Below are 57,323 nucleotides of genomic sequence, written 5' to 3'. Positions count from 1 at the left end.
CCAGCAGGACGTCGCACGAGCGGTCGGCAAGAGCCGCAGCCACGTTGCGAACACCATGCGCCTGCTGGCGCTACCGACGGAAGTACGCGGCTATCTCGACGCCGGCGAGATCAGCGCCGGCCATGCCCGCGCGTTGCTTACGGCCGGGAACCCGGCGGCGCTGGCGGCCGAGGTAGTGCGCCGGAAGCTCAATGTCCGTGAGACCGAGCGTCTGGTGCAGAAGGAAAAGCAGCCGTCCGGTCAGACTGCGCCGAAGCAGGCGCGCCGGAAGGCATCGGTCGAGAAGGATGCCGACACCAGGGCGCTGGAGCAGGACCTGTCCCAGAAGCTCGGCATGCATGTTGAGATCGCCACCGGCGTCGACGGTCAGTCGGGGGCGCTGATGATCCAGTACGAAAGTCTGGAACAGCTCGACGCCCTTCTTGCCATCATGTCCGCACCGCGCACGGTCAGCGCCGACCTGAGTTCGCCGGCGATGAGCGGATTTCTCGGGGACGTGCCGGACTACGATCAGGAGACGGCGGAAGAAATCGCGAAGGCCGACGGCAACTCGATCGATTTCAGCGAACTGATCGAAGACGGCGAGACGACCCCCTCATCCTGATTTTCCAGGCGTGAACCGTGACGGCTGCCGGCCGGGTGCCCGTGCCCGGCTGCGCGCCGCGCTGTAGGCGAGGCCGAGCAGTGTCTGTCCGGCCACGGCGAGATCCGGCGTGCCGGTGGACTTGCACTGCGTTTCGGCTTCCGCGAGGCGGGTGAGGGCGAGGCGCAGGCGCTGGATCGGCCAGGCGCGGAGCTGCGCCATGAAGGCCGGTTTCACGGCGAAGAAGAGTGGCGGCCGCAATTTCTGCACAGCCTGATCGGCGCTGTCGCCGTCCGCCATGTGCGCCGCCGCGCGGTGCAGCCGCTGGAAGTGTCTGAGCACCGCCCGCAGCACGGCGATCGCGTTCAACCCGTCGGCATAGCCCCGCTGCAGCATGCGGTCCGCTGCCGCCACGTCGCCGTTCGCCACCGCAAGCGCGATCTGGTCGAGGGCGAGGGCGCTGCTGTCGCCGACCAGCTGCTGGGCGTCCTCCAGGCTCGCTTCTCCGCCCTTGCCGACATAGAGCGCGAGCTTCTCCACTTCGGAGCGTGTCACGCGGCGGTCTCCGCCGAGATGCGCGGTCATGTAGGCGAGGGCGTCCGGGGTGGCCCGCACTTCAAAGCTTGCGAGGGTCTCCCGTATGACACTGTCGAGACCGGCACCGCTGTCGAGATAGCAGGGGATGGCGACCGCCTGCTTCTCGGTCTCGAAGAGTTTGCGCAGTTTCGAGCGTGCCTCGAGCGCTCCGGCCTCGATGATGATGAGGCTGTCGCCCGTCTCGGCGCCGAGCGCCAGTACGGCCGAAGCTGTCACCGTATCCGTCGCGCCCCGGAGCCGTACCAGCCGTCGCCCGCCGGTGAGCGAGATCGCAGCGGCCTCGTCCGCGATGCGGCCCGGTTCGTCTTTCAGGCTTTCCGGCACAAGATCGGCAACCTGGAACGGGTCGGCGAGATCCTCGACGACGGTCTTGGCGATCTTGTCGGAGATTTCCCGAACCTGCCCGCCGTCCGGCCCGTATATCAGGACGGCCCGGACATTTTCCGGCGGGCGGCGAATGAAACCTGCAATCTCGTTGGATTTCAGCTTCATCGCAGATCTCCGTCAGGAGCTGCGCAGGCGATTGAAATAAAGACCGAGACGCAGCCGGATATCCTCGCTGATTTCATCGGCGGCGCGCCTGCGCGCATCTTTCTCGGCGGAAAGCGTTGCGAAATCCGAATCTACCCGGTTGAAGGTGGTCGTGGACTCGGATTGTCCGCGATGCACCGGCTGTCCCGTCTCCAGGTCGACCAGAACGAAGGTGGCCGCGAACCGGACCTTGGCGAAGGTCGAAGTCGAATCTTTCAGGATCACAAGATTGGACCGCGTCTCGCTCAGACCGACATCGAGCCGGTATCGTGCGCGGCCCGGCGTGCCCCGAGGGGTCAACTTGTCGAGCAGGCTGTTGCGGAGCAGCTGACCGGCCCGGTCCGCGATCGTCGAGATCGCGATCGAGGCGAGATCCTCCGTCACGGCGCTCTGCCGCCCGCTCTCGCCGGCCCGTTTCCCGTAGACCGGCTGGAACCCGCAGGCGCCGAGGGCGAGGAGAAGAACCAGGACGGAGGCGGTAAGCGCTCTAGGCAACGATATTCACAATCTTGTTGGGAACCACGATAACCCGGCGCGGAGCCTTGCCTTCGAGGATCTTCTGCACGTTCTCGAGGGCCAGTGCGGCTTCCTCGACACCGGATTTGTCCGCATCGCGTGCAGCTTCTATTGTGCCGCGCAACTTTCCGTTGACCTGTACGGCGATGGTAAGCGTGTCGTCGCGTACCAAATCCTCGCTAAAGACGGGCCAGGGCACGTTCGTGAGCAGGCCTTCGCCGCCCAGTTCGACCCAGAGTTCCTCGGCGATATGCGGAACCATCGGTTCGACCAGCCGGACCAGGGTCTCGTAGCCGAAACGGCGGGCCCAGGCGGAGCCCTCGTCGTCACCGTCAAGTTCCGCGAGGGTGTTGCTGAGTTCGCGCACCTGGGCGACCGCCGTATTGAAGCGGAACCGCTCGATCGCCTCCCCGATCCCCTTGATTGCCTTGTGCACGGCCTTCTCGGCCGCTTCCGCCTTGCCGGAAAGCTCGGCCGGCCGGGCGGTGCCGCGCGGCGCGAAGGGTTTCGCCGGCTCGGTGATCAGGCGCCAGAGACGGCTGAGATAGCGCCAGGATCCCTCGACCCCGGACTCGGTCCATTCGAGATCGCGCTCCGGCGGCGAGTCCGACAGCATGAAGAGCCGGGCCGTGTCGGCGCCATAGCTGCCGATGATGTTTTCCGGATCGACCACGTTACGCTTCGACTTGCTCATCTTCTCGATGCGGCCGGCCTTGACGGGCGTTCCGTCGGCAGCCTTGACGAAGCCGGAACCTTCCTTCCTCACCTCGGTCGGAAACAGCCAGGCGCCTTTCTCATCCTTGTAGGTCTCGTGACAGACCATGCCCTGGGTCATCAGGCCGGCGAAGGGCTCGTCGAGATTGAGGTAGCCGCATTTCTTCAGCGCGCGGGTGAAGAAGCGGGAATAGAGCAGGTGCAGGACGGCGTGCTCGATGCCGCCGATATACTGGTCGACCGGCAGCCAGTACTCCGCCGCCTCCTTCGAGAAGGCGTTCTCGGCCTCGGCGTCGGCGAAGCGCGCGAAGTACCAGGAGGATTCGAAGAACGTGTCGAACGTATCGGTCTCGCGCTCGGCCTTGCCGCCGCAGCTCGGGCAGGCAACGTGCTTCCAGGTCGGATGCCGGTCGAGCGGGTTGCCGGCACCCTCGAACTCGACGTCTTCCGGCAGTTCGACCGGGAGGTCCGCTTCCGGAACCGGAACCTCGCCGCAATCCGGGCAGTGAATGAAGGGAACCGGGCAGCCCCAGTACCGCTGGCGGGAAACGCCCCAGTCGCGCAGGCGATAGGTCGTCGTCTTTTCGCCGCACCCCATTGACTGCAGGCGTTCTGCCACTTTCGATTTGGCCTCGTCGACCGACAGCCCGTCGAGGAAGTCCGAATTGTAGATCTTGCCCGGACCGACATAGGCTTCGGTTCCGACCTCGAAGCTCGCGGCGTCGGCATCGGGCGGCAGCACGACCGGCGTCACCGGCAGGTCGTATTTACGGGCGAAGTCGAGGTCGCGCTGATCGTGCGCCGGACAGCCGAAGATCGCGCCGGTGCCGTATTCCATCAGCACGAAATTCGCGACATAGACCGGTAGTTCCCAGCTTTCGTCGAGCGGATGGACGACCTTGAGTCCGGTATCGAAGCCTTTCTTCTCGGCCGTCTCGATTTCGGTTTCGCTGGTGCCCATGCGGTTGCACTCGGCGATGAACTCCTTGAGCGCCGGGTTGTTCTCCGCCACCTGCGCCGCGATCGGGTGGTTTGCCGCGATTGCGCAGAAGGACGCGCCGTAGAGCGTATCGGGACGCGTGGTAAAGACCTCGAGCTTCTCCTCGTTGTCTTTCAGCTTGAAGAAGACGCGGGCGCCCTCCGACTTGCCGATCCAGTTGTGCTGCATGAGCGTGACACGGTCGGGCCAGCGGTCCAGACCCTCAAGCGCTTCCAGCAGCTCGTCGGCATATTCGGTGATCTTCAGGAACCATTGCGACAGCAGGCGCTTCTCGACCGGGGCGCCGGAGCGCCAGCCCATGCCGTCGATCACCTGCTCGTTGGCGAGCACCGTGTTCTCGACCGGATCCCAGTTGACCCAACTCTCCTTCTTGTAGGCGAGCCCCGCCTTGTAGAAGTCGAGGAACATTTTCTGCTCGTGGCGGTAATAGGACGGATCGCAGGTCGCGATCTCCCGCCGCCAGTCGTAGGACAGCCCCATGCTTTTCAGCTGCTCGCGCATGGAGGCGATGTTCTCGTGCGTCCATTTCGCCGGATGCACGCCGCGCTCGAAGGCCGCGTTCTCCGCCGGCAAGCCGAAGGCGTCCCAGCCCATCGGGTGCAGGACATTGAAGCCCTTCGCCTTCTTGTAGCGGGCGACGAGGTCGCCAAGCGTATAGTTCCGCACATGCCCCATATGGATGCGCCCGGACGGATAGGGGAACATCTCGAGGACATAGTATTTCGGCTTTTCCGGATCTTCGCTCACTTCGAAGCAGTGCTGCTCTTCCCAGACACGCTGCCACTTCGACTCGGTTTCGCGAAAATTGTAACGGGACATCTCTTGGCCTTGGTCTTTGGCGCCCGGGCGCCTGATCGTCTTCAAAACCGGCTCCCCATCAGGAGCCGGGCGGTCTGGATACACCTCTCCGGCGTCAGTTCCCGGTGGTGCCGATCCGTAGTTGGCGCGCACGGGTGAGGATCGCATCCTCCAGATCCCGATGGAGCTTCTCCTCGGTTCCGATGTCCTGCCACTGGCCGTCGGCCGCGATGCGCTGTTTGAACACCTTCGCGCGCACGCCGTCCGACCGGAGTGCCCGATCGAGGATGAAGATATTGATCTTGAAGCGCTCGTTCGGGGTTTCCGGCGGCGAGTACCAGTCGGTGATGATCACGCCACCGAACGGATCCGCGGATGCGAGCGGCATAAAGGAAATGGTGTCGAGCGAGGCGCGCCAGAGAAAGCTGTTCACCGCAATGCCCGAACCGAGTGCCCCCTGCTGTTGCTGCTTGTCGGCATCCTCTCCGAAGAGTGTGAAGCCGTCCTCGCCGAAGACTTTTGACTCTTTCTCATAGGTCGGCCGGCCGCCCGGCCCGGAGCGCGGATATTCGTACTCGATATCCGCGCCTTCGCATGCCGCAAGGGCGAACACGCCCAACAGAGCCGCGTATTTCAGTCGGCCGCACATTCCCAAAAGCCCCGGAATCCTTAAATCAGCCAAGATTCGCACTCGCGTTTTTCATGTGGTCGAGACGCCTTTTACCGTTTCTATGGGTTCGGAACAACTTGCCATGTGGAGGCAGCCGTCGAGTCGGCACTAAATCCGATAAATCCCCGATGTGCCATGGGTTTGTGGCATTTTCGCCACATTGAGACAGATTTGCATAAATGTCCGGCCTGTCTTTCTTGACGGTCACAGGGGGACCGAATAGTGATGCTTTGACGTCAGGTTAGGGGGTTAAGCAGTTCATCTGCATTCAACTGACCGCGTTAATTCAACCGACGACTCTCGGGAGTAGGGGAAAATGAAAAAGATTCTTCTCGGAACGACCGCGATTGTTGCCGCTGGCATGATCGCCTCGCCGTCCGCGGACGCTGCTGAAAAGCTCAAAGTGTCTGTCGGCGGTTACATGGAACAGTGGTTCGGCTACGTCTCTCAGGACGAAGGCACCGGTTCCACCAACGACTACAGCGGTTTCGACGTCAAGTCCGACTCCGAAATCCACTTCACCGGCATGACCACCCTGGACAACGGCATTTCTGTCGGCATCAACGTCCAGCTGGAAGCCAACAGCAACGCTGGTGACCAGATCGACGAATCCTACCTGATCGTCAAAGGCAACTTTGGTGAGATCAACCTGGGTTCTGAGAACTCCGCTCTCTACAAGATGAACTATGCTCCGGACGAGTATGGCATCGGCATCAACTCCGGTGACCAGGGCGACTGGGTGACCCAGCCGGCTTCCGTCTCCGGCGGCTTCTTCCGCAGCCCGTTCGGTTCCACCAACGTTGAGCCGAACCGGACCAACGACTCCGAAAAGCTGACCTACTACACGCCGCGTATCGAAGGCTTCCAGCTTGGTGTGTCCTATATTCCGGACAACGGCCAGGACGCCAACGGTCAGCCGGACCGCAACGCCAGCTTCTCTGACGGCTATGCGATCGGTGCCAACTTCAAGCGTGACCTCGGCGGCTTCGACCTCGGCGTTTCCGGTGGTTACGGCACGTTCACCGAAGGTGCGACCGCTGGTCAGGACGACCCGGCTGCTTGGGCCCTCGGCCTGACCGTCGGCTTCGGCGGCTTCTCCGCCGGCGCGTCCTATGCCAAGTCCGAAGGCACCACCGATGCCCTGGACGAAGAAGGCTACAACCTCGGCGTCGCTTATGCCTCTGGCCCGTGGGGCGTCAGCCTCGGCTGGTTCCACGGCGAGCGTGAAGGTTCCACCACTGCCGGTGTGACCTCCGGTACCGGCGAACAGAACACCTATGCTCTGTCCGGCAAGTACGCGCTCGGCCCGGGCGTGACCGCTGCGGCCACCCTCGGCCACACCGAGTACGACACCGACAACACTGGCGCGGAAGGTACCGATGGCACCTTCTTCGTCGTCGGCATGAAGCTGTCCTTCTAATCCTCCGGGATTACGGACTTCGGGAAGGGGCCGCCTTGTGCGGCCCCTTTTCTTTTTGCGGCATGCATCTGATTTGCCGTCTGCCGCTTTGGAACTGTCCCAGCCCCTGATATACACATCCGAAGCAGACCGGAATGAGGGGGCGAGAGCGTGCAGTTCGAGAATTTCTTCAAGAAAATCACCCGCGACCAGTTCTTGAGCGATTACTGGGACAAGGCCTATTACTTCGAAAAAGGCTCCTTCGATCCGGTCGACGCGCTCTTCAGCTGGGAACAAATGAATGACCTGATCAACCGGTCGAAACTGTGGAACGCAAGTTTTATGGAGATGGCTGTGGACGGCAACGTCCTGCCGTCCGAGCAGTATTGCCAGCCGGGACGCGACCGCAGGGGCGCCAACGTTCTCGTTCCCGATCCCGAACGCGTCCGTTTCCTGATGTCCAAGGGCGCAAGCCTGGTCCTCGACTTCATCGAGGGAATTCATCCCTCGATCCAGGATGCCACCCGGTTCATCGAACGTCTGACCGGCACGCACGCGTCCTGCAACGCCTATTGTTCCTGGAAAAGCGTTCAGGCTTATCACTCTCACTTCGATACGATGTGCGTCTTCGCGATCCAGATCGAGGGCGAGAAGACCTGGAACATCTATCGGGGACGGGTCAACGAGGCGATCGATGTGCCGCGGGTCCGTCCGGGCGACTTCTCCCGTGAGCAGCACAATCAGCAGAAGGGCGAGGTCATGCAGCAGATCGTGATGCGCCCGGGCGATGTGCTCTACCTGCCGCGCGGGCTCTATCACGACGCGATGACCACGGATACCGCGTCGCTGCACCTGTCCTTCGGCGCCACCTATGTCGACGGTCACTCCTCGCTCAACATGCTGACCCCGTATCTCCATCAGGACGAGTTCTTCCGGAAGCGAATCCCACATTTCGATGACGGGGATGACCTTGCCAACTACATCACGGAGCTTGGCAAGAAGGTTGCAGAACATATGGCACGGCCGGAGTTCCACAATCATGTCCGCGGCTATCTGATGGCTCAGGTGGCCGACAAGGTGGTGCGCCATAATCTTCCCGACCGCACGCCCGATATCTACTTCATGGTCACACGGCGCCCGGTGAAGCTGGCGCGCAGGGGGCAGGCGGCGACTCTCAGCGGAGAAGGCTTCAGCCTCGACATTGCGAAAGAGGACTACGCGGTCGTCGAGAAAATCGTCGGGTCGGAAGAAATCTGGCTTTCCGACCTTCGTGCGGCCTTCCCGGACCGGGTTCCGCAGTTCGAGGCGCTCCTGGGTGCGCTCGCCAAACACGGGGTGATCTGGCGGCTGCGCGGATGACGATTCTGGAAACAGCGCGATGAGCGGTATTCTGTGGCTCGCCTCCTTTCCCAAATCGGGCAACACCTGGCTCCGGATCTTCATCGAGAACCTGTTCCGGAACAGCCCGGAGCCGGTTTCGATCAACGATCTCGGGGTCGTGCGGTTCGGCGACATGATGGGGCCGCTCTATGAACAGATCGCCGGCAAGCCGCTTGCGCAGCTGAGCGATGCGGATATCCATGCGCTTCGCGAGCCGCTGCAGAAATCCTGGGCGTCGCAGCCGGAAACCGCGATCGTGAAGACGCATAACGCGCTGATGATGCATGAAGGCCGACCGCTGATTCATCTCGAGCATACGGCCGGCGCCGTCTATGTCGTGCGCAACGTCTACGACGTAACGGTTTCCTATGCGGACCATTACCGGCTCTCGCTGGACGATGCGGTGGAGGCCATGACCTCCTATCTGCAGACGACCCGGACGACAAAGGCTGCCGTATTCCAGGTGCTGGGCACCTGGACCGATCACTACCGGAGCTGGCACGCCGTCGAGAATTTCAATCCGCTGACCCTGAAATACGAGGCGATGGCAAAGAATCCGACCAAGGCGTTCGGAGCCTTCATGCGGTATCTCGGTGTGCCGAAGGACTCCGAAAGACTGAAGCGCGCGATCCGAAACAGCAGCTTTTCTGTGGTCGCCGGCCAGGAGAAGCAGACAGGTTTCCGCGAGCGGGTGCACCAGTCGCAGAAATTCTTCCGTGCCGGCGGCGTCGGCGGCTACCGGCAGGTGCTCAGCGAGGATCACGTGAAACGCCTGACCGAGCGCCATTACGATCTGCTCCTGGAGCTTGGATATATTTCCAAGTCAGGAACGCCGCGCGTCTGATCCGTCGATATCGGGGTTTGAATGGCAGCAGCGTCCAACGATCTCGGGCCGATCCAGCGCCTCGCTTCGGCCGGGCGCTGGAGGGATGCGCGCGAAAAATATGCGCGCGTCTTGCGCAAGGCCGGGGGTGACTGGCGGCCGTTCTACACGTTCGGCATGCTGGAGGCGTCCGGCGGGCATTTCGAGCGCGCCGAGGCGCTTCTGGAAAAGGCCCGCAGTCTGGCACCGGCGACGGAACTTCAGGTCGCGGTGAACCTGGCGCAGGTGCGGTTCCACAGAGGTGCTGCCGCTTCCGCCGCCGAGCTGCTCGGGCCGATTGCCGGGCGGCTTCGCGATAACCCGCAGGTCCAGAAACTCCACGGCAGCATCTTGCTGGAACTCGGGCGCTACGACGTGGCGGCGCCCGCGCTCGAAACGGCACTGGCGCTGGGCGACGATCCGGCTGTGCTGAACAATCTGGCGGTGATCTACCGCAGTCAGTGGAACCTGCCGCGCGCCGCCGAAATGCTCGAACGGGCCGCGCGGCGGGATGACGCTATCGAGATCCGCAGCAATCTTGCCAGCATCTATCTCTCGATGGGCCGCACCGAGGCCGCGAAGCAGCGCTTCGACGAACTTCTACGCGGGGATACAGCAGATCCGCGGGTGCTTCGCGCGCTGGCGCAATTCTGCCGTGAAACCGGCGATCTCGCGCGGGCGGTCCGGATGGCACGGCGTGCTGTTACAGCGGACCCGCGGCAAACCGCATCCCTGAGGCTCCTCGCCGAGCTGCTCGACCGGCAGTCGGCTCTCGAAGAGGCGCTGCTGGTTGCGCGGAACGGAGGCTTCCTCGCGCCGCAGGATCAGTTTCTGACGGCTCTTCGAGGGCGCGTGCTTCGGCGGCTGAAACGTCACGAAGAGGCAAAATCGTTGCTCGTGCCGGCTCTGAAGGGAATTGCTCAAGGACCCGACACGTTCAGGCTCGGTTTCGAACTGGCGCAGACATTGGACGCGCTCGGGGAGTGCGAGGAGGCCCTCGAATGGTTCGAGACGGCCAACCGTGTGCAGTTCGAGGAATTCCGCGACGGTCAGCTCGAGCCGGGTCGTGCATTCTCCGAAGTGGCGGAGCTGGCGGTTGCATATTCCAAGGTCCCTGCCTGGGCGAAGGATGTGGCGGCCCCCGCTCCGGGCGAACCGGACCCCGTATTTCTCGTCGGGTTTCCGCGCTCCGGCACCACCTTGCTGGATCAGGTGCTCAATGCCCATCCGAGTGTGGAGGTCTTGGAAGAGCGTCCGCTGATTACCAATCTGGCGCTCAGGCTACGGGCGGAGGGGGTCTATCCGGGCGCGCTGGAGACCCTGTCGGAGGCGAAGCTTGCGGATCTCAGATCCGCCTATTTCGCTGAACGCTCACGCTTCATGGTGCCGTCGGATGGCGCGCTCTATATCGACAAGATGCCGCTGAACATTGTCCATGCGGGACTTATCAAGCGGCTGTTTCCGCGCGCGCGCTTTATTCTGGCGCTACGTCATCCCTGCGACGTCTGCCTCAGCTGCCTGATGCAGAATTTCAGCCTCAACCATTCCATGGCGGTATTCTGCTCGCTGGATGACACCATCCGTTTTTATCGCGAGGTCTTCTCGCTCTGGGAGCGCTACATGGAGACCCTCAACCTGTCGGTGGTCACGGTCAGGTACGAGGACATGACGCGCGATCTGAGGGGCTCGACCGAGCCGGTGCTGAACTTCCTCGGGCTGGAGTGGGACGAACGCTTGTTGGCCTTTCACGAGCACGCCCGCGGCCGGGGCTATATCGCGACGCCGAGCTATGCGCAGGTAACGCAGCCCCTCTACGGACATGCCGTGGCGCGCTGGCAGCGATACGGGCCTAAACTGATGGCGGCAGCCGAGGAGCTGCACGCGGAAATTGAACGCTTTGGCTATGGGGATTGAGACGATGGACATTGCGGAAAATGATGCCGACGTGAACGTTGCGGACAATCTCCGGACTGTCCGCGCGCAGATCGCGGCGGCCGCGAAAGCCGCGCGCCGCGCGCCGGACGAGGTGACGCTCGTTGCCGTCGGCAAGGTGCAGCCGGTCGAGCGCGTCGAGGCGGCGCTGGAGGAAGGACAACGGGTCTTCGGCGAGAACCGGATCCAGGAAGCGCAAGGCAAATGGCCGGCGCTCAAGCAGAAATATCCCGATGTCGCCCTGCATCTGATCGGGCCGCTCCAGACCAACAAGGCGGCCGATGCGGTTGCTCTGTTCGACGTGATCGAGACGGTTGATCGTCCGAAGCTGGCCCGGGTTCTCGCAGGCGAAATGAAGAAGCAGGGACGCAGCCTCGAATGCTTCGTCCAGGTCAATACCGGCGAGGAGGAGCAGAAGGCCGGCGTGTTGCCCTCGGAGGCCGATGCCTTCATCGAAAGCTGCCGCGACGAGCACGGTCTCAATGTCACCGGACTGATGTGCATCCCGCCGGTGGACGAGGAACCGGCACTGCATTTCGCGCTCCTGCGGGAGATCGCCCGCCGCCACGGCCTCGAGAAGCTGAGCATGGGCATGAGCGGCGACTACGAGACCGCGATCGAGTTCGGTGCCACCCATGTGCGGGTCGGTACGGCAATCTTCGGGGAACGGCAGAAGCCCGCCGGCTAGGCGAGATCCGGCGGAACCACGACCGCGCCTTCTCCTCCGCACTGTTCCAGCACTCTCAGCAGGTCCGGCAGGGCGAGGGCGACGCAGCCCTCGGTACCGGAGTAGTCCGGCCGGGCGACATGCATGAATATCGCACTGCCCAGGCCCGGGATCGGCGGGTCGTCGTTGTAGCCGAGTTCGACCACAACGTCGTAGACCGCATCCTCGCGCATCAGCCGCTCATGCGAGCCGTCGTAGGGCAGGACGACGAGGCGGTTATAGTTATCCGGATCGGCCGGGTCGTCGCTCCAGCCCTGATCCGGTGCGATTTCGATCGGGGACTTGCAGCCGGGTGGTGGTGCCAGACGGTCGCGGCGGTAAAAGATACGGCGCAAAGGAAAACGCCCGACTGGCGTCGCGCCGTCGCCTTCGCGCTTGTCTGTCCGCACACCGCCCTTGCCGATCGCGCAACGCAACAGCTCGCCGTTCATGTCGAGATGGTAGATGCCGGCGTCGCCGGCCCTGAGAACAAGATCCAAGAAACCCCTCCGTCAGGACAGCAGGAGCGCGGCTAGCCCGTGTGCTGGTCCGGAGCCTTCATGGTTTCATACTTGTCGAGGGCTTTCATCATCCAATCGGCCAGCCCGGCCCGGTTAGCCGGTGGGTTCGCAGGATTGGCGGACGCGGTCTCGACCGGGGCGGCGCCCCGGTTCTTCAGGCCCGGTTCCGTGAGGGACGGCAGCGAGGGTCCGCGCTTGCGCGTCGCGGTCTTGGCCTGGCTTTCGCGGATCAGGTCATCGAGTCCGCGGCCGGTGACGCTCTGCAGCGAGGGTCCGGACTCCTGTTTCGGCGTGATCACACCGCTGCTCCAGTCCACCGGCCCGTTGGATCGTCCCGGAACGCCGAGGGCGCTGGCCTGAGCATAGGCGGCAAGCGCTTGTGGTGAGGGAAGGTTGGCGAGATCGGTGGAGATCGGTTGTTGCGGAACCGAATCGTTTGGTGCTTGCGCGAGCATTTGTTTGGAGCCGCTGTCGTCGGCCGCCGGAATGGACGAGGGGGCGGCGTCGCGCTCTGTAAGCTGCGCGACCATGGTGCCGCCGATATCTGCGCCCGCCTCTGCCTCGACAAAGACATTGGCGACGCTCGCGATCATGCCTGCTGGACCGCCATACAGGGTTCCGCCTGCCATGCGCGCCGCCGGGGCGATGCTGTCGCCGGTCAGTTCGCGGTAGAGTGTCGAGATGAAAGGCAGATGCTGCAGCGGATTCACGATATCGATGAAATCGTCGAACCCGAAGCCGTCTTCTCCCCAACCTTGATCGCCGGTTTCGGTCTCCGCGCTCACGGAAGACCGGTCGCGGATATCCTGTTTCACGTCGCGTTCGCCGGACTGAAAGGACTGGGACCACCAGGCAGGTTGTGCCGCCGATTGAGTGACTTGCATCGCAAAGGCTCCTTTTGCCCTTCAGGAATGCAAGCCCCGTACCAGCTGAATGTGGCTGAAACCGCCTCGCAGGCAGCCTGTTGAGTCCCCTAGAAAAGATGGCCTGTGCGCGCCGCCTTGGTCTTCAGGTAGCCCTCGTTGTGGGCATTGGAGGGGAAGATATGGGCGACCCGTTCCACGACATCGACGCCGCAGCTCTTGAGCTGGGCAATCTTTTCCGGATTGTTGGTCATCAGCCGCACCGACTTCACCCCGAGCTGGTGGAGCATCTCGGCGGCGCTCAGATAGACCCGCTCGTCGGCCTCGAAGCCAAGCTGTTCGTTTGCGTCGACGGTATCGCTGCCGAGATCCTGCAGCTGATAGGCGCGCAGCTTGTTGATGAGCCCGATATCGCGGCCTTCCTGGGCGAGATAGAGCAGGATACCGGAGCCCTGGTTGCCGATCTCCTTGAGCGCCCCCCGGAGCTGGTCGCCGCAATCGCAGCGCAGGCTGCCGAGAAGATCGCCGGTCAGGCATTCGGAATGGAGACGGACCAGAACCGGGGCGTCGAAATCCGGCTCCCCGATGATGATCGCGAGATGCTCCTCGCCGCCGTCGGCCGGGCGAAAGGCGACGATCCGCGCGTTTTCCGCGGCAGCGAGCGGCACGCGCGCGGTTGCGACCCGGCTGAGGCGGCGCGCGCTCGCCTCGACATAATCCTCGATATCGGAGACGGCGAGGGAGAGCAGCCCCTGGGCATGGGCCCAGCGCGCGGCCTCCGCGGCTTTCACGTCGGTGACACGAGCCACGACGACCGAGGGAAGCAGCCGCGACCACTTGGCGAGCTGGACCACCGCGGGCCCGAGACGTCCGGCGCGCACCGGGACGATGGTCAGCGCCCGGCGCAGGGCGCCGAGTTTCTCCGGTTCGAACAGCGGGTCGGCGATCTGGCGAACCAGGGCCGCATCGACGCCGCGCGGCAGCGCCATGCTGGAATAGGGCGGGATGGCCTCGTTGCCCGTGATGTCGCGCGCCCGGTTCCGCGGCACGATCACCGACGGGAGGCTGCCGGCGAGGCGGACCATTGCGGCGAGCGCCACCTGGTTGGCCATTTCGGCGGCGAGCACCAGCAGGACGCTGTCATCGGCCGATCCGTGCACCAGCACAAGGCCGCCGCGGCGAAGTTCCGAGATCGCGCGGTCGACGGAGGTCTGGGTCGAGGGAGAGGCGGGCGCGCCGCCGCCGGATTTGAACTGAGTGTTTTCCATGAGCCGCATCATCTTCCGCCCGGGGCCAAGGTCAAGCGCCTTGAACCGCCGCCGCGCCTAACGCAGTGTTTCTTTTCAACCACGGAAAGATGGATACGGCGATGACGCTTTTCAAAACCTATGACCGCGCGGCACTAGACCGGGAGTACGACAACCGCAAGAAGGTCGCGAACAGCGCGGAAATCTCGGCGTCATGGGAAGCCAAGGGGGCGGAGGTCCGCCGTCAGTTCTCGGCCGATCTCGACATCGCCTATGGGGAGCATCCCCGCCAGCGCGTCGATATCTTTCCCGCCGGCAAGCGCGATGCGCCTGTCCTGATCTTCGTTCACGGCGGCTACTGGCACATGCGGGACAAGTCGATCGCGCATTTCCTCGTGCCGACCTTCATCGCGGCGGACATCACCTTCGTGTCGGTCGGCTACCGTCTCTGCCCGGAGGTCTCGGTCTCCGATATCACCGAGGATATTCGGGCCGCGATCGGCTGGGTTTCAGAGAACGCGTCCGGCTACGGCGGAAACCCGTCCCGGCTCTATCTCGCGGGTCATTCCGCAGGCGGTCACCTCTCGGCCTTCATGGGCGGGCCGGCCGGCATGCCGCAGGGTGTACTGAAGGGCATCTGCTCGGTAAGCGGGCTGCATGATCTGGAGCCGATCCGGCTCTGTTATCTGAACGATGTGCTGTCTCTCTCGCAAGAGGAGGCGGAGGCCCTGTCGCCGATCGCACGCGTGCGCGACGCGGATGCCGCGGGCCTGAGGCTGCCGCCGCACCTGCTGACGGTCGGCGGCCTGGAAGGGCCGGAATATCTGCGCCAGCGCGACGAGCTTGCCGAAGCGCTCAGGGCGAAGCGGCAGCCTGTCGAGCTCGTCGATCTGCCTGATCGCGATCATTTTACCGCGCTTGAGGCCTTCGGCGATCCGCACCATCCGCTGTGCCAGGCCATGCTCCGGCTGATCCTGGCGCCGGCCTTCTGAGGCGGGGGCAGGGTCATGTTCGATCAGGTTCTGGTGGCCCGACTTGGCGATACCGAAATCGCGCGGGCATCGGAAAGGGACACAATTACGATCGAGGGAAGCGTCTATTTTCCGCCGGATTCCGTCAATTTCGAGCTGCTGAAGGATAGCGGGACGAGGACGCAATGTCCGTGGCGCGGGGAGGCGGTCTACTATGATGTGACGGCCGGAGACCGGGTCGTCGAGAGTGCCGCATGGTCCTATCCACGGCCGACAAGAAAAGCGGCGCGTCTTCGAGACTTCGTCAGTTTCTGGAAAGAGGTCGTCGTGGAACCGGTCTAAAGACTCTGGTATTCGCGGCGCAATCTACTTAAGTGTGGATTTCCATTTATGTAGCGGATCGTGACGGGTGATGGTGAACGGTAAGAAAGTCCTGCTGGTCGAAGACGACGAAGCGCTTCGGGTCACGCTGGCCGAGCAGCTGGAACTGCATGAAGAATTTGCAGTCCAGGCGGTGGAGACCGGAGCGGAGGCGCTGGAGACCGTCAAGTCGGCCCATTTCGATCTGATTCTGCTCGATGTCGGCCTGCCCGATATGGACGGGCGCGACGTCTGCCGGCTGATCCGGCGCCATGGGGTGAAGTCTCCGGTCGTGATGCTGACGGCGCAGGACGGCGATGCTGATACGATTCTCGGTCTCGATGCCGGCGCCAACGACTACGTCACCAAACCGTTCAAGATCGCCGTCCTCCTCGCGCGCATGCGGGCGCATCTGCGCCAGCACGAACAGAGCGACGACGCGGTCTTCACCATCGGTCCCTACAGTTTCCGTCCCAGCGCCAAGCTGCTGATCGACGAGGCCAAGAACAAGAAGGTGCGGCTGACGGAAAAGGAAACCGCGATCCTGAAATATCTCTACCGGACCGGCGGACGCATGGTGAAGCGCGAGACCCTGCTGAACGAGGTCTGGGGATACAATGCCGGGGTGACCACGCACACGCTGGAAACCCATGTCTACAGGTTGCGTCAGAAGATCGAGATCGATCCATCGAATGCGCAGATCCTCGTGACCGATCCCGGCGGCTACCGGCTGGTGCCGTGAGCACCGTGGAGTCCAATTAGGCGCTTGTCCCGATTTGATCTTTTCACGTCGGCGCGGGTCATGCAGACTTGCGGCACCGATTAAGCCGGCAATTTAGCCCGAAATTGGGTGGGGGGATCGATCTTGTCGCCGGGAGCCGAGTTTTTTGTCCGGATCTGGGGGGCACGCGGAAGCCTCGCCTGCCCGGGGCCGGACTTCGTGCGCTATGGCGGCAATACGGCCTGTCTGGAAATACGCTGCGGCGAAAGACTGTTTATCCTCGACGCCGGCACCGGACTGCGCAATCTCGGCCTCGCGCTCGACAAGACGGGCGCGGTGGATGCGGATATGCTCTTCACGCATTCGCACCTCGATCATATCGGCGGATTGCCGTTCTTCACCTCCGCCTTCAAGAAAGGCAACGTGTTCAGGATCTGGTCCGGCCACCTCTCCGGCGGTAAGGACATGCGGGATGTCCTCGCCCGCCTGATGTCGTCGCCGCTGTTTCCGGTGCCGCTTGAGGTTTTCCAGTCGGAGCTGGCTTTCAGAAACTTCGCTCCGGGCGATGTCCTCGAATTCGGCCCCGAGATTTCCGTGCGCACCACGATGCTGAACCATCCCCAGGGCGCGATCGGCTACCGCTTCGACTATGCCGGAAAGTCGATCTGCTATGTGACCGACACCGAGCATGTGCCGGGCGACCCCGACCGGAATATCCTTGAGCTGATCGAGGGCGCGGACGTGATGATCTACGACGCCTGCTATACCGACGAGGAATTCCCGAAATTCGTCGGCTGGGGCCATTCCACCTGGCAGGAGGGAATCCGGCTCGCGGACGCGGCGGGAGTCGGCAAGCTGGTTCTGTTCCATCATGATCCGAGCCACACCGACGAAGTCATGGACGAGATCGTGCGGCAGGCCGAAGAACGTCGTCCGGGCACGGTCGCGGCCCATGAAGGCCTGACGATTACACTCTGATATGACCCGATCCAATCACCCGTCAAAGGGACATACCTGGCGCCGCATACGCTTGGGCCTAAGCACGATTCTAGGCATTAAACCAATGGGTTACTTTATGCCCTACCGTTATGCAGCGGAGGTGCCTAGCGAAGGTAGTCGGTATGCGTGGATCGAGGAGCGCTTTGCCGGCGAGGCGCTACCGGCATTCAGCGGCGTGTTGCGCGAGATCGAGAGCTACCGTGAGGCGCTCCTGGCGATCGGCGACGCACCGCCGCCGGAACCGCGCTGGCGGCAGGACTGGTTTCCGGCCCTCGATGCCGCGGCCGCCTATGTGCTGGTCCGCGAACGCCGTCCGGCGCGGATCCTGGAGATCGGATCGGGGCACAGCACGCGCTTCCTCGCCCGCGCTGTCCGCGACGGCGGCCTCGCCACCGAGATCACCTGTGTCGATCCTGCGCCCCGCGCGGATCTCAGCGGCACCGGGGTCCGCTTCCTGAACCGGACGATCCAGCAGGTGGAGCCGGGAGATCTGCCGCGGCTCGGGGCGGGCGATATCCTGTTTCTCGATTCCAGCCATCTGGCGCTGCCGGGATCGGACGTGGATCTGGTCCTCAATCACCTGCTGCCGACGCTGCCGGCGGGTCTCTTGGTGCATATTCACGACATAGTGTTGCCTGACCCCTATCCCGAAGCCTGGGCGTGGCGCACATATAACGAGCAGCTGCTGGTCGCCGCGCTGCTCGCGGGCAAGGGCTTCGCGCCTCTGTTCTCGAGCCATTTCGCCCGGACCCGTCTGCTCGGAACGTCAGAGGCGCCGGATCTCGGCTGGCTGCCGCTTCCCGACGGAGCTCTGGAGACCAGCCTTTGGCTCGAGAAGCTCTAGGCAAGGCGGGGATGGCGGAGAGCACCGGAAAGAGGAAACAGGACACCGGACGCCTGCCGAGCCGTGTCGAGGCGGCGATCCGTGAGCAGGAGGCGCAGAACGAGATCCTGATCGGCTGGGTCCAGTTGACGGTCGTCTCGATCTGGGCGGTGCTCTACACGCTGTCTCCGAAGACCTTTGCCGAAACGGCCCGGTTCGAGCCGATCCCCTGGGTCTTGAGCGCCTATTTCGGCTTCACGGTCCTGCGCCTTGTCCTCTCCTACCGTAGGCTTCTGCCGCCCTGGTTTCTCGCTCTTTCGGTGATCGGCGACATCGTGTTGCTGATGGTGACGATCTGGAGCTTTCACCTGCAGTACGAGCAGCCGGCCTCGTTCTATCTGAAGGCGCCGACAATCCTCTATGTGTTCATTTTCATTGCGCTGCGCTCGTTCCGCCTGGAGGTCGGCTATGTCCTGCTCGCCGGCATCGGCGCGGCGCTCGGCTGGCTGGCGCTGGTCGCCTATGCGATGGTGGTCGATCCTACCGACCCGATGATCACGCGCGATTATGTCGATTACCTGACCTCAAACGCGGTCCTGATCGGCGCGGAATTCGACAAGGTGATCTCGATCCTGATGGTCACCGCGATCCTTGCGGTGGCGATCCATCGCGGCCGCCGCCTGCTGGTGCGCGCGGTTGCGGAAGGTACGGCGGCCCGCGATCTCTCGCGCTTCTTTGCGCCCGAGGTGGCGCGCAAGATCACGCATGCGGAGGCCGAGCTGTCGGCCGGCAGCGGGGAGCACCGCGAGGCGACCATCCTCTATGTCGATATCCGCGGCTTCACGGCGCTGAGCGCTCGTTTGGAGCCGCAGCAGGTGTTGCGGATCCTGGCCGAGTATCAGGCCCTGGTCGGCCCGGTGCTGCGGCGTCATCGCGGCAGCATTGACAAGTTTCTCGGCGACGGGGTGCTGGCGACTTTCGGCGCGGCGGAGCCGGACCCGGAGCATGCGGCAAACGCGCTCCGGGCGATGCGGGACCTGCTCGCTGCGACCCGGGACTGGACACCGGATGGGGAGATTCTGGCGCCGGGCATGCTCAGGATCTGCATGGCCGCTGCCAGCGGCCGCGTCGTTTTCGGCGCTGTCGGCGATGCCGAGCGGCTGGAATACACGGTAATCGGCGATGCGGTGAACCGGGCGGCCAAGCTGGAGAAACACACGAAGGCGCTTGGCGTCCGGGCCCTCTGCGACGGCGCGACCCGGGCACTGGCCGCGGAAGCCGCGGATCTGCCGGGTCTTTCGGCAATCGGCGAGCAGGCCGTGGAGGGAACCGGCGGTTCTGTCGAGATCTATGAAATCAGGGAGGGCTGAGTGGCTGGGGCGGCAGGATTCGAACCTGCGCATGGCGGTACCAAAAACCGCTGCCTTACCGCTTGGCTACGCCCCAATCGCGCGGGAACATAGTCAGAAAGCGGATTGCTTGCAACCGCTTCGACACCGCACCCTTAACATCCGCGGGACGAGCGGTTAGACTCTTCAGATCCTTTGGCTTTTCGAGGTTGAAGACGGACATGGCCAAATCGGTGCTGCCCTGGAGCCTGAAAGGCGTGTCGCCCGAGGCGCGCGAGATCGCGAAGAAGGCGGCCGCGCAGCAGGGCATAACGATCGGCGAATGGGTGAGCCGCGCGATCCGCGATGTCGGCCCGGAGCCGGGTGCTGCGTCGGAACCGCGCCCGGCCGGGCGCGTAAGCGGCGGACCGGTCGTCGCCAGTCCGGAGGATGAAGAGGCCCTGCGCGCCGCCGTGCGCGAGCGGATCTATGCGGCCGAGGAGCAGGTCGCCCATGTGGTCGGACCGCTGCAGGACATCATCGAGCGGATGGCCCGCCGTCTGACCCGGCTCGAAGAGGCTACAGCCGAAAATCCGGAACCCGCGGCACAGATCCCGGAGCAGCGCCGTCTCGACGGTTGGTAGACTGGCACTTCCCACTACCTGAGACCGTTTTCTACCCGGTCATATCGGGTGCGCCATATCCCCTTAAAGTCGCAGAAATCATTGCGCTACCGGGTAACCTTTGGTATTTTTCAGCGCATCGGCCGCCGTTATAGCGGCGCGACCCTTGAAACAAGCCAAAGGCGGGTTGTCGGGTGTCAGGCAAATCTCCGTGGAGTGTGAAAGGCATCTCTGCCGAAGACCGCGAAGCGGCCAAGATCGCGGCGCGCAAGGCGGGTATGCCGATCGGTGTCTGGCTGAGCGAACAGATCCGACACGCGGCAAGCGACAAACCGGCAGAGGATAAGCAGGCGGCGGCCGAGCCGGAGCCGGCCCGGGAGCATAATGCCTCCCCGGCCGAACGAGATCATGACGGACCGCGCGAGCGTCATCGCAGCGGCCGGGTCGATCCGCGCTTCGCTTTCGGACGGGGGCAATGGAGCGTTGCCGAAGAGGCGATCGACCGCGGCATGGTCGCCACGGCCTCTGCCGGCTATCCCTGGCAATTCCGTGGTGCCCAGCATGCGCCTCCGCCAGCACCGGTTCAGCCGCCGATGCCGGCCAATTCCGGATATCCGCCGCCGGTCCCGCAGATGCAGCACCCGGTTCCGGCGCCTGCGGCAGTGCCTGCAGCGCCCGGAATGTCCGAGGCCGAAGGTGCTGCGCTGGCCAAGAGGGTGGAAACCCTGGAGTCTCAGTTGCGGGAACTCAGAGCCAAGGTTGACGCGGCGGAGGACAGAACCCTCGCGCGCTTCGAGCCCTTGTTGAGCAAGATCGAGGCTCTGACGGCGGAAGTCGATCAACTGAATGCACGCCCGGCCGCCGCGTTGCCGGCATCGCAGGAGGCGTCTTTCTCCACCGCGCCAATCGAACGCGCCGTCATGCGGCTCTCCGAGCGTCTGGGCCGTGTCGAGCGCCTGGTTCTGCCGGGCCAGGGCTCCGGACGCGGTTTCTTTTCGCGTCTTTTCCGTCGCGGGTAGCGCTACCGTTCGATTCTGTATAAATTGAACGAAAGCTGAGGGTTAGGCGGTATCGACCCGACCACTACTCTCTAGCCTAGCCGATCAACCCAGGAGTGCCGGTGGTCCGGAAGCCGACAACATGGAGCGTGAAGGGTATCGAGGAAGATGTCCGCGATATCGCGCGCGCGGCGGCGGATCGGGAAGAGCAGACGATCGGAGCCTGGATCGATCACGCCATCCGGGTGCATGGAGGCCAGCGTCCCCGGGACGACCGTCCGGACTCCGAGCCGGCGGCGAGCGTTCCGGAGGCACTCCCGGAACCCGGACCGGCGGAGATCAGCAGGGCAAGCGCCGACATCCTGCTCGATATCGTCGACGACGAACTGGATGCGTCCTCCAGCAGGCTGGACAATGCTCTGCGCCCGATGGGTCTGGCGCTGCTGGATCTTGCCGAGCGCATGGTGGCATTGGAACGCAATGCCCAGGCGCAGCCCCGTATCGGCCCCGTTCCGGACGCGGAGCCGGCGACGGAGCCGGAGCCTGACTATGACGACGATTTCGGCCCCGAGGCCCCGCCGTTGCCAGAGGAGGAAGCGTCCTGGCCCGCCGAGGCCGCCGCGCCGGAACTCGGTTTCCCGCTGCCTCCGATCCACGATCTGGACCCGGCCATAGACAGTTTCGACATGCCCCTGGTGACCGGCGAGGCGAGCGCGGGTTCCGACAGGGCCCGGGAAATCGACCGGCGGCTCCGGGCCCTTGCGGGCGCCGTCGACGCGGTGGACACCGATCCGCCGCCGCCGACCGGAGACCTGGGGCCGACGGAGTTCGATCTCGAGCCGCCGTCCCGCGCTCCGGCTCCGGCCGAACCGCTCGAATTGCCGATGGCGTTCCGCGGCGTGCAGAAGAGCGGCTATGAATCCCACCCGGGTGCTGCCGCCGAAGAGACCGTCCGCTCCCCGGAACGTCCACGCCGGTCGATCCGCCGGACTCTTGCACTATCGGCTGCCGCCATCCTGATCCTCGCCGCAGCTGGTCTTTACGCCGCGGCGGATCATGTCGGCCTTGGCCATGTGCGGGCCGGGATCGAGCGTAATGTCCGTCCCACGATCACCACAGTGGCGATCGGAGCCTCTCATATCGTGGAGACGCTCTCGGCGAAGCTGGATCCGATCCTGAACCAGGCCAAGACCGCGTTGTTCGGTGGCGACAAAGCCGAACAGCCGGAACAAGCCCCTGATCGTGCCCGGGCAACGGAAGAGACGCCGGCTGACGCGGCCAGTACGCCCGTGCCTTCGGAGCCCCGGCCCGAACCTGCCACCCCGCCATCTGATGCCGTGTCCGGTCGTGAGGAAACCCGACCGGCTCCGGCCGAGACGGTCCCGCCGGTTGCTGCGGAAGCGCCGTCGACGACCACTGAGCCTTCAACGGCGAACGCGGAGCCGGCACCGCAGCCGCCAGCCCCCGCCCCAGTCGAGATCGCACCCAAACCGCAAGAATCGCAGCCGGTTCCGGTTCCCGAAGCCGCCCCCGCGAAGTCGGTGACCGAAGTGGCGCCGCCGCCGGCACCGGCTCTGCCCGCCTCTCCGGGCGCGGCTGCAGGTGGCGATCAGGTTGCCGCATTGCCGCCGAAAGACGCCGGCGCCTCCGGGTCGGCGCGTGACGAACTGGCGGCACGGGCCGAAGCGGGCGATGCGACCGCGCAGCACGACCTTGCGATCGGCTATCTCGCGGGCAAGAACGGTCCGAAGGATCCGGCGCGCGCGGCGGAGCTGTTGCGGGAAGCGGCGATCCAGGGGCTCGCGAGCGCGCAATACAATCTCGCCGTGCTCTACGAGACCGGTCAGGGCGTCCGCAAGGACGATGTGCGGGCGCTGCTCTGGTATCACAGCGCCGCCGAACAGGGTCATCCGAACGCGCAGTACAATCTCGGCGTCATGTACGCCGAAGGCCGCGGCATTCCGCTCAATTTCGAGGAAGCGGCCCGCTGGTTCCGCGCCGCGGCGAACCAGGGACTGGCCCGGGCCCTCTACAATCTCGCGGTGATGACGGACGAGGGTCTCGGGGTCGCGCAGGACAAGGCCGCCGCCCTGGATCTATATCGCGCCGCCGCCGGAGCCGGAGACGAGCGCGCGATCGAACTTCTGGCAGGAAGCGGGGACGTCGCATCGGAAATGGAGACGCCGCTCGGCGGCGCTGACGGCATCCAGATCGTCACCACCACCCCGGCCAGTCTGGTCGCGGAAGTCCAGGGTGAACTCACCCGTCTCGGAATCTATGACGGTCGCCTCGACGGGCTGATGGGACCGAAAACACGCAACGCCATCCGGACCTTCCAGAAAACCGCCGGCATTCCGCAAACGGGCGAAGCCAGCCCGGAACTCCTGAAGCGCCTGAAGGCCGCGACGCCCTGAGGACCGCGTCAGGCCGGAAGATCCAGCTCGTCCGCCGCCCAGTTCCGAAGCATGCCGGCATGCAGCCACCAGTCGGGATGTGCCGCTTCGGCGCGGCGGGTTGCCTGATCGCGCCCGGCCTCGGTCTCGAACAGGGCGAAACAGGTCGCGCCGCTACCGGACAGTCGGGCGGCCGCAACGCCCGGGAGCTCTCTGAGGAATGTCAGGACGTCTGTGATCTCCGGCGCGATACGGCAAGCGGGGGCTTCCAGGTCGTTCCGATCGAGCGGACCGGTTTCGGCCTTTGCCGTGTCTGCCGGAACCGGCCCGGCATCCAGGGCGCCGAAGACGGCGCCGGTCGGCACGGGGACACCGGGATTGACGAGCAGAACCGGCTGCGGTGCGAAGTCGTCCGCCGGTGCATCGAGGTCTATGCCGGTGCCCCGCATGATCCGGCTGCGGGGGTCGAGGCAGACCGGCACATCGGCGCCGAGTGAGGCCGCGAGGCGCCGGATGTCATTCTCCATCGGGTCCCGTCCGGAAAGTCCCGCGAGAAAGCGCAGCATTGCCGCAGCATCCGCCGAGCCGCCGCCAAGCCCGGCGGCCACGGGGATCGACTTTTCCAGATGGATCCGCAGCGCGGGGAGGCCCGGTTCGATCCCGCGAAAGCCGGAAATCGCCCGCAAAATCAGATTGTCGCTGTCGAGCGCGCGGACGAACGTCCCGGCCACAGTCAGCCCGTCTTCTTCACCCGTGGCAGCGGACACCGTGATGCGGTCATGCAGATCGGCGAAGGCAACGAGGCTGACGAGCTCGTGATAGCCGTCGGGCCGACGGCCCAGGATACGAAGTCCGAGATTGATCTTTGCCGGTGCGAGCAGAACCCGCGTGCCGATGTCAGCCATTTCCGGGCGCGGCCGGCGCATCGTCCGTGACCAGGCCCTCGCGGAGTTTGCGCTCGATCTCCGAAGCCAGATCGGGTTCGGGGTTCATCTCCAGCGACCGGCGCCACTGATAGGTCGCCTCCAGGCGGCGGCCGACCCGCCAATAGGCGTCGCCGAGGTGATCGTTGATCACCGCGTCGCCCGGCCGGAGCTGCACCGCCCGTTCGAGATGGGTAACGGCCTCCCGGTGCTGTCCTGTGCGGTAGAGCACCCAGCCGAGACTGTCGACGATGTAACCGTCGTTCGGCCGCTGCCGGACGGCACGTTCGATCAGGGATTGCGCCTCCTTGAGGTTGACGCCCTGCTCGACCCAGGAATAACCGAGATAGTTCATGACGTAGGGCTGTTCCGGCGAGAGCTCGAGCGCTTTCAGGAAATCCGCCTCGGCCCGCTCCCATCGCTTGGCCCGTTCGAGCGCGATGCCGCGGGTATAGAACAATGTCCAGTCATCGTTGGCGGCCGCGCCGAGCTTTTCGAAGGCTGCATCGTAGGCCGCGATCGCTTCTTCCCAGGCTTCGTCCGACCGTAGCGTGTCCGCGAGGCGGACCAGCACCGTTCCATTGTCCGGATAGGTCCGGGCGAGGTCGCGGAGCACGGAGAGAGCGCCGGCCCTATCGTCCTCGGCATCGAGTGCCGCCGCGGTCCTGAGCCCCGCCATCATGTGATAGATCGAATCCCGCCCGATCCCCCGGTAGATCGCCAGCGCGTCCGCGTGGCGGTCGCGGTCGTCGAGAATCTCCCCGACCAGCAGGCGGGCGAGTGGAAAGTCGGGCCGCATGTAGAGCGCGAGCTGGGCATAGATCAGCGCGATTTCGCTGCCGCGGTCACGTTGCAGGGCGCTCGCGATGTCGAACATGGCCTCGGCGACGCCGTCCGTTGCCGAAGAGACGAGACCCTTGGCCGGCCGGCCGGCCTCTGCGGCCGCCAGTGCGGCGTCGAGCGCGTCCCTGTTCTGATCGGTCAGATCGCCGCCGGCTAGGATCTCGCGCGCCGCCGACCCGTGACCGGCCTTGGCGTAATGCAGCGCGGCGCCGATACGTAGCCGTGCCGGCGGCCGGTCGAGCGCGGAAAGCGCGGAGCGGAACGATTTGTCGAGAGCCTCGAAATCCCCCTTGAGGCTCGCGATGTACCCGGCATGGAGATCCGCCAGGAGGGCGAACCCTCCCTGTTTGCGGATCGCGTCCAGATGTTTCTCGGTCGCCCCCCAGTTCCCGCTTCCGGCTTCGACCCAGGCAAGCAGCAGCGGACGCAGGATCTGCGTCAGGCGCGACTCTTCGAGGGCCTCGAGTTGTCCGCGGGCCGCGGCGTAATCCCCTTCTTTCAGGGCGGCGAGGGCGAGCACGAGCCGGCCGAAAGCATAGCCATTCTGCTGCGCGACCAGATCGGACGCCATATCCAGCGCATCTGCGGTTCGCCCGTCGGAAATGCGGGCGAGAAAAGTGCGCTGGGTGAGGCCTGGATTGCCAGGATCGGCCGCCAGCACGGCACCGAAATTCCGCGCTGCGGCGCCGAGATCGCTGCTTCGATAGGCGTGCAGGGCCTTGAGATAGTCTCCGGAGACCGTATCGCGCTGCGGGATCTCGGGAAGATCGACCGCCGGACCGGTCGCGGCGCAGGAAGACAGCGTCACGGCCGCAAGGAATGCCACTGCGAGGCCTCCGTTACGCGGTCCTCGTGCAGTCATGATTCTACCCTCTCGTTTCCGGCGATCTGGCGATAAGGCCTCAGGCGTCAATCGGTTTACATGTTCGGATAGTTAGGTCCGCCTCCGCCTTCGGGAACCACCCAGTTGATATTCTGGGTCGGATCCTTGATGTCGCAGGTCTTGCAGTGGACACAGTTCTGCGCGTTGATCTGCAGGCGCGGATTGCTGCCGTCGTCGTCGCGGACAATCTCGTAGACGCCGGCAGGGCAATAGCGCTGCTCCGGTGCGTCATAGAGCGCGAGATTATGCTCCACCGGAACCGACGGATCCTTCAGGGTCAGGTGCGCCGGCTGGTTTTCCTCATGGTTGGTGTTGGAGAGGAAGACCGAGGACAGGCGGTCGAAGCTGACCTTTCCGTCCGGCTTCGGATAGGCGATCTTCTCGCAGTGATCCGCCGGCTTCAGGCATTCGTGGTCGTGGTGGTGATGCAGGGTCCAGGGGCTCTTGCCCTTGAACAGGGTCTCGAAGCCCGCATTGGCCATGCCCATCAGGAAGCCGGCCTTGAAGCCCGGGCGGATGTTGCGCACCGCCTTGAGCTCGTCCCAGACCCAGCTCTTCTCCATCCGGGCGCGGTAATCGGTGATCTCGAGCCCGGCGCCTGCGCCGTCCTTCATGGCGTCGAACAGGGCTTCGGCGGCGGTCATGCCGGACTTCATCGCCGTGTGCGAGCCCTTGATCTTCGGCACGTTCAGGAACCCGGCCGAACAGCCGAGGATGGCACCGCCGGGGAAGGTGATCTTCGGGATCGACTGGAACCCGCCCTCGTTGATCGCCCGCGCGCCGTAGGAGATACGCCGGCCGCCCTCGAAGAACGGGCGGATCTTCGGGTGCGTCTTGTAGCGCTGGAATTCCTCGAACGGACTGAGATGCGGGTTCTCGTAATCGAGCCCGATCACGTAGCCGACCGCCACCTGGTTGTTTTCCAGGTGATAGAGGAAGGAGCCGCCATAGGTGCCGCCGTCGATCGGCCAGCCGACCGTATGGACGACGAGGCCCTCCTGATGCACGGCCGGATCGACTTCCCAGAGCTCCTTGATGCCGATCCCGTAGGTCTGCGGGTCGACGCCGTCGCGCAGATTGAAGCGCTCGAAGAGGGTCTTGGTCAGGGAGCCGCGCACGCCCTCGGCGAACAGGGTCTGCTTGGCGTGCAGCTCGATGCCTTGCGTATAGTTGGCGGTCTGCTCGCCATCCTTGCCGATACCCATATCTCCGGTCGCGACGCCGCGGACGGCGCCGTTCTCGTCATAGAGCACCTCGGCGGCAGCGAAGCCCGGATAGATCTCGACGCCCATACCCTCGGCCTGCTCGGCGAGCCAACGGCAGACATTGCCGAGGCTGATGATGTAATTGCCGTGATTGTTCATCTGCGGCGGGCAGGGCAGCTGATACCCGCCATTGCGGGTCAGGTACATGAAACGGTCCTGGGTCACCGGCGTGTTCAGCGGCGCGCCGCGTTCCTTCCAGTCCGGGAAGAGCTCGGCCATCGCCCGCGGCTCCATCACCGCGCCGGACAGGATATGGGCGCCGACCTCGGAGCCCTTCTCGATGACACAGACGCTCAGATCCTGGCCATGCTGCTCCGAAAGCTGGCGCAACCGGATCGCGGCCGATAGGCCGGCAGGACCGGCCCCGACGATGACGACGTCGTATTCCATCGACTCGCGTTCCATGAACCTCTCCAAATCGTTTCTTACACAGGTTAGTGTCTTACTTGGCACAGCTCCCCGGCGTCGACAAGCGACGCGAATGGGCCTGTGCGACGAATGAGAGACGAGGAACGCGTGAGCCTTTCGCTGGACGAGACCCAACCGGACCCCGAAGCGCTGCTTCAATGGTACGTCGAACTCGGCGCCGACGAGGCTATCGGGGAAGAGCCGGTGGACTGGTTTGCCGCCGCCGCTGCGGCCTCTGTGCCGGGTCCGGCACAGTTACCCGCAGACGCTGCACCAGCGCCCGTTACGACTCCGAAACAAATGGCGCGACCCGCTGTCGAAGCGGCTCCCCGGCGTCCGCCGGCCGCTGCGGAGCCGCCGTCGGACAGTGCTGCCCGCGCTCTTGCCTCGGCGGCGCAAACCCTCGAAGAGCTGCGCGCCGCGCTTGACGCCCTCGAGGGTTTTCCGCTCAAGGTCACGGCGACAAATCTCGTCTTTGGCGAAGGCGTGGAACGGCCGGATGTAATGTTCATCGGGGAGGCGCCCGGCGCGGACGAGGACCGTCAGGGGCGCCCCTTCGTCGGCGCGAGTGGACGCTTGCTGGACCGGATGATGCAGTCGATCGGCCTCGATCGCGAGAAAAACGCCTACATCACCAATATCCTGCCCTGGCGCCCGCCCGGAAACCGCGAGCCGACACCGGCCGAAATCGCAACTTGTCTGCCGTTCATCCGGCGCCACATCGAACTGGTCCGTCCGCGCGTTCTGGTTCCGGTCGGGGGGACTTCGGCAAAAACGCTTCTCGACCAGCGTCAGGGCATCATGCGGCTACGCGGCCGGCAGTTCGAATATGCCGGTGCGGGGCTCGACGGACCCATTCCGGCAATCCCGCTTTTTCATCCCGCCTTTCTGCTCCGATCCTCCGGTCAGAAGGCCCTCGCATGGCGCGATCTGCTGGCAATAAAGCAAATTATTCAGTAATTTACGGAAATGTTTTCGCTTAAATTGGCGAGAATTCCCCCGATCCGTTAACCATGATAGTTGTACCATCTAACACATTGAAAAGACGAAAAGTATTACCTTGTATTAAGTCTTTACATCAAAATCCAAACTTAAGTAGTTGTGGCTATTGGCGGGATGCAGGTACCCGAAATCGCTGCTTGAGATTGCCTTCTTCTTGCCCTACTTAGCGTGGTCATGATGAGAGGTGAAAAACCGACTCCGCCCCGCCGGGGGTGGCTCGCGATCCGGGTTTTCGCAGCCGCGATCCTGGGTCTGGCCACGGGGATATCAATCGTCTACGGGCCGGCTCACGCCGCCGCCCGCAACGATGCGATTCCGCCGCGAGCATCATCCTACGACGTTCTTGAGTCCGAATCGGTCGCGCCGCAGATCCGATTCGAGGTGATCGGCGACGAAGACGTCGCCCGTTATCGGAAAATATTCGAACTGCAGGACGCCGGAAAATGGCGTGCCGCGGATAAGCTGATCGCCGAGTTGGACGACGAGATCCTGATGGGCCACGTGCTCTATCAGCGTTACATGCACCCGACTGCCTATCGTTCCAAATACAAGGAACTTAAGGACTGGATGGCGGCCTACGCCGACCATCCGGGCGCCCGCAAGGTCTATCGCTTGGCACTTCGCCGGAAACCCGGAAACTGGAAGCCGCCGGCACGTCCCGAGAAGGGGTACCTGACCGGCAGCGGCGCCTCCCAGGTTAACGGTGCGGTCGAGCCGCAACAGCACCTGAGCCGCAAGGGGCCGACGGTGTCCCGTCACGGGCGCAGCGTGATCCGCGAGATTCGCAGGTTTGTTCGCCAGGGTTATCCGACCGGCGGCGTCAAGTATCTGAATTCCAAGGCCGGAAAAGGCCTCGACAAGACGGATCGGGCTCACGCGCTGGCCGAGATCGCGCATGGCTATTTCGTCTTCAATGTGGACGAGAAGGCGATCCGGTATGCGAAGGAGAGCCTGGAGCTTTCCGGCGACCTGATCCCGACAGCGCACTGGACGGCCGGCCTCGCCTATTGGCGTCAGGGCGATTACGACGCCGCGTCCGGGCATTTCGAGTCGCTGGCGCGGGCACCGGACGTCTCCCGCTGGGTAAAGGCCGCGGGTGCCTACTGGGCGTCGCGCGCGCATCTCGCCGAGCGGCGGCCGCGTCAGGCGACTCTCTGGCTGGCTCAGGCCGCGACCCATTCGGCGACGTTCTACGGGCTTCTGGCGCGGCGTGCGCTCGGCATCGATATGCCGCTGGACTGGACCCTGCCCGAACTCAATGAGGATACCAAGGAAGCGCTCCTCGGTGCGCCCGGCGGTCGCCGCACCTTCGCCCTGATGCAGGTCGGCCGCATGGACCTCGCGGAAAAGGAGCTCCGCCGTCTCTATCCGAACATGCCGGATTACATGCACGGGGCAATCATGACCGTCGCCGCCGGCAACGGCATGCCGGGCCTCGCCATGCGGATCGCCGGAATCCTCCGGGCACGCGGCGACCGGCCCTATTACGCGGCCTTCTACCCGCTTCCGGACTGGCAGCTCGACTCGATCGCCGGGATCGACAAGGCGCTGATCTACGCCATCGCCCGGCAGGAATCGAAGTTCAATGCCAATGCGCGCAGCGGGCGCGGGGCCATCGGCGTAATGCAGATCATGCCGCGGACCGCGGCCTGGGTTGCGGGCGACCACAGCTTCCGCAGCCGCGACGGCCGCAAGGCGCTGATGGATCCGAACCTCAATCTCAAGCTTGGCCAGGAATATGTCGGCCACCTGCTTAAGCAGGACAGCGTGAACGAAGGCCTGTTCCAGCTCCTCGCCGCCTACAATGCCGGCCCGGGGACGCTGCGGAAATGGACCAAGGATGTCGACTTCAAGCAGGATCCGCTGCTCTTCATCGAGTCGATTCCGCGTCATGAAACCCGCGAATTCATCGAGCGGGTGCTGACCAATCTCTGGATGTACCGGCTGCGTCTCGGCCAGCCCGCTCCGTCGCTGGATCACATTGCCGCCGGGTCCTGGCCGCGCTATGAGTCAATCGATCTCTCAGAGCAGCCGGGCGACCCGAAACATGCCAGGAATTGACGAGTCCCGTCCTTTCGTACCCGTTCACATTGCCGTTCTGACCGTTTCCGACACGCGGACACTGGAAACGGACCGCTCCGGCGACACGCTGGTCGAGCGTCTGACAGGCGCGGGTCACATTCTCGCGGACCGCAAGATCGTGACAGACGATGTCCCCGCGATCACCGCTCAGCTGAAAACCTGGATCGAGGATGACGGCATCGACGTCGTGCTCTCCACAGGCGGCACCGGGCTCACCGGGCGCGACGTGACGCCAGAGGCGTTCCGCTCGGTCTTCGAGAAGGAGATCGAGGGCTTCGGCGAGCTTTTCCGCTGGATAAGCTATCCGAAGATCGGTACCTCGACGATCCAGTCGCGGGCGATCGCCGGCGTGGCGCGCGGCACCTATCTCTTCGCCCTGCCGGGTTCGACCGGGGCCTGCAAGGATGCCTGGGACGAGATCCTCGCCAACCAGCTCGATATCCGCTTCCGCCCCTGCAATTTCGTCGAGATCATGCCGCGCCTGCGCGAGCACGAGCTTTACGGCCGCTCCGCCTGACAGGTCAGGTCCCGGGTGCCGCAAGGTCGGCACCCGTATCCACGTCCCTCAGTTCAGCGACGAACCCGATCCGGTGTCCCGGACCGAATCCCCTGAGTGTGTCCGCGAGGGCATGCTCCGTCGACCAGCGCACCTGCCGGAACGGATCGCTGCGATAGCGCGGAGAGAATCCGACCAGCCAGTAGCCCCCGTCAGCCGAAGGTCCGAAGACCGCGTCGTTGCTCCCGAGCTTCCGGAAGGCCTCCGCGATATGGGCCGGCCCGATCCCCGGGATATCGCTGCCGATCAGCACCACGGGCCCCCCGCTGGAGGAGCGTAGAGCGCGGAGCATCCGGTGTCCGAGATCGCCGGGCGCCTGATGCCGGAAGCGCCAGGGGTGCGGCCAGGGCCAATGGGCGGCGTGATGAGGTGTACCGAAGATACGGCAGTCCCATCGCCGGCCGCGGCCGAGCCGTCCCAGGGTGGCGGAGAGGTTTCCGCGATACCATCGGGTCGCTGCGTGGCGCCCGATATCGCGGGCGAGCCGGCTTTTGACCAGGCCGGCGCGCGGTGTCTTGGCGAAGACGATCAGGGTTTTCCGCGGCATCGGCTCAGCCGTAGATCCGGGCGATCAGCCGTGGAGGAACGCGGCAGAAGAACAGGGTCAAACAGACGAAGTTCCTGAGCATGCGCCGCAGATAGCCGCCGCGGACATAGCGCTCGGCGGACGTCACGGCGCGGATGTCGAACAGGGCAATGCGGGCGAGGCCAATCCGGCGGATCAGATCGACATCCTCCATCAGGGGAATCTCCTTGTAGCCGCCGAGACGGCGGTAGAAGCGCCGGTGGATCAGCAGCCCCTGATCGCCGTAGGGCAGGCCGAGCCACCTGTTGCGCCAGCGCACGACTTTCTCGAGCCATCTTGCGGCCGCGCTCTCGTCGTCGAGGGCGAAGCTGAAGACCGCCGCCCGCTCGCGGTTGCGATCGTTGCTGGCGAAAACCATCACGCTGGCCGCCCAACCGCGCTCGAGGGCGGTGTCCCCGTGCAGAAACAAAAGCCAGTCGCCTTTCGCGGCCCGTGCTCCGGTGGCGAGCTGCGTGCCGCGTCCGGGCGCGCACTCGATGACGCGGGCGCCGGCCGCTTCCGCGATCTCCCTGGTGCGATCGGTCGAGCCTCCATCGACCACGACGATCTCCGGCGTAAAGCCCGAGCGAGCGGCACTGCCAAGGGCGTCCAGGGTGCGCTGCAGACCGTCCTCCGCGTTCAGGCAGGGGATGACGACGCTGAGCGAGAGCTCCGGCGCCGCAACGCCGAGGCGCCGGCCATGCTCGTCGAGCGGCCCGAAGGCGCCCGGCGGCGGTATGCGCCACAGATCCTCGTTCTTCGATGTCCCGCGCTTAACCAAGAGCGACCTTATTTTTCCGCTACTTCACCGGCTGTGCTAACAGATGCCGGGAGAGGCGCCCCTGCTGTCAGCGGTGCGCCAGATTAGACCATTTCAGAGTTCTTGCGGCCATGACCACCGATCTCGACATTCGCAATCTCCATGCCGAGCTGATGAAGCTCAAGACTTACCATGGGCTTGCTCTCGAAGATCTGATCAAACTGCCGGAACGTGGTCTCACGCACGATCACGTTCTGCTCGGCGATAGAACCTGGCAGGGACACCGGTTGCTGGTACGAGTGCCGCGCCATGCCGGGCGCGACATGACGCCGGAAGAAGCGCTTTCCCTGCAGGCCGAATGTTTCCGTCGTGCCGCGCCAAGCCGCCACACCCCGGCAATCCACGGCCAGCTCGACCCGAGCCCGCGGCTGCCGAACGGTGCTCTCATCGTGGACGCGGTTGAGGGCAAGCCGGCCCAGCTTCCGCGCGATCTGCCCCAGATCGCTGAGACGCTCGCCAGCGTACACCGCCTGCCGGTTCCGGAAAAAATGGCGCCGCTGACCCGGACCGTACGTCCGATCGAGGCGCTGGTCGCATTGATCGAGGCGCAGGCGGAGTTCATCCCGGCCCTGGTCGAGGACCGGGGCGCACGGACGATCCTTGAGGAAGAGCGCAAGTGGGCCCGCGATTTCGCCGCGGAGTACGGCATGACGCCATTGCCGCCGACACTCGTCCTGACGGACACCCACCCGGGCAATTATGTCGTCCAGAAGGATGGGCGCGCGATCTTCGTCGACATGGAGAAGACCCAGTACGGCAATCCGGCGATCGACCTCGCGCATGCCTCGCTCCACACTTCGGTGACCTGGGATCCGGATGTCACGGGAGAGGTGAGCCGCGCGGATATCATCGATTTCTACGACACCTACAGGACGGCCGTTCCGCCGTCCCTCGCGCGCGCTTTGGAGTCGTGGCTGCTGCCGTTCCGCCGCCTGACCTGGCTCCGGACCACGACCTGGGGCTGCCGCTGGTATGCCGAAAACGTCGCGCAGGTCTCGAAGGGCGGGGACGGCAGGCGCGACCGGATGCTCAAGGGGGTTCTGGAGCGCTTGCGCCGGATGGCCCGGCGCGAGACCATGGAGCGGGTTCGAAGCGAGTGGCAGGGGCCCGATCCGCTGGTGCTGGACTAACGTCCGGCGGCAGGTTCCGGAGGAACGGATGAGCGGCAAGATCGTCAATCTGCGTCAGGCCCGCAAGCGCAAGGCGCGCGAGGCGGATGCCAGGAAGGCCGAGGAAAACCGGTCGAAATTCGGCCGCACCCGCGCGGAACGTGCCGGGGACGCGGCGGATGCGGCGCGCCGGGAACAGCAGTTGGAACGACTTGAACTACACCGGATGGACAAGGAGGTTCCGCCGGAGGATTCCTGATTGTTCTTGTTTTGTTCTCTATTCGGCTCTACCATCCGTCCATGGTCGAAACCGATTTCACTATGCCGGAGCCGGCGGACCCCGAGGTCCTGACCCGTTCCCCTCTGAAGGGTCGGGGCGCGGTAACCAACGCGACCGGGAGGTTCGAGCGCGAGCGCCGGGAGCGCGTGATCGGCGGCTGGCCCGGCGACAATCCCTTCCACGGTGCTTCGCCGGACGGATGGGACGTCGAAAAGCGGCCGAAGACGGAGGTCGCGGTGGATGCGTCACGCACCATCATCGCCCGCAACCAGTCTCCCGACGTGCCGTTCGACCGCTCGATCAATCCCTATCGGGGCTGCGAGCATGGCTGTATCTACTGCTTCGCCCGGCCGACCCATGCCTATCTCGGTTATTCTCCCGGTCTCGACTTCGAGACGAAGCTGCTGGCGAAGCCGGATGCGGCGGCGCTGCTGGACGCGGCGCTGCGCAAGCCCGGCTACCGGCCCGCGGTGATGGCGCTCGGCACCAATACCGACCCTTACCAGCCGGTCGAGAAGGAGCGGCGGATCACCCGGGAGATCTTGCAGGTGCTCTCGGATTTCGGCCATCCGCTCTCGATCGTCACAAAGTCGGCTCTGGTCACCCGGGACATCGATATCCTGGCGCCGATGGCGGCACGCGGCCTCGTTTCCGTGGCGCTCAGCATCACCACGCTCGATCGCGATCTCGCCCGCATCATGGAACCGCGGGCCGCGACCCCGGCGCGCCGCCTCGACGCGGTCCATGCGCTGAGGTCCGAAGGCATCCCGGTGCATGTACTGGCGGCACCGATCATTCCGGCGATCAATGACGGCGAGATCGAGGCTCTGGTCGAAGCCTCTGCGGAAGCCGGTGCGCGCGGAATGGGCCACATCCTTCTCAGGCTGCCGCTGGAGATCAAGGATCTGTTCCGCGAGTGGCTGGAGGAGCATTTCCCGGACCGGGCGGAGCGGGTCTATTCGCTCATCCGGCAGACCCGCGGCGGTGCGCTCTACCGGGCGGAGTGGGGGGAGCGCATGCGCGGCTCGGGCCCCTATGCCGCGCTGATCCATCGCCGCTTCGAGGTGGCGAAGAAACGGGCGGGGCTCGCGTCGAAATTTCCGCCGCTCCGCACCGACCGGTTCGAGGTCCCGTCGCGCGCGGGCGATCAGCTCAGCCTGCTCTAGCCGGCGTCAGGTCAGGAAGAGCGAGGAGAGCAGCAGCAGGGCGAGCGCGATATTCGCGACGCGGAGCCGCGTGCCCTGCAGCCAGCGGGACAGCCCGGCGCCGATCCCGGCCCAGGTGAAGCCGGAGATGATCACCGCGGCGAAGAACAGGACGCACATGATTGGCAGGCGCGAAGCGATCGCGGAGGAGCCGTCCGCGAGCACGCCGCCGAAGGTCGTGATGGCGCCGGCGGAGATCAGCCAGGCCTTCGGATTGACCCACTGGAAGGCGGCGGCCTCATGAAACCGCATCGGTCTCGCGGGCTTGCCGAGATTGTTGGTCGAGCCGCCGGCGATCTTCCAGGCGAGATAGACGAGGAAAGCCATCGAGGCATAGCGCAGGGCATCGAGCAGCCCGGGCACGGTACTGAGCAGCGACCAGAGACCGAGCGCGACGGCGGCGATCATCACCGGGAAACCGATGGCGACTCCGAGGATGTGCGGAACGGACCGGGCAATGCCGAAATTGACGCCGGAGGTCGCGAAGAGGGTGTTGTTCGGGCCGGGTGTGATGCTCAGGGTCAGAGCGAAAATGGCGAACCCGGCGATCCAGTCTTCAAGCATGACGCTGCCCCGGTTGGAATCTTGCGGATTATCTCGCCATGGACCGCGGGACTCGCAAGCCGGAACATGTCACCGATACAATATTTCGGGGATAGCGCCCCGCGTATAACTACTTGTAGCGCCAAGGCAGACCCTGATGTAAGTCTGGGTCGGAACCGGCGGCGAACTCGGGCCGTCCCGGCCATGGCCTACCCGGTCAACCCAATGAAATTTCTGGGTTATTCGGGTAGCTTCCGAACCGGTACTTTGTATCTGAGGAATGAGTTTTTTGCCCGATCTGAGCCTCGAAATCGATGCCGGAGGTGATCGCGGAACGCTCGTCGCGGGGATCGACGAAGTCGGTCGTGGACCTCTTGCGGGCCCTGTCGTCGCAGCAGCCGCTTGCATTCCGTCGTCGCTCTACGCTGACCCCCTGATCGCCGAGGTCAACGACTCCAAGAAGCTCTCCATCGCCAGACGGGATGCCATCGCGGCTCGGCTGCGCGAGACCATTCCGTTCGGGATCGGGATGGCCGAGGTCGAGGAAATCGACCGGATCAACATCCTGCAGGCCACCTTCCTGGCAATGAGCCGCGCGGTCGAGGCGCTCGGGACCGTGCTTGGCGCGCAGCCGGATCTCTGCCTCATCGACGGTAACCGGCTGCCGAAGCTCGCGATGCCGGCGCGGACCGTGATCAAGGGAGACCAGCTCTCGGCAAGCATCGCCGCCGCCTCGATCATCGCCAAGGTGCACCGCGACGCCATCATGACCGTGCTCTCCGAGAATCATCCGGGCTATGGCTGGGAGCGCAATGCAGGCTATGGAACGGCCGAGCATCTGGCCGCGCTCGCGACCCTCGGTCCGACCCCGCATCACCGCCGCTCCTTCCGGCCCGTGCGCGAGGCTGTTTCGGCCGTTCGGACCCGCTAGAGCTCCGGACCGCTCCCGCCGATCACACAACATCTGGTGTTCGTCTTGTAAGTATTTGACTCTATTTAGTAAAAAGACATCGCTGTCTTGACGGGATTCCGCGGATACCGGAGACTCCGCCGACCTTTCCTTGGCACGGACGGACCAAATGACGGCACAAATCAGGCTGCCGCTGGACCAGATTCTGGTCGGCGACTGCATCGAACAAATCAATAAACTTCCCGAGAATTCGGTGGATCTGGTATTCGCCGATCCGCCCTACAATCTCCAGCTCCAGGGCGAACTCGTCCGGCCGAACAATTCCGTGGTGGACGCGGTCGACGACCACTGGGACCAGTTCGAGACCTTCCAGGCCTACGACCAGTTCACCCGTGGCTGGCTGGGCGCCGTGCGCCGGGTGCTGAAGGACGATGGCGGGCTCTGGGTCATCGGCAGCTATCACAATATCTTCCGGGTCGGCGCGATCCTGCAGGATCTCGGCTTCTGGATCCTGAACGACGTGATCTGGCGCAAGACGAACCCGATGCCGAACTTCCGCGGCAAGCGCTTCACCAATGCGCACGAGACCCTGATCTGGTGCGCCAAGAGCGAGTCGAGCAAGCGCTACACCTTCAATTACGAGGCGATGAAGGCCTTCAACGACGACCAGCAGATGCGCAGCGACTGGCTGCTGCCGCTTTGCACCGGCTCCGAGCGCTTGAAGGTGGACGGCCGCAAGGCGCATCCGACGCAGAAGCCGGAAAGCCTGCTCGCCCGCGTGCTGCTTTCCACCTCGCAGCCGGGCGACGTCGTGCTCGACCCGTTCTTCGGTTCCGGCACCACCGGCGCCGTGGCGAAGAAGCTCGGCCGCCGCTTCATCGGCATCGAGCGCGAGCAGGAATATGCCGAGATCGCCATGAACCGTATCGCACATGTGAAGCGGATCGAGGACGAGAGCCTGCTCAAGATCGAGAGCAAGCGGACCGAGCCGCGCGTGCCGTTCGGCAATATCGTCGAGCGCGGCATGCTGCGCCCGGGCGAGGTGCTCTTCGATCAGCGCCGCCGCTGGTTTGCCAAGGTGCGCCCGGACGGCTCCCTCGTCTCCGACAGCGCCAAGGGCTCGATCCATTCCGTCGGCGCGGCGGTCCAGGGGGCGCCGGCCTGCAACGGCTGGACCTTCTGGCATGTCGACCGCGGCGGAAACCCGGTTCCGATCGACGTCTTCAGGCAGCAGGTCCGCGCGGAGATGCGGGCCTGACGAACGCGAGCAGGGCAAGGCCGGCGATCCAGAACAGCAGGATCGTCGCCATGCCCCAGCGCTGGCTGCCCAACGCGACCGTGGCCCAGCCGAGCAGGGCCGGGCCGAGAAAACTCGTTGCCTTGCCGGAGAGGGCGTAGAGCCCGAACATCTGCGCCCTTACCGCCGCGGGCGCCATCTGCGTCAGCAGCGTACGGCTCGCCGCCTGCGACGGGCCGACGAAGATTCCGAGCGCCAGAGCGAAGATCCAGAACCAGGCGACATCCTCGACCACCAGAACCGCGAAGCCGAAACCGATCAGGCCGACCAGAGAGATCGCAATGGTCGGCTTCGCGCCGATCCAGTCATCGACCCAGGCGAAGAGGAAGGCGCCGATTCCGGCGGTCACATTGAGGGCGATGCCGAACTGGATGATCTCGGCGAAGCTCATGCCGAAGGTGCCGGCGGCATAGAGGCCGCCGAACTGGAACAGGGTGGCGAGCCCGTCGGCATAGAGCATACGCGCGACCAGGAAGATGCAGATATCCCGATGCCGGCGCAGTCCTCGCAGCGTTGCCCAGAGCGTCGCCAGACCCTCGCGCGCCGCCCTGAGCACAGGCAGCGGCGTGTGCGCATCGTCCGGGACGTAGCGCAGGAGCGGTATCGAGAAGAGTACGAACCAGCCGGCGGCGAGCAGCGCCGTCGCCCGGACGTGCTCCGCCTCGCTCTTGTCGAGCCCGAAGGGCGGTGTTTCCGCCTGCACGAAGCCGAACAGGGCGATCAGCAGGCAGACAATGGCACCGAGATAGCCGAGCGCCCAGCCCCATCCGCCGATGCGGCCCAGCTTTCCGGGTGGTGCGATGCCGCCGAGCATGGCGTTGTAGAAGATGTTCGCGAATTCTGTCCCGATCAGCACCAGCCCGACGGCGATGAGCGCCAGCATCGTGTCGCCCGGATCCGGGTGGACGAACCAGAGTGCGCCCGCGGCAAGGATCGCCAGCAGGGAAAAGCCGGTAATCCAGGGCTTCTTGGGACCTGAGCGGTCGGCGATGGCGCCGAGCACCGGCGCCAGGATTGCGACCGCGAGCCCGGCAATGGTCAGAGCCTGGCTCCAGAGTACGGTGCCCTCGACCTCGTCCCCAACCACACCACGGGCGAAATAGGCCGAGAAGACGAAGGTGATGATCACCGTCGGCAGCGGCGAGTTCGCCCAGTCGAACAGGCACCAGGAAATCGCCGCGCGGCGTCCGCCCGGGGGTCCGCTTCCAGCCGGGCTCACTCCCGCGCCTGCCCGTCTAGTGGGCCAGCAGGGAACGGAACTGGCCGTTGGCGACGGCCAGCATGGAGAGATCGACGCCGTCCGCCGCGCGGAGGTCGGCAAGCAACCGGCTCATCCGCTCCGAGGCTTCCTTGCGCGAGGCGGCCCATCTGTCGATTTTCTTCTCGGCCTCCGCTTTCTTCATCTTGGCCTCGGTGCATTCGCCGAGCACGGTCTGGGCGAGCTGGAACTGGTGATTGTAGAGATCGTCCACCACGGCCGAGACCGCCATCTTCTGCCAGTGGGATTCGGCCACCACCAGGTCGGCCCGCTCGCGGAGCCAGTCGATGGAGAACTTGTTGCCGAGGGCGAAATAGACCTCGGCCACCCGCGGCACGCTCTCTCCGGTCTGCCGTGAGAGGCGGACGATATCGCAGCCGGAGACCAGCACATCGGCGCTCGCGACCCCGCGCGCAAGGTCCTTCGGAACCCCGGCGGCCTCGTGTTTTGCCGCTTTCTTCGCGACCACGTCGCGGTGCGTGTCCGTCAGCACCTTGTCGAGGCTCTGGGTCAGTTCGGCGATGCCCTCGATATAGGTTCCGGTCAGGTTCTGCAGGTCGAGCGGACGCCGCTCGTTGCGCAGGAACCAGACGGCGGCTCGCTCCACCAGATGCTTGATATCGAGCAGCATCCGGGTCTGCACGTCCGCCGAGACCTTGTTGTCCAGATCCTCGACCGCAGACCAGAGCTGCCGGATGGCGAAGACGTCGCGGGCGACGATATAGGCGCGCGCGATGTCGGGTGCGCCGTCGCCGGTCTGCTCGCGCACCGCGTTGACGAAGGTCGCGCCGACCCGGTTGATCATGCTGTTGGCGACATAGGTCGCGATGATCTCGCGCTTCAGCCTGTGCTCCCGGATGACCGGTGCCAGGGTCTTGTGCACCCGGGCGGGGAAGTAGCGGATCAGATCCTCGGCCAGCATCGGGTCGTCCGGCAATTCGGACGGCAGGATCTCGTCATAGAGCTCCATCTTGGCATAGGCGAGCAGCACCGCCAGTTCCGGGCGGGTGAGTCCGCGGCCGGCGGCCATCCGCTCGGCCAGGGTCTCGTCATCCGGCAGGAACTCGACCGCCCGGTTGAGCTTGAGGTGGCTGCGCTCAAGCTCGCGGATCAGCCGCGTCTCGGCGTCGAGCAGGGCGGTGCCTTCATCCATCGCCATCGTCAGGGCCTGGCTCTGGTCGTAATTGTCCTTCAGCACCAGGTCGGCAACCTCGTCCGTCATCTCCTCCAGCAGCTTGTCGCGCTGCTTGCGGGTCATGTCGCCTTCCGCGACGACGGCGCCGAGCAGGATCTTGATATTGACCTCGTGGTCCGAGCAGTCCACGCCGGCGGAATTGTCGATCGCGTCGGTGTTGATCCGTCCGCCGCCGAGGGCGAACTCGATCCGCGCGCGTTGCGTCACGCCGAGATTGGCACCCTCGCCGACCACCTTGGCGCCGATGTCCCGGGCATTGATCCGGAGCGCGTCGTTGGCCCGGTCTCCCGCGTCCAGATTGCTTTCGCCGCTTTCCTTGACATAGGTGCCGATGCCGCCGAACCAGAGCAGGTCGACCTTCGCCGTCAGCATGGCGCGGATCAGGTCGCTCGGCGTGATCTTGTCGCTTTTCACGCCGAGGACTGTCTTCATCTCCGGTGTGACATCGATCGATTTCGCCGAGCGGGCATAGATCCCGCCTCCCTTGGAGATCAGCTTTGTGTCGTAATCGGTCCAGGAACTGCGCGGCAGGTCGAACAGCCGTTTGCGTTCGGCCCAGCTCTTCGCCGCGTCAGGGGACGGGTCGAAGAAGATGTGCATATGGTTGAAGGCGCCGACGAGCCGGATGTGCTTGGAAAGCAGCATGCCGTTGCCGAAGACGTCGCCACTCATGTCGCCGACACCGACGACGGTGAAGTCCGTGGTCTGGATATCGACGCCGATTTCCCGGAAATGGCGCTTCACCGATTCCCAGGCGCCCTTGGCCGTGATGCCCATCTTCTTGTGATCGTAGCCGGCAGACCCGCCGGAGGCGAAGGCGTCGTCGAGCCAGAAGCCGTACTCCTGGGAGACTCCGTTTGCGATATCCGAGAAAGTCGCCGTTCCCTTGTCGGCGGCAACCACGAGGTAGGGATCGTTCTCGTCGTGCCGGATCACCATTTCCGGCGGCACGATGTCGGTGCCGGAAATGTTGTCGGTGATGTCCAGCATCCCGCGCATCATGGTCTTGTAGCATTCGATCGCCTCGGCCTGCATGGCCTCGCGGCTGCCGTCCGCGGGCGGACGCTTCACCACGAAGCCGCCCTTGGAGCCGACCGGGACGATGACCGCGTTCTTGACCTGCTGCGCCTTCATCAGGCCGAGGATTTCGGTGCGGAAATCCTCCCGCCGGTCGGACCAGCGGATGCCGCCGCGGGCGACCCGACCGCCGCGCAGATGCACGGCCTCGGCACGTGGCGAATAGACCCAGATCTCGACCAGCGGGCGTGGCAGAGGCAGGTCTTCGATCGCCTGGCTGTCGAGCTTGAAGGAAATATAGGGCTTCGGTTGGCCCGCGGCGTCCGGCTGGTAATAGTTCGTCCGCAGCGTCGCCCGGATCAGGTTCAGGTAGCGACGGATGATCCGGTCCTGGTCGAGATTGGCCACATTGTCGAGTGCGGCCTCGATCTCCGCGGAGACGGCATCGGCTTCCGAAGCCCGTTTCGACCCGTCTCTCGCCGGGTCGAAACGCGCCTCGAAGAGCTGGGCCAGAAGCCGGGCGATCGGTGCGTTCTCCGCCAGGGTCTCCTCCATGTAGGTCTGGGAGAAGGTGAAGGCGGCCTGCCGCAGGTATTTCGCATAGGCGCGCAGCATCGATACCTGCCGCCAGGTCAGGCCCGCCTGCAGCACCAGAATATTGAAGCCGTCATCCTCCATCTTGCCGGTCCAGACGGCTTCGAAGGCATCGTGGAACGGCTGGCGGATCCGGGCGACATCGACGGCCTGTCCGCCTTTCAGCTGCATCTCGAAATCGTGGATCCAGACCGCGTTGCCGAGATCCCTCGAGGAAACCTCGTAAGGTCGTTCGCTGAGTACCCGGACGCCCATATTCTCGATCATCGGCATGACGTCCGAGAGCGGGACGGGCGTATCGCGATGGAAGAATTTCAGGTGCAGCTCCCGGTCGCCGGAACCGACAGGGCGGAACAGGTTTATCGCCAGGCGGCCGTCGGACAGGGTTTCCTCGATCCGGTCGATGTCGAAGATCGCGCCCTGCGCCGAATAGGTCTCCCTGTAAGAGGACGGAAAGGCGTTGCGATAGCGCCGGAGCAGGGCGTTTCCGCGTTCCTCTCCACGGGCCTCGACCAGCGCCTGATGCAGCTTGTCGGCCCAGGAGCGGGCGGTATCGGCAAGCCGGTGTTCGAGCTCCGCGAGATCGACCTCGGGAACCTGACCACGCTCCGTTTTGATAATGAAATGAAGGCGGGCGAGAACGGAGTCCGACATCTGCGTGTAGAACGCGGCGATGGTGCCGTCGAAAGCCTTCGAAAGAATTTCGGCGAACCGCTCGCGGATCTGGGTGGTGTAGTGATCGCGCGGGACGAAAAGAATTACTGAAACGAAACGTTCGAAGGGATCGGCACGGACGAAGAGCGCCGTCTTCTGCCGCTCCTGGAGATGCAGGATGCCGATCGACGTGGTGAGAAGATCGTCCTCGCTCGCCTGGAACAGCTCGTCCCGCGGATAGGTTTCCAGGATATTGACCAGCGCCTTTGCATCGTGGCTGTCCGGCGCGAAGCCGCCGCGCTGGACGATCCGGTGGACCTTCTGACGCAGCATCGGGATATCGCTCGGCCGCTGATTGTAGGCGACGGAGGTGAAGAGGCCGATGAAACGGTGTTCGCCGGTGACCTTGCCGGTCTCGTCGATCTTCTTGACGATGATCGTGTCCATGTGAACGGCACGATGGACCCGCGCCTTGCGGTTGGCCTTCATGATCAGCAGCAGGTCCGGGCTGGTCAGAAAGCTGCGGACGTCTTCCGGAAGCCGGCCGAGCTCGCGCAGGCCGTCGAACACGCCGACCTCCGGATTGCGCAGAATGCCGAGGCCCGAACCGTCCACCACCTGCATCCTGGCGTTCTTGCCGCTGCCGACATAATCGAGTTCGCGATAGCCGAGGAAGGTGAAATGGTTGTCCTCGATCCAGCGCAGGAAATCGATGACCTCGCTGACTTCCTCGCGGTTGTGCGGCGTTTGCCGCGCGCCGATCTCCGTCACGACGTCGAGCACTTTCTCGCGCATGATGCGCCAGTCCTCGACGGAGCAGCGGACGTCCTCGAGGACCGAGTGCAGCTCCCGCTCGATATCGGCGAGCACCTCGGCCGAAGTCTGCTCGGAAACCCGGAGCTGCATGAAGGATTCGCGCAGATTTCCATCGCCGGCCGCGCCGCTCTCCAGGATGCGCTCCAGCTTGCCATCGCTCGAGCGCTCGACCGCGAGGATCGGGTGGATCACGAGATGGACTGTGAGATCCTGGGAAATCAGAGCCGTGGTCACGGAATCCACGAGGAACGGCATATCGTCGTTGATGATTTCGATGACGGTATGCGGGGATTGCCAGCCGGTCGAATCGAAGCGCGGGTTATAGGCCCTGATGGTGGCTTTGCCCGGCGCGCGGATCTTGCCGAATTCCCAGATCGAGAGCACCGCGCCGAGCAGATCTTCCGGCTCTTCGTCGAGAATGTCCTGCGGCGCGACATTCGCATAGAACTGCCGCACGAAGCTTTCCGCTTCCGCCTGCTTGTCTTTGGCGACCCGGTCCTGCAGCAGCGCGATCAAGCCGTCGATCAGTTCCTGTTTCAGGGTGTGCAGCTTATCGTGCATGCGATTTCCTCCCGCCACCGTAAGTCTGGCCCCAGTCCCTTCTTCGAAGGCTACTCCATTTGCCCATGCCTGAGAAACGCCAAATTATTGAATTTCAGGGACATACCGGTCCCAACGGCGAAATCTCCCCGGCAACGGCGGAGTCGTTGCGATATCGTTTTGATGTGTTTGTCCCGTCGGGCCGAAACCGGGCTAGACTGCCGGTCTTAAGGGATTGGTAACGCGCCGGAGCATATGATCGAACCAAACCGGTTATCATCCAGACGAACAGATTCAGGGCGCGTGCGCCCGTGCGCCACTTTGCGAGACAGGGACCAATGCGAATTCGGATTCTAGCGATGGTGCCGGCGCTGCTGGTCTTCGCCGCCGCTATTGGCATCGGATGCTATCTCTCGGTCGAGGCCCGGCGGGCGCACGAAGCACAGGCGCGTCAGGAGATCTCAAGCGAGCTGGATCTTCTGAGGACCCGCCTCGAAGGCATCATTGCGTCGAACATCAGGCTTGTCGGCGGGCTTGCGGCGACGATCTCGGCCAATCCGGAGATGACGGGAGACCAGTTCTACAAGATTGCCGAACGGCTCTTCACCCGGCGTCTGCAATTGCGAAACATCGGTGCCGCTCCGGATCTGGTGCTGCGCTATATCTACCCGCGTGAAGGCAATGAAGGCGCGCTTGGCCTCGATTACCGCAAGAACGAGGCGCAAAGGGCTGCAGCCTTCGCGGCCCGGGACGCGCGCGACCTGGTGATGGCCGGCCCGCTGAACCTGCTTCAGGGCGGTGTCGCGGTGATCGGGCGTTATCCGGTTTTCGCCAAGAACGCCGACGGGAGCGAGAGCTTCTGGGGTCTGGTCTCCGCCGTTATCGATGTAGAGGAGCTCTACGCTGCCGCGGGGATTCCTCGCGAGGCCGCGGAGATGACGTTCGAATTCGCGATCCGCGGACGCGACGGAAAGGGCCTCGACGGGGGCGTCTTCTACGGCGATGAAAGGCTGTTCCGGTCCGACCCTGTCCTGCAGCCGGTCAGTCTTCCGGTTGGCGAATGGGTGTTTGCCGGGCGGCCGAAAGGCGGCTGGATCGTCCCCAACGGAATCTATCTGCGGATCTGGCTCCCGGTCCTTCTGATCGGACTTGCCATTGCGGCGCCGGTCGCGGGTCTGGGCATCTATCACGAGCGCCGGCGAGGGGACGTTCAGACGCTGGCGGCGCAGGAAGCGGGACTGATTGCCGCCAAGGAACTGGCAACCGAAGCCGAGCGCCGGCTGCGTATCGCGCTCGACGCCATGAACGGCGCCTTTGTCCTATACGATAGCGAGAAGCGTCTGGTGCTCAGCAACGAGCGCTTCAAGGATTTGTACCCGAGCACGCGCCGGACGATGATTCCGGGGCGGAGTTTCGAGGAGATCATCCGCGTATCGGCATACGAAGGGGAAATTCCGGAAGCCGTCGGCCGCGAGGAGGAATGGATCGCGATGCGGCTCCGGCAGTTCGACGAACCCGGGCCAGTTGCCGAACAGCTTCTTCCCGATGGTCGATGGATCCGGATCCAGGACTCGAAGACCCCGGACGGCGGGTTTCTCTCCTTCCGGGTCGACATTACCGAACTGAAGCAGCGTCAGGAAGAGGCAGAGGCAGCGAGCCGCGCCAAGTCCGCTTTCGTTGCCAATATGAGCCACGAGATCCGCACACCCCTCAACGGCATCGTCGGTCTCGGGCGGTTGCTTCAACGGACCGAGTTGAACGAAACGCAGACCGACTTTGTCGCGAAGATCGTTTCGTCTTCGCAGATCCTTCTCGGCATCATCAACGACATCCTCGATTTCTCGAAGATTGAGGCCGGTCAGCTCGAAATCGACGCCACCGATTTCAACCTCCGCCAGGTCATCGAGCAGTCCGGAGGGATTGCACGGGACATGGCGGTCGAGAAAGGGCTGGAGTTCGGCGTCTTTGTCGATCCGGATACGCCGCTGGATCTCTATGGCGATCCGCTCCGGGTCGCTCAGATCCTGACCAATCTCTGCAACAACGCAGTCAAGTTCACCAGGCAGGGGTCGGTCAGGCTTCACGTCAAGCCGAGAGAGATGGCCGACGATCGGGTCGAGTTGCATTTCAGGCTGGAAGACACCGGCATTGGCATGACCGAGGAGCAGCGCGAAAGGATCTTCAAACCGTTCGCGCAGGCCGATGTCTCGACGACGCGGCAATTTGGCGGCACCGGCCTCGGACTTTCGATCTGCCTCGACCTCGTTCAGCGGATGGGCGGGCGGATCTGGGTCGAAAGCACGCCCGGCGAAGGCAGCGTCTTCCATGTCACCCTCCCGTTCCGGACATCCGTCAGTCCCTTGCTGACGGCCGACCGGGCGAACGCCCCTTTCAGGAACTGGAGAATTCTGGTCGTCGATGACAGCGAGACGGCGCGGATCGTCCTGACAGGCATGTTCCGATCGATAGAACTCGATGTGGAGGAAGCCGAGTCCGGACCGGCCGCGCTTGCGCGCATCGACAAGGCCCGGCGCGAAGGAAAAGGTTTCGACCTCGTGGTCCTCGATTGGATCATGCCGGAGGCCGATGGTCTGGAAACCGCGCGGATGATCCGGGAAACCCATAGGGGGGGCGGCGCTCCGCCCAAAGTTGTTCTGGTTACCGGCGCAAACGCGGAAGGTCTGACGGAACAGGCACGCGCCGCCGGCCTGAGCGGTGTGTTGACGAAGCCGATCGCGCTGGAGCGGCTGTTGCGCCTGCTGCGCGCTCTTGCAGAAGACCGTGAGGTCGAGGACGATCCGTCAGATTCGCTCCCGGCACGGGTTTCGGGCATGAAGGTGCTGGTTGCGGAAGATAATGCGATCAATCAACAGGTCATCGAGGCGCTTCTGCGCCGCGTCGGGGTCGAGGTGGAACTCGTCGCCAACGGCCAGCTCGCGGTGGAAGCGGTAACCGCCGGCGGTCCGCGGAACTACGATGCCGTTCTCATGGACATCCAGATGCCGGTTATGGACGGCATCGAGGCGACGCGCCTGATTCGGGCGGACGGCCGCTTTGGCAGCCTCCCCATCATCGCGGCGACCGCTCATGCGATCTCGTCCGAGATCGATCGCTGTTTCGCAGCCGGAATGAATGCCCATATCGCAAAACCGATCGAGGAAGAGAAGCTCTATCAGGTGCTTGCCGGCGTGCGCTCGGGTCAGTTCGAGATAATCACGTTCGAGGCCGAAACGGAGGCCGGAACCGAAGCCGAAGCCCGCTCCGCCGGCTCGGATGCAGGCGATGAGGGTGCTGGCTTCGAAGCTTTTGAGCGCACCGCGAAGATGCTTGGATCGGACGAACTCGCCGGGCGGCTCTTCAACGAGTTCTGCCGGCAGAATGCGGGAAATGCCGACAAGCTCGGAGGTCTGATGGACAGCGGCGACTACATCGCCGCATCCCGGCTTGTCCACCAGATCAAGGGAGTCGCAGGGAATCTCGGCCTGACGGCCCTGAATGCCGCGGCGGCGGAGCTGGAATCGCGGCTCCGGTCCGGTATGCCCACGAATACGGAGGAAGAACCGCTCCGGACGCGTTTTGAGAGTGAACTCAAGCAGGCCCTCGATACGACGCGTGCGCATCTCTCGAAGAAGGGCCTGCTTGAGGAAGACCTGGCGTCCGTCTGACCCGGTCAGACGTTCAGGAAGCCCGCGACCTCGTCTTTCAGCGCCAGCCGCTTCTTTTTGAGCTCTTCGGCATAGGCGTCCGACGTCGGTTCGATTTCCGCTTCGATCCGGTGAATTTCCCTGTTCACCTCATGATAGGCGTCGGCCAGTTTGGCGAAATGAGCATTGCTCATCTTCAGTTCGTGGATCTTGTCGGCCGCTTCCGGAAATTCTTCTGCGAGCTCGTGCGGGACGTGGGACATTTTCGTTTCCTGGGTTGGTCATTGCCGTCATTAGCTCTGACAATAGGAGCATGTCGCCGCCGCCGCTTCTTTGATCCAGGTCAAGTTGTCGGCCGGATCTTGTTCGGGACCTGAGCGCTGGTCATGCGGTAAGGGCCGCGATAGTCTCGGCGGGTCAATCTGTTCTCAGGCTTCACCGACATGCGTTTCATCGCCGCTTTTTCCGGGTTGCCCGCGACGTTACGGGCAACTCTCCTCATGAGTACGGCGATGGTGTTCTTCACCTCGATGGGGCTCTTCATCCGCCTCTCCTCCGAGACCCTGCATGTGCTGGAGGTCGTGTTCTTCCGCAATTTTCTCGCGGTCGTGCTGATGGCGCCCTGGATCATGCGGCAGGGATTGGGCGCGCTGCGGACGGAGAAATACGGACTCTATGGGCTGCGCGCGGCGATCAACCTGGTTGCGATGGCGGCGGGCTTCGCGGCAATCACCATGATCCCGCTCGCAGAGGCGACCGCGCTCGGCTTCACCGCGCCGCTCTTCGCCACGATCGGCGCCGTTCTGGTGCTCGGAGAAGTGATCAGGGCGCGCCGCGTCGCGGCGCTCGCCGCGGGTTTCGTCGGCATGCTCATCGTGCTCCGCCCCGGGATGGAGGCGATAACGCCGGGTGCGCTGCTGGCGCTCGGAAACGCGGTCGGGATCTCCATCACCGCGCTGGTGGTGAAGAAACTGACGGCGACCGAGAGGCCGGAAGCGATCGTGCTCTGGATGGTACTGCTGCAGAGCCCGCTTTCCCTCGTACCGGCGCTGTTCTACTGGACCTGGCCGGATCCGATGACCTGGCTCTGGCTTTTCTGTCTCGCCGGCGCGGGCACGCTCGGCCACATGTGCTGGACCCGGGCCTGCGGTCTCGCCGAAATCACCCAGCTTCAGCCGCTCGAATTCATCAAGCTGCCGCTGATCGCAGTCATGGGCTTCCTGCTGTTCGGAGAGGAACCCACCATATGGGTCTGGCTCGGCGGCGCGGTGATCTTCTGTTCGACCGCCTATATCAGCCATCGTGAGGCGGTACTTGCGCGGCGGAAAGCCCGCGGATCGCTCGGCGGGTAGAATTCCCGGCGTGAGCCTGCGGCAATCCGGCAATTGATCGCCCGCGGCCGGATTGATATTGGACTCCCATGTCCGTGAAGTGCCGTCATAGCCACCATAATCCCGCGGCAAGCCGGGGGACGCTCCGCCGCCAGTTCGTCGCGCTGTTTGCGGCGGCACTGGTGCTGATGCGGTTTGGCCTCGGTGTTGGCCAGGCTCTTGCGGTCGACGCGCTGCCGTTCGAGGGTCGCGACGCCGTTATTCGCGCGGCCCTGGAAATCTGTACCGCCGGAGGGATCCGTCCCGCTTCCCCCGCCGAGAGCGATGGTGGTGCACCGGATCTCGCCACACCGTTCTGTCCGGCGTGTTTGCATCTTTCCGGCAGCGCCTTTGCGCTTCTGCCGGAGCTGCCAGCGGTGGGACCCTCGGGCAGCTCATCCCGTATCGAAAGAGCCATCGCGCTTCTGGCGCGTGTCGGCCGGGCCGGATGGGCTCCGTTCCACTCCCGGGCGCCTCCGATCCTCTCCTGAACCTCCAGTTATCCCCGTTAGCCTGCGTTTCGCGCGGAACGGCCGATCGGCCGTTGCGTGCCGTCGTTCCTGCGAACTCCCGGTGTCGACCGCACTTATGTGCGGTCCGGTCCGGCCGGGTGCATGGGCGGCGGACCGAGGTTTCGGGGCATTCCGACATTCAGGTTGCAGATCGAAAGTGAACTCAATGAGCATTCGAAAGAAGATACCGCTCGGCCTTGCCGTCGCCGCCATGGCGCTGCCGGCCGTAGATGCGCGGGCACAATCCTCCACGGAAGGCAGCGCGGCTGCGTCCCTCCCGAAACTGGTGATCGAGGCCCCCTGGCTTTCCGAACCTTCCCAATCCGTGCTGCCTCCGCACAGCCCGTCCAGCCCGCCAGTTGCCGACGGCGGCGACTTCCTGCGCAGCGTGCCAGGGATATCCGGGGTGCGGATGGGCGGGCACGGCATCGATCCGGTGATCCGCGGCATGCAGGGCAACCAGCTCAACATCACCACGGACGGCGCCTATATCTACGGCGGCTGTCCGAACCGGATGGATCCGCCGGCCTCCTTCGCGCCGGTGGAGACCTATGACCAGGTCACTGTCTCGCAAGGCTATCAGAGTGTCACCCGGGGAGCCGGCGGGCCGGGCGGCCATATCGACTTCCAACGCCTCGCGCCCGTCTTCGAGACAGGGAAATCATATCGCGGACAGGCCGGCGGCGGCTGGGAGTCGAACGGCAATATCCGCGATGCCTTCGGCGATGTGGCGGCCGGACGCGACGGCGCCTATGCCCGAGTGGTCGGCGCTGCCAAGGAGGCCGACAATTACGATGACGGGGATGGCAACGAGGTCCGCTCCAGCTTCTCGCAGCGTTCGATCGACACCGTCCTAGGGTACGAAAAGGACGACGGCGCCGCGGTCTCTCTCGGCGCCGGTTTTGCAAGCACCGAGGACGCGCTCTTCGAAGGTGCCGCGATGGATGCGCCGGTCGATGATTCCCGAACCCTGCGGGGCAAGGTGAGACTTCCGGTCGCCGCCGGGTCGTTCACCGAAGTCCGTGCCGAAGGTTTCGCAACGGGCGTCGAGCATGTGATGGACAATTACTCGCTGCGGACCCGTACGGCGCCGATGGCGATGCGGGTCGATTCCGAGTCCGACACCTTCGGCGGCAGCCTTGCCGCCGATCTTGCCGTCGGATCGGCTGCCCTGACCGTCGGGCTCGACTACCAGCACAATCGGCGCGAGGCGGAACGCTATTCCGGCATGTCGGACAGCAATGTGAATACGCTGAATTCCCTCATGTGGCCGGATACGGAGATCGGCCAGCTCGGCCTCTTCGCCGAGAGCACGATGGATGTCGCCCAGAAGACCCGGCTGGTGCTCGGCGGCCGCTACGACCGTGTCGAGGCCAGCCTCGGGCGGGCGGACGAGGTCGTCGCCTCGAAGGGGCGCAGCCCGAACGACCTCTACCGGATGTATTACGGAGAGACCGGGGACGATCGTTCCGAGAACAATTTCGGCGGTCTCGCGCGGCTGGAATACGATCTGACGGACAGTACCGTGCTCCATGCCGGGTTCAGCCGGTCCGTCCGCACGGCCGACGCGACCGAGCGTTCCATGGCCTCCGACATGATGGCGAGCAGCTGGGTCGGCAATCCGGATATCAAGCCGGAGGCGCACCATCAGCTCGAGGCGGGCCTCTCGACCCGCGACGACGGCTGGTCGTTCGGCGCGACGGCCTATGTCGACCGGGTGAGCGACTTCATTCTCCGCGACAGCGCGCGCGGCCAGAGCGGGGTCCTGCTCTCGAACGGGGCGACGGTCTATCGCAACGTCGATGCGCTGCTGTCCGGCCTCACCGTGAGCGGCGACTATCGCTTCGCCGGAAACTGGGTGCTCGCGGGCGACGCGACCTATACCTACGGCGAGAATCTCGACGAGGACGGGCCGCTGGCCCAGATCCCGCCGCTCGAAGGCAGTCTGTCGCTGGCCTATCGGGGCGATGGCTGGGAGGTCGGCACGGTCTTCCGCGGTGCGCTGAAGCAGACCCGGGTGGATGACGACCCAAGCACGGGCTCCGGGCGTGACGCCGACAAGACTCCCGCCTGGTTCACCCAGGATCTCTACGCCTCGGTCGAGACATTCACGCCGTTCGAGGTTCGGGTCGGGGTCACCAACCTGTTCGACCGGGACTATGCCTATCACCTCAATCGCTCGAACTCGTTCGATGCGACCGAGGTGCAGGTCGATGAGCCGGGTCGGTCCTTCTATCTGCGGGCGACGGCGCGCTTCTGAGCCGGATATGCGGGGGAGCGGGCGTGCCGGCTCTCCCGCCTCTCGGTCAAGCTGGGGCACATAAACGAAAAGCGGCCCCGGAGGGCCGCTTTCATCGTCTCTGTCTTCACTTCTCCTGAGAGAATTTGGAGCGGGCGATGAGATTCGAACTCACGACCCCAACCTTGGCAAGGTTGTGCTCTACCCCTGAGCTACGCCCGCATCCAGCAGCGTCGGTGACGCCGTGAAGAGGCCGCGATAATACAAACTGTTCTTGGCAATGCAAGCCTCGAAATTACATTTTTTTTCGGGGCCTCCCGAGAATGCCGGAGTGAGCACGAAACCCTTGGTTTTTCCGGCTTTTCCGGCTATTTCCTGTGCTCCCGGAGGGCGCTGCCGGTGCTGCCGGACAATGAAATCGAGAGTGGATCGTGCCATGGCAGAGAGTGAATCAGCCTCCGAGGAGACCCGGGCGGCCCCCAGGACGCCGGAGCAGTTACTGGCCCATCTCGACGCAACCGGCGTCGCCTACGATCTGCACCGGCATCCGCCGCTCTTCACCGTCGAGGACAGCAAGGCGCTGCGTGGAGAGCTTCCAGGCGGGCACTGCAAGAACCTCTTCCTGCGGGATCGCAAGGGCAAGATGTGGCTGCTTGTCACGCTCGAGGACCGGCCCATCGACCTGAAGCAGCTCGGCGCGGCCTTCGGCGGCGCGCGGCTGTCTTTCGGCAGCGCCGACCGGCTGATGACCTATCTCGGCGTGATCCCGGGGGCGGTCTCTCCCTTCGCCCTGATCAACGATACCGGCCGGGAGGTGAATGTGGTGCTCGACAAGGAGATGCTGGAGTTCGATCCGCTGAACTATCATCCGCTCTCGAACGAAATGACGATCGCGGTCTCTCCCGCGGGCCTGCAGGCGTTTCTGGCCGATCTCGGCTATGCGCCGGAGATTCTCGATCTCGGTGCGCTCGCCGAATGACGCGGGGGCCTTGTCAAGTGAAGCCGTCGGTCAAACTTTACCCCTAAGCAAAGAACGGACGATCCAATGGAAACCCTCATCAACGCCGCGCCGGACGCCGCAGATCTGATCAAGGACTCGAACCAGAACAGCTTCATGGCCGACGTGATCGAAGCGTCGCGCGAGACGCCGGTGATCGTCGACTTCTGGGCACCGTGGTGCGGTCCCTGCAAACAGCTCGGGCCCATGCTGGAGAAGGTGGTGCGCGACGCCAAGGGCGCGGTCCGCATGGTGAAGATCAATATCGACGAAAACCCGGCCATCGCGCAGCAGATGCGGGTGCAATCGATCCCGGCGGTCTTCGCATTCTTCCAGGGCCGCCCGGTCGACGGGTTCCAGGGTGCCCTCCCCGAAAGCCAGATCCGTGAGTTCGTCAAGCGCCTGACCGGCGGAGCCGCGGGCGAGTCGCCGCTCGACGAGGCGCTGGACGCGGCGGACCAGATGCTCGAGGCGGGCGATGCCCAGGGCGCCGGCGGGATCTACAGCCAGGTCGTGCAGCACGATCCGGAGAATGTCCGCGGCAATGCCGGGCTGATCCGGGCCCTCGTGGCGCTCGGCCAGGTCGAGCAGGCGCAGCAGGTGATCGATCAGCTTCCCGAGCAGCTCAAGAAGGCGCCGGAGGTTCATGCGGCGATCTCCTCGCTTGAACTGGCGAGCGAGAGCGTCGATGCCGGCGAAGTGGCGGAGCTGCTCGCGGCGATCGAGGCCGATCCGAAAAACCACCAGGCCCGCTACGACCTTGCCATGGCGCTGTTCGCCGGCGGCGACCGGGAAGGCGCGGTCGATGCCCTGATCGAGAGCATTCGCCTGAACCGCGAGTGGGAAGAGCAGAAGGCGCGCAAGCAGCTGGTCAAGTTCTTCGAGGCCTTCGGCCATACCGACCCGGTCACGGTCGACGGCCGCCGGAAACTCTCCGCCGTCCTGTTTTCCTGAATATGGAGGTCTGAAGGAAATGCCGGATACCCTGTCGCGCAGCCCTTTTTCTCCGAACCTGGAGGACATGCCTGCCTGCATTCCGGTCTTTCCCCTGCCCGGCGTCCTGCTGCTGCCGGGCGGCAAACTTCCGCTCAATATCTTCGAGCCGCGCTATCTCGTGATGACGCAGGACGCGCTCGCCACCGACCGGCTGATCGGGATGATCCAGCCGGCCGAGGCAGGCGAGGCCGACACTCCCTGTCTGCAGCGGACCGGCTGTGCGGGCCGGATCACCTCCTTTTCCGAGACCGAGGACGGGCGCTTCCTGATCACCCTGACGGGGGTCGCGCGCTTCCATGTCGAACAGGAGCTGGAAAGCCGCTCCGGATACCGTCGCGTGGTCGCCGACTGGTGCAGCTTCGCCGACGATTTCAAGAAATCGGATGAGACGCTGGTGCTTGACCGCTCCCGCCTGATGCGCGGCCTCAAGGACTATTTCGCCGTCCAGGGCATCCGCGCCGACTGGGAGTCGATCGAAAATGCCGCGGATATCCAGCTGCTGACGACGCTCGCAATGGTCTGTCCCTTTGGACCGCTGGAGAAACAGGCGCTGCTGGAGGCGCCGACGCTGCAGGAACGTGGCGACACCATGCTGGCCCTGCTAGAGATGGCGGTCCACGATCTGAGGGACGAGGAATATGCACGGCACTGACAAGTCCGCGGCCGGTTCTGCGGAACGCGAAGTCGACCCGAAGCTGCTCGAAATTCTGGTCTGCCCGATCACCAAGGCGCCGCTCACCTATGACCGGGAGCGGTCGGAACTGGTGAGCAAGCAGGCCCGTTTGGCCTATCCGATCCGCGACGGCGTGCCGATCATGCTGCCCGACGAGGCGCGGTCTCTCGATGAGAACGGGGATCCGGTGGCCGAAGGTGCCGCCGCCATGACGGCCGGCTCGGGCAAGAGGGCGGACTGAGACCATGAGCGAGAGTTTCGCGACCGAGATCTGGCCGACCGAGATCCGCGTTCAATCTGCGGAAAAATGCCTTGAGATCGATTTCGACACCGGCGAGAGCTTCAGCATTCCGGCGGAACTGCTCCGGGTCGAGAGTCCCTCGGCCGAGGTGCAGGGCCACGTGCCGTCGCAAAAGAAGCTCGTGCACGGCCGTGCGCACGTGAACATCATGGGCATGGAACCGGTCGGAAATTACGCCGTCCGGATCAAGTTCGACGACCTGCATGACAGCGGCATTTATACCTGGCGCTATCTCCACAAGCTCGGCGCTGAGAAGGACCAGATCTGGGCACGCTACCTGAAGGAACTCGAAGAGGCCGGCCTTAGCCGCGAGCCGTGAAGCGCGGCCCTAGCGCTGTGCAGGGTCTCGCATAAGGCGCGGCAGGTCTCCCGCCGTTCCCATGGCGGCGCGCATGAAAGCGCGCTTCAGCGGCCCGATCCGCTGCACGAGGCCGAGGCCGGCATCGCGAAGCAGCTTCACCGCCGCCGAATTGTTCGAGAACAGCCGGTTCAGCCCGTCCGTCGCCGCAATCAGGGACATCACGTCGAAGCGGCGCCAGCGCTGGTATTTGTCAAGAATCGGGGCCGAGCCGATATCAAGTCCGAGCCGCAGCGCATCCTCGATCGTGTCGGCCAGAGCCGCGATGTCGCGCAGGCCGAGATTGAAGCCCTGTCCGGCGATCGGGTGAATGCCGTGCGCAGCGTCCCCGATCAGGACAAGACGGTTGCCGATATAGCGCTCCGCATGGATAAGGCCGAGCGGATAGCCCCAGCGCTTGCCGCTGACGTGAAGCTCGCCGAGGGAATCGTCGAAGGCGTCCGCGAGTTCCCGGTCGAATTCCGCGTCCGACAGTTTGAGAAGCGCCTCTGCCGTCGCCGTGCGCTCGCTCCAGACGAGGCAGGATCTGTGGCTTCCGTCCTCCGCGTCCATCAGCGGCAGCATGGCAAAGGGGCCGGCGGGCCGGAAATGCTCGTAGGCGACGTAATTATGCGGGCGGGAATGGGTCACGGTGCAGGTGATCGCGGTCTGCCCGTAGGAAAACTCGGTTGCCCGGATCCCGGCCCGGCGTCGCGTCGGCGAGCGGCGCCCGTCGGCGGCCAAAGCGAGACGGGCCGTAACGTGTCTGCCGTCCTCGAGTGTTGCCGTCACCGAGCCGCTCCCGCCCTCAAGCGCGGCGACCGAGGCGGGAGCCAGAACCGTCAGGCCGTCCTTGCCGGCGGCCTGACGGTAGAGTCCGGCCTTGAGGGAACCGTTGTCGGCGATGAAGCCCATAGCCTCCGGACCGGCATCCTCGCGGTCGAATTGCAGGAACAGGGGCGAGCCGCCTTCCTGCACCCGGATATCTCCGATCGGGCAGGCCGGTTCGGGCATTGCCTGCCATACCCCCAGCCGGTCCAGCATCCGCTTGCTGCTCTGGGAGATCGCCGTGGTCCGGCCGTCGTATCCCGCGGCGGCCTGAACCTCCGCCGGGACCGGATCGATCACCGTTACGCTCAGGCCGGTCGCCTGTAGCGCCAGGGCGGCCGACATGCCCGACAAGCCGCCGCCGACGATCAGGACATCGCAATCCGGGTGATTCATGACGCCTTTTCTCCGGCTGACCGCATCTAATGGGTGCCAGCGAAGATACAGGGCCGGAGCCGTCAAACAAGGTCCCGCGCGCTTTGTCGCATCTCCTGTTGCGATGCACAAAATTACATCACGGCTACATTCGTGCCTAAAATTTATGCACAAAATATAAGCTTAGCGAATTTCCGGATTTCCCAATAATCAGTTAATACATTGATATATATGGTAATTTCCAGAATTACGAATTTCGGCACGCTATTTGTAATAACTCGACCGATCTGCGGTGCGCAGACATCCGCCTATCCCGGTGACGGGTGGGCGGCAAAGCACAACAGGAGAAGGTTGGGCGGCATGAAACTGATCATGGCAATCGTAAAGCCCTTCAAGCTTGACGAGGTCCGCGAATCACTGACCGCTCTGGGGATCCAGGGGCTGACGGTCAGTGAAGTCAAAGGCTTCGGACGGCAGAAGGGGCAAACTGAAATCTATCGCGGCGCGGAATACGCCGTGAATTTCCTTCCGAAGGTCAAAGTCGAAGTGGCGGTGCCGGACGACTTGGCGGAACAGGTGGTGGAGGCCATCCAGAAGGCAGCGAATACCGGTCGCATCGGCGACGGCAAAATCTTCGTCTCACCTGTCGAAGATGTCGTGCGTATTCGCACCGGCGAAACCGGGGCAGACGCCGTCTAACCAGCTATGCCCGCCGATCGTCCGATCCGGCGGCACCCCTCCCATCCAACAC

General features: G+C 64.3%; 50 protein-coding genes and 2 tRNA genes (1 of these 52 running past the window's edge). 33 read left to right on the top strand and 19 right to left on the bottom strand.

The window, feature by feature from the left end; translation table 11 throughout:
* A protein-coding gene (locus JJ959_RS14190) for a ParB/RepB/Spo0J family partition protein (protein ID WP_292884783.1) crosses the window boundary here: on the top strand, positions 1–604 show its 3' portion. 461 nt of this gene lie to the left of the window's left edge; only the last 604 of its 1,065 coding nucleotides appear in the window; the start codon falls outside the window, past its left edge; its stop codon occupies positions 602–604.
* On the opposite strand, the gene holA is transcribed toward JJ959_RS14190, so the two are convergent.
* The 4 genes from holA to JJ959_RS14170 all read right to left on the bottom strand — a co-directional run bounded on the left by holA (position 596) and on the right by JJ959_RS14170 (position 5,388).
* The gene (holA, locus tag JJ959_RS14185) at positions 596–1,672 is read right to left on the bottom strand and encodes a DNA polymerase III subunit delta (RefSeq protein WP_292884648.1); all 1,077 of its coding nucleotides are present in this window, start codon (positions 1,670–1,672) and stop codon (positions 596–598) included. The two genes, JJ959_RS14190 and holA, sit on opposite strands and share 9 nt — an antisense overlap.
* A gap of 12 nt (positions 1,673–1,684) precedes the next feature.
* The gene (lptE, locus tag JJ959_RS14180) at positions 1,685–2,206 is read right to left on the bottom strand and encodes an LPS assembly lipoprotein LptE (protein ID WP_292884645.1); all 522 of its coding nucleotides are present in this window, start codon (positions 2,204–2,206) and stop codon (positions 1,685–1,687) included.
* The gene (gene leuS / locus JJ959_RS14175) at positions 2,199–4,760 is read right to left on the bottom strand and encodes a leucine--tRNA ligase (RefSeq protein ID WP_292884642.1); all 2,562 of its coding nucleotides are present in this window, start codon (positions 4,758–4,760) and stop codon (positions 2,199–2,201) included. The genes lptE and leuS overlap by 8 nt, the downstream gene beginning before the upstream one ends.
* 94 nt (positions 4,761–4,854) lie before the next feature.
* Entirely contained in the window at positions 4,855–5,388 is a 534-nt protein-coding gene (locus JJ959_RS14170) for a DUF3576 domain-containing protein (RefSeq protein WP_292884639.1), read from the bottom strand.
* Positions 5,389–5,725: 337 nt separating this feature from the next.
* Between JJ959_RS14170 and JJ959_RS14165 the strand changes: the two genes are divergently transcribed.
* The 5 genes from JJ959_RS14165 (at position 5,726) to JJ959_RS14145 (ending at position 11,670) form a co-directional block, all read left to right on the top strand.
* The gene (locus JJ959_RS14165; RefSeq protein ID WP_292884636.1) at positions 5,726–6,829 is read left to right on the top strand and encodes a porin; all 1,104 of its coding nucleotides are present in this window, start codon (positions 5,726–5,728) and stop codon (positions 6,827–6,829) included.
* Positions 6,830–6,979: 150 nt separating this feature from the next.
* Positions 6,980–8,167: a cupin domain-containing protein gene (locus JJ959_RS14160; protein ID WP_292884633.1), complete on the top strand. Its 1,188-nt coding sequence runs from the start codon at positions 6,980–6,982 to the stop codon at positions 8,165–8,167.
* 19 nt (positions 8,168–8,186) lie between these two features.
* On the top strand, positions 8,187–9,032 hold the full coding sequence (locus JJ959_RS14155) for a sulfotransferase domain-containing protein (RefSeq protein WP_292884630.1): 846 nt from the start codon (positions 8,187–8,189) through the stop codon (positions 9,030–9,032).
* Between the two features lie 21 nt (positions 9,033–9,053).
* Complete coding sequence (locus JJ959_RS14150) at positions 9,054–10,964, top strand: tetratricopeptide repeat-containing sulfotransferase family protein (protein WP_292884627.1); 1,911 nt, start codon at positions 9,054–9,056, stop codon at positions 10,962–10,964.
* A 4-nt stretch (positions 10,965–10,968) separates the two neighbouring features.
* Positions 10,969–11,670, top strand: a complete 702-nt coding sequence (locus JJ959_RS14145; protein ID WP_292884625.1) for a YggS family pyridoxal phosphate-dependent enzyme — start codon at positions 10,969–10,971, stop codon at positions 11,668–11,670.
* On the opposite strand, the gene JJ959_RS14140 is transcribed toward JJ959_RS14145, so the two are convergent.
* From JJ959_RS14140 to ribA, 3 genes are all read right to left on the bottom strand, one after another.
* A complete protein-coding gene (locus tag JJ959_RS14140) occupies positions 11,667–12,140 on the bottom strand; it encodes a L,D-transpeptidase family protein (RefSeq protein WP_292884780.1) in 474 nt (157 codons plus the stop codon). The two genes, JJ959_RS14145 and JJ959_RS14140, sit on opposite strands and share 4 nt — an antisense overlap.
* An 80-nt stretch (positions 12,141–12,220) precedes the next feature.
* On the bottom strand, positions 12,221–13,093 hold the full coding sequence (locus tag JJ959_RS14135; RefSeq protein ID WP_292884622.1) for a hypothetical protein: 873 nt from the start codon (positions 13,091–13,093) through the stop codon (positions 12,221–12,223).
* 89 nt (positions 13,094–13,182) lie between these two features.
* Positions 13,183–14,340, bottom strand: a complete 1,158-nt coding sequence (gene ribA / locus JJ959_RS14130) for a GTP cyclohydrolase II (RefSeq protein WP_292884621.1) — start codon at positions 14,338–14,340, stop codon at positions 13,183–13,185.
* Positions 14,341–14,441: 101 nt separating this feature from the next.
* Between ribA and JJ959_RS14125 the strand changes: the two genes are divergently transcribed.
* From JJ959_RS14125 to JJ959_RS14100, 6 genes are all read left to right on the top strand, one after another.
* On the top strand, positions 14,442–15,311 hold the full coding sequence (locus JJ959_RS14125) for an alpha/beta hydrolase (RefSeq protein ID WP_292884619.1): 870 nt from the start codon (positions 14,442–14,444) through the stop codon (positions 15,309–15,311).
* A 15-nt stretch (positions 15,312–15,326) separates the two neighbouring features.
* Positions 15,327–15,632, top strand: coding sequence for a DUF427 domain-containing protein (locus JJ959_RS14120; protein ID WP_292884617.1), 306 nt, complete (start codon positions 15,327–15,329; stop codon positions 15,630–15,632).
* Positions 15,633–15,702: 70 nt separating this feature from the next.
* Positions 15,703–16,392, top strand: coding sequence for a response regulator transcription factor (locus JJ959_RS14115; RefSeq protein ID WP_292884615.1), 690 nt, complete (start codon positions 15,703–15,705; stop codon positions 16,390–16,392).
* A 123-nt stretch (positions 16,393–16,515) separates the two neighbouring features.
* Entirely contained in the window at positions 16,516–17,349 is an 834-nt protein-coding gene (locus tag JJ959_RS14110) for an MBL fold metallo-hydrolase (RefSeq protein ID WP_292884613.1), read from the top strand.
* Between the two features lie 85 nt (positions 17,350–17,434).
* Entirely contained in the window at positions 17,435–18,214 is a 780-nt protein-coding gene (locus JJ959_RS14105) for a class I SAM-dependent methyltransferase (RefSeq protein WP_292884612.1), read from the top strand.
* A gap of 11 nt (positions 18,215–18,225) precedes the next feature.
* A complete protein-coding gene (locus JJ959_RS14100) occupies positions 18,226–19,563 on the top strand; it encodes an adenylate/guanylate cyclase domain-containing protein (RefSeq protein ID WP_292884611.1) in 1,338 nt (445 codons plus the stop codon).
* Position 19,564: 1 nt separating this feature from the next.
* On the opposite strand, the gene JJ959_RS14095 is transcribed toward JJ959_RS14100, so the two are convergent.
* Positions 19,565–19,639, bottom strand: a tRNA-Gln gene (locus tag JJ959_RS14095).
* Positions 19,640–19,763: 124 nt separating this feature from the next.
* Here JJ959_RS14095 and JJ959_RS14090 point away from each other — a divergent pair.
* From JJ959_RS14090 to JJ959_RS14080, 3 genes are all read left to right on the top strand, one after another.
* Positions 19,764–20,165, top strand: a complete 402-nt coding sequence (locus JJ959_RS14090; RefSeq protein WP_292884609.1) for a hypothetical protein — start codon at positions 19,764–19,766, stop codon at positions 20,163–20,165.
* A gap of 173 nt (positions 20,166–20,338) precedes the next feature.
* Positions 20,339–21,163, top strand: coding sequence for a hypothetical protein (locus JJ959_RS14085; RefSeq protein ID WP_292884607.1), 825 nt, complete (start codon positions 20,339–20,341; stop codon positions 21,161–21,163).
* A 101-nt stretch (positions 21,164–21,264) separates the two neighbouring features.
* Entirely contained in the window at positions 21,265–23,556 is a 2,292-nt protein-coding gene (locus JJ959_RS14080; protein WP_292884605.1) for a peptidoglycan-binding protein, read from the top strand.
* Between the two features lie 8 nt (positions 23,557–23,564).
* On the opposite strand, the gene JJ959_RS14075 is transcribed toward JJ959_RS14080, so the two are convergent.
* The 3 genes from JJ959_RS14075 to JJ959_RS14065 all read right to left on the bottom strand — a co-directional run bounded on the left by JJ959_RS14075 (position 23,565) and on the right by JJ959_RS14065 (position 27,854).
* Positions 23,565–24,440, bottom strand: coding sequence for a 4-(cytidine 5'-diphospho)-2-C-methyl-D-erythritol kinase (locus tag JJ959_RS14075; protein WP_292884603.1), 876 nt, complete (start codon positions 24,438–24,440; stop codon positions 23,565–23,567).
* A complete protein-coding gene (locus tag JJ959_RS14070) occupies positions 24,433–26,127 on the bottom strand; it encodes a tetratricopeptide repeat protein (protein WP_292884601.1) in 1,695 nt (564 codons plus the stop codon). Before JJ959_RS14070 ends, JJ959_RS14075 begins: the two co-directional genes overlap by 8 nt.
* 92 nt (positions 26,128–26,219) lie before the next feature.
* Entirely contained in the window at positions 26,220–27,854 is a 1,635-nt protein-coding gene (locus JJ959_RS14065; protein WP_292884599.1) for an electron transfer flavoprotein-ubiquinone oxidoreductase, read from the bottom strand.
* Positions 27,855–27,965: 111 nt separating this feature from the next.
* Between JJ959_RS14065 and JJ959_RS14060 the strand changes: the two genes are divergently transcribed.
* The 3 genes from JJ959_RS14060 (at position 27,966) to moaB (ending at position 31,458) form a co-directional block, all read left to right on the top strand.
* Positions 27,966–28,817, top strand: a complete 852-nt coding sequence (locus JJ959_RS14060) for a uracil-DNA glycosylase (protein ID WP_292884597.1) — start codon at positions 27,966–27,968, stop codon at positions 28,815–28,817.
* Positions 28,818–29,033: 216 nt separating this feature from the next.
* Positions 29,034–30,920 (top strand): lytic transglycosylase domain-containing protein, encoded by a 1,887-nt coding sequence (locus JJ959_RS14055; protein WP_292884595.1) that lies wholly within the window; start codon positions 29,034–29,036, stop codon positions 30,918–30,920.
* Positions 30,907–31,458 carry a molybdenum cofactor biosynthesis protein B gene (gene moaB / locus JJ959_RS14050; RefSeq protein ID WP_292884594.1) on the top strand — a complete coding sequence of 184 codons (552 nt, stop codon included), beginning with the start codon at positions 30,907–30,909 and terminating at the stop codon, positions 31,456–31,458. Before JJ959_RS14055 ends, moaB begins: the two co-directional genes overlap by 14 nt.
* A gap of 4 nt (positions 31,459–31,462) precedes the next feature.
* Here the strand turns inward: moaB and JJ959_RS14045 are convergent, their stop codons facing one another.
* Together JJ959_RS14045 and JJ959_RS14040 are read right to left on the bottom strand one after the other, a co-directional pair.
* Entirely contained in the window at positions 31,463–32,044 is a 582-nt protein-coding gene (locus JJ959_RS14045; RefSeq protein WP_292884592.1) for a TIGR04282 family arsenosugar biosynthesis glycosyltransferase, read from the bottom strand.
* A 4-nt stretch (positions 32,045–32,048) separates the two neighbouring features.
* Positions 32,049–32,843: a TIGR04283 family arsenosugar biosynthesis glycosyltransferase gene (locus tag JJ959_RS14040; protein ID WP_292884590.1), complete on the bottom strand. Its 795-nt coding sequence runs from the start codon at positions 32,841–32,843 to the stop codon at positions 32,049–32,051.
* A 110-nt stretch (positions 32,844–32,953) separates the two neighbouring features.
* Between JJ959_RS14040 and JJ959_RS14035 the strand changes: the two genes are divergently transcribed.
* The 3 genes from JJ959_RS14035 to JJ959_RS14025 all read left to right on the top strand — a co-directional run bounded on the left by JJ959_RS14035 (position 32,954) and on the right by JJ959_RS14025 (position 35,437).
* Positions 32,954–34,012, top strand: coding sequence for an aminoglycoside phosphotransferase family protein (locus tag JJ959_RS14035; protein ID WP_292884588.1), 1,059 nt, complete (start codon positions 32,954–32,956; stop codon positions 34,010–34,012).
* A gap of 28 nt (positions 34,013–34,040) precedes the next feature.
* On the top strand, positions 34,041–34,250 hold the full coding sequence (locus tag JJ959_RS14030) for a DUF4169 family protein (protein ID WP_292884586.1): 210 nt from the start codon (positions 34,041–34,043) through the stop codon (positions 34,248–34,250).
* A 62-nt stretch (positions 34,251–34,312) separates the two neighbouring features.
* Positions 34,313–35,437: a PA0069 family radical SAM protein gene (locus JJ959_RS14025; RefSeq protein ID WP_292884584.1), complete on the top strand. Its 1,125-nt coding sequence runs from the start codon at positions 34,313–34,315 to the stop codon at positions 35,435–35,437.
* Positions 35,438–35,443: 6 nt separating this feature from the next.
* Here JJ959_RS14025 and JJ959_RS14020 read toward each other — a convergent pair whose 3' ends face one another.
* Positions 35,444–36,040 (bottom strand): LysE family translocator, encoded by a 597-nt coding sequence (locus tag JJ959_RS14020; protein WP_292884583.1) that lies wholly within the window; start codon positions 36,038–36,040, stop codon positions 35,444–35,446.
* A 268-nt stretch (positions 36,041–36,308) separates the two neighbouring features.
* On the opposite strand from JJ959_RS14020, the gene JJ959_RS14015 reads away from it, so the two are divergent.
* Entirely contained in the window at positions 36,309–36,950 is a 642-nt protein-coding gene (locus JJ959_RS14015) for a ribonuclease HII (protein WP_292884581.1), read from the top strand.
* A gap of 148 nt (positions 36,951–37,098) precedes the next feature.
* Entirely contained in the window at positions 37,099–38,187 is a 1,089-nt protein-coding gene (locus JJ959_RS14010) for a site-specific DNA-methyltransferase (RefSeq protein ID WP_292884580.1), read from the top strand.
* On the opposite strand, the gene JJ959_RS14005 is transcribed toward JJ959_RS14010, so the two are convergent.
* Both JJ959_RS14005 and JJ959_RS14000 read right to left on the bottom strand, forming a co-directional pair.
* Positions 38,153–39,445: an MFS transporter gene (locus JJ959_RS14005; protein WP_292884578.1), complete on the bottom strand. Its 1,293-nt coding sequence runs from the start codon at positions 39,443–39,445 to the stop codon at positions 38,153–38,155. The genes JJ959_RS14010 and JJ959_RS14005 overlap by 35 nt on opposite strands.
* A 16-nt stretch (positions 39,446–39,461) precedes the next feature.
* The gene (locus tag JJ959_RS14000) at positions 39,462–44,321 is read right to left on the bottom strand and encodes an NAD-glutamate dehydrogenase (protein ID WP_292884576.1); all 4,860 of its coding nucleotides are present in this window, start codon (positions 44,319–44,321) and stop codon (positions 39,462–39,464) included.
* A 317-nt stretch (positions 44,322–44,638) separates the two neighbouring features.
* On the opposite strand from JJ959_RS14000, the gene JJ959_RS13995 reads away from it, so the two are divergent.
* Entirely contained in the window at positions 44,639–47,965 is a 3,327-nt protein-coding gene (locus JJ959_RS13995) for a response regulator (protein ID WP_292884574.1), read from the top strand.
* 5 nt (positions 47,966–47,970) lie between these two features.
* Here the strand turns inward: JJ959_RS13995 and JJ959_RS13990 are convergent, their stop codons facing one another.
* A complete protein-coding gene (locus JJ959_RS13990; RefSeq protein WP_292884573.1) occupies positions 47,971–48,207 on the bottom strand; it encodes a DUF465 domain-containing protein in 237 nt (78 codons plus the stop codon).
* 237 nt (positions 48,208–48,444) lie between these two features.
* Between JJ959_RS13990 and JJ959_RS13985 the strand changes: the two genes are divergently transcribed.
* From JJ959_RS13985 to JJ959_RS13975, 3 genes are all read left to right on the top strand, one after another.
* Positions 48,445–49,296, top strand: coding sequence for a DMT family transporter (locus tag JJ959_RS13985; RefSeq protein WP_292884572.1), 852 nt, complete (start codon positions 48,445–48,447; stop codon positions 49,294–49,296).
* Positions 49,297–49,364: 68 nt separating this feature from the next.
* Positions 49,365–49,805 carry a hypothetical protein gene (locus JJ959_RS13980; protein WP_292884570.1) on the top strand — a complete coding sequence of 147 codons (441 nt, stop codon included), beginning with the start codon at positions 49,365–49,367 and terminating at the stop codon, positions 49,803–49,805.
* 187 nt (positions 49,806–49,992) lie between these two features.
* The gene (locus JJ959_RS13975) at positions 49,993–52,086 is read left to right on the top strand and encodes a TonB-dependent copper receptor (protein WP_292884568.1); all 2,094 of its coding nucleotides are present in this window, start codon (positions 49,993–49,995) and stop codon (positions 52,084–52,086) included.
* 126 nt (positions 52,087–52,212) lie between these two features.
* On the opposite strand, the gene JJ959_RS13970 is transcribed toward JJ959_RS13975, so the two are convergent.
* Positions 52,213–52,287, bottom strand: a tRNA-Gly gene (locus JJ959_RS13970).
* A gap of 214 nt (positions 52,288–52,501) precedes the next feature.
* Between JJ959_RS13970 and JJ959_RS13965 the strand changes: the two genes are divergently transcribed.
* The 5 genes from JJ959_RS13965 (at position 52,502) to JJ959_RS13945 (ending at position 55,351) form a co-directional block, all read left to right on the top strand.
* The gene (locus JJ959_RS13965) at positions 52,502–53,044 is read left to right on the top strand and encodes a prolyl-tRNA synthetase associated domain-containing protein (RefSeq protein WP_292884566.1); all 543 of its coding nucleotides are present in this window, start codon (positions 52,502–52,504) and stop codon (positions 53,042–53,044) included.
* 66 nt (positions 53,045–53,110) lie between these two features.
* Positions 53,111–54,016, top strand: a complete 906-nt coding sequence (gene trxA / locus JJ959_RS13960) for a thioredoxin (protein WP_292884564.1) — start codon at positions 53,111–53,113, stop codon at positions 54,014–54,016.
* 19 nt (positions 54,017–54,035) lie between these two features.
* The gene (locus JJ959_RS13955) at positions 54,036–54,710 is read left to right on the top strand and encodes an LON peptidase substrate-binding domain-containing protein (RefSeq protein WP_292884562.1); all 675 of its coding nucleotides are present in this window, start codon (positions 54,036–54,038) and stop codon (positions 54,708–54,710) included.
* On the top strand, positions 54,697–54,972 hold the full coding sequence (locus tag JJ959_RS13950) for a Trm112 family protein (protein WP_292884561.1): 276 nt from the start codon (positions 54,697–54,699) through the stop codon (positions 54,970–54,972). Before JJ959_RS13955 ends, JJ959_RS13950 begins: the two co-directional genes overlap by 14 nt.
* Before the next feature lie 4 nt (positions 54,973–54,976).
* The gene (locus JJ959_RS13945; RefSeq protein WP_292884560.1) at positions 54,977–55,351 is read left to right on the top strand and encodes a DUF971 domain-containing protein; all 375 of its coding nucleotides are present in this window, start codon (positions 54,977–54,979) and stop codon (positions 55,349–55,351) included.
* Positions 55,352–55,360: 9 nt separating this feature from the next.
* On the opposite strand, the gene JJ959_RS13940 is transcribed toward JJ959_RS13945, so the two are convergent.
* Entirely contained in the window at positions 55,361–56,593 is a 1,233-nt protein-coding gene (locus tag JJ959_RS13940; protein ID WP_292884558.1) for a UbiH/UbiF/VisC/COQ6 family ubiquinone biosynthesis hydroxylase, read from the bottom strand.
* Between the two features lie 339 nt (positions 56,594–56,932).
* Between JJ959_RS13940 and JJ959_RS13935 the strand changes: the two genes are divergently transcribed.
* Complete coding sequence (locus tag JJ959_RS13935; RefSeq protein WP_292884556.1) at positions 56,933–57,271, top strand: P-II family nitrogen regulator; 339 nt, start codon at positions 56,933–56,935, stop codon at positions 57,269–57,271.
* Positions 57,272–57,323 lie beyond the last annotated feature (52 nt).

This window comes from Nisaea sp. (assembly GCF_017640745.1).
GTDB lineage: Bacteria > Pseudomonadota > Alphaproteobacteria > Thalassobaculales > Thalassobaculaceae > Nisaea.
The sequence above is the reverse complement of the archived record's forward strand: the minus strand, read 5'-3'. Positions and strand labels throughout refer to the sequence as shown.

Coding starts and splice junctions, on each gene's coding strand:
- JJ959_RS13945 (WP_292884560.1), top strand. CDS start 54,977: ATGAGCGAGAGTTTCGCGACCGAGATCTGGCCGACCGAGATCCGCGTT.
- holA (WP_292884648.1), bottom strand. CDS start 1,672: ATGAAGCTGAAATCCAACGAGATTGCAGGTTTCATTCGCCGCCCGCCG.
- JJ959_RS14020 (WP_292884583.1), bottom strand. CDS start 36,040: ATGCTTGAAGACTGGATCGCCGGGTTCGCCATTTTCGCTCTGACCCTG.
- JJ959_RS14135 (WP_292884622.1), bottom strand. CDS start 13,093: ATGCAAGTCACTCAATCGGCGGCACAACCTGCCTGGTGGTCCCAGTCC.
- JJ959_RS13950 (WP_292884561.1), top strand. CDS start 54,697: ATGCACGGCACTGACAAGTCCGCGGCCGGTTCTGCGGAACGCGAAGTC.
- JJ959_RS14140 (WP_292884780.1), bottom strand. CDS start 12,140: ATGAACGGCGAGCTGTTGCGTTGCGCGATCGGCAAGGGCGGTGTGCGG.
- JJ959_RS14045 (WP_292884592.1), bottom strand. CDS start 32,044: ATGCCGCGGAAAACCCTGATCGTCTTCGCCAAGACACCGCGCGCCGGC.
- JJ959_RS14170 (WP_292884639.1), bottom strand. CDS start 5,388: ATGTGCGGCCGACTGAAATACGCGGCTCTGTTGGGCGTGTTCGCCCTT.
- JJ959_RS13935 (WP_292884556.1), top strand. CDS start 56,933: ATGAAACTGATCATGGCAATCGTAAAGCCCTTCAAGCTTGACGAGGTC.
- JJ959_RS14125 (WP_292884619.1), top strand. CDS start 14,442: ATGACGCTTTTCAAAACCTATGACCGCGCGGCACTAGACCGGGAGTAC.
- JJ959_RS14105 (WP_292884612.1), top strand. CDS start 17,435: ATGGGTTACTTTATGCCCTACCGTTATGCAGCGGAGGTGCCTAGCGAA.
- JJ959_RS14115 (WP_292884615.1), top strand. CDS start 15,703: ATGGTGAACGGTAAGAAAGTCCTGCTGGTCGAAGACGACGAAGCGCTT.
- JJ959_RS14055 (WP_292884595.1), top strand. CDS start 29,034: ATGATGAGAGGTGAAAAACCGACTCCGCCCCGCCGGGGGTGGCTCGCG.
- JJ959_RS13980 (WP_292884570.1), top strand. CDS start 49,365: ATGTCCGTGAAGTGCCGTCATAGCCACCATAATCCCGCGGCAAGCCGG.
- JJ959_RS14010 (WP_292884580.1), top strand. CDS start 37,099: ATGACGGCACAAATCAGGCTGCCGCTGGACCAGATTCTGGTCGGCGAC.
- JJ959_RS13965 (WP_292884566.1), top strand. CDS start 52,502: ATGGCAGAGAGTGAATCAGCCTCCGAGGAGACCCGGGCGGCCCCCAGG.
- JJ959_RS13995 (WP_292884574.1), top strand. CDS start 44,639: ATGCGAATTCGGATTCTAGCGATGGTGCCGGCGCTGCTGGTCTTCGCC.
- JJ959_RS14075 (WP_292884603.1), bottom strand. CDS start 24,440: ATGGCTGACATCGGCACGCGGGTTCTGCTCGCACCGGCAAAGATCAAT.
- JJ959_RS14165 (WP_292884636.1), top strand. CDS start 5,726: ATGAAAAAGATTCTTCTCGGAACGACCGCGATTGTTGCCGCTGGCATG.
- JJ959_RS14155 (WP_292884630.1), top strand. CDS start 8,187: ATGAGCGGTATTCTGTGGCTCGCCTCCTTTCCCAAATCGGGCAACACC.
- JJ959_RS14150 (WP_292884627.1), top strand. CDS start 9,054: ATGGCAGCAGCGTCCAACGATCTCGGGCCGATCCAGCGCCTCGCTTCG.
- trxA (WP_292884564.1), top strand. CDS start 53,111: ATGGAAACCCTCATCAACGCCGCGCCGGACGCCGCAGATCTGATCAAG.
- JJ959_RS13990 (WP_292884573.1), bottom strand. CDS start 48,207: ATGTCCCACGTCCCGCACGAGCTCGCAGAAGAATTTCCGGAAGCGGCC.
- JJ959_RS14065 (WP_292884599.1), bottom strand. CDS start 27,854: ATGGAACGCGAGTCGATGGAATACGACGTCGTCATCGTCGGGGCCGGT.
- JJ959_RS14100 (WP_292884611.1), top strand. CDS start 18,226: ATGGCGGAGAGCACCGGAAAGAGGAAACAGGACACCGGACGCCTGCCG.
- JJ959_RS14025 (WP_292884584.1), top strand. CDS start 34,313: ATGCCGGAGCCGGCGGACCCCGAGGTCCTGACCCGTTCCCCTCTGAAG.
- leuS (WP_292884642.1), bottom strand. CDS start 4,760: ATGTCCCGTTACAATTTTCGCGAAACCGAGTCGAAGTGGCAGCGTGTC.
- JJ959_RS13955 (WP_292884562.1), top strand. CDS start 54,036: ATGCCGGATACCCTGTCGCGCAGCCCTTTTTCTCCGAACCTGGAGGAC.
- JJ959_RS13975 (WP_292884568.1), top strand. CDS start 49,993: ATGAGCATTCGAAAGAAGATACCGCTCGGCCTTGCCGTCGCCGCCATG.
- JJ959_RS14090 (WP_292884609.1), top strand. CDS start 19,764: ATGGCCAAATCGGTGCTGCCCTGGAGCCTGAAAGGCGTGTCGCCCGAG.
- JJ959_RS14145 (WP_292884625.1), top strand. CDS start 10,969: ATGGACATTGCGGAAAATGATGCCGACGTGAACGTTGCGGACAATCTC.
- JJ959_RS14000 (WP_292884576.1), bottom strand. CDS start 44,321: ATGCACGATAAGCTGCACACCCTGAAACAGGAACTGATCGACGGCTTG.
- JJ959_RS14120 (WP_292884617.1), top strand. CDS start 15,327: ATGTTCGATCAGGTTCTGGTGGCCCGACTTGGCGATACCGAAATCGCG.
- JJ959_RS13985 (WP_292884572.1), top strand. CDS start 48,445: ATGAGTACGGCGATGGTGTTCTTCACCTCGATGGGGCTCTTCATCCGC.
- ribA (WP_292884621.1), bottom strand. CDS start 14,340: ATGGAAAACACTCAGTTCAAATCCGGCGGCGGCGCGCCCGCCTCTCCC.
- JJ959_RS13940 (WP_292884558.1), bottom strand. CDS start 56,593: ATGAATCACCCGGATTGCGATGTCCTGATCGTCGGCGGCGGCTTGTCG.
- moaB (WP_292884594.1), top strand. CDS start 30,907: ATGCCAGGAATTGACGAGTCCCGTCCTTTCGTACCCGTTCACATTGCC.
- JJ959_RS14030 (WP_292884586.1), top strand. CDS start 34,041: ATGAGCGGCAAGATCGTCAATCTGCGTCAGGCCCGCAAGCGCAAGGCG.
- JJ959_RS14035 (WP_292884588.1), top strand. CDS start 32,954: ATGACCACCGATCTCGACATTCGCAATCTCCATGCCGAGCTGATGAAG.